The sequence below is a fragment of the Clostridium nigeriense genome (assembly GCF_050585245.1).
Classification (GTDB): Bacteria; Bacillota; Clostridia; order Clostridiales; family Clostridiaceae; genus Clostridium; species Clostridium nigeriense_A.
On sequence record NZ_JBNOOF010000004.1, the window covers coordinates 1 to 57,671 of the forward strand.

At 28.0% G+C, this 57,671-nt stretch carries 42 protein-coding genes, 2 pseudogenes and 1 riboswitch (1 of these 45 running past the window's edge); of the genes and pseudogenes, 16 read left to right on the forward strand and 28 right to left on the reverse strand.

The window, feature by feature from the left end:
- The first annotated feature begins 137 nt into the window (after window positions 1–137).
- Complete coding sequence (locus tag ACQPUY_RS07760) at window positions 138–626, forward strand: hypothetical protein (RefSeq protein WP_430840578.1); 489 nt, start codon at window positions 138–140, stop codon at window positions 624–626.
- Here the strand turns inward: ACQPUY_RS07760 and ACQPUY_RS07765 are convergent.
- Window positions 622–714 (reverse strand): annotated as a pseudogene (locus ACQPUY_RS07765) (IS200/IS605 family transposase); the annotation flags it as partial. The gene ACQPUY_RS07760 and the pseudogene ACQPUY_RS07765 sit on opposite strands and share 5 nt — an antisense overlap.
- Before the next feature lie 110 nt (window positions 715–824).
- Here ACQPUY_RS07765 and ACQPUY_RS07770 point away from each other — a divergent pair.
- Together ACQPUY_RS07770 and ACQPUY_RS07775 are read left to right on the forward strand one after the other, a co-directional pair.
- A complete protein-coding gene (locus ACQPUY_RS07770) occupies window positions 825–1,475 on the forward strand; it encodes a lysozyme inhibitor LprI family protein (protein ID WP_430840579.1) in 651 nt (216 codons plus the stop codon).
- 537 nt (window positions 1,476–2,012) lie between these two features.
- Complete coding sequence (locus ACQPUY_RS07775; protein ID WP_430840580.1) at window positions 2,013–2,915, forward strand: hypothetical protein; 903 nt, start codon at window positions 2,013–2,015, stop codon at window positions 2,913–2,915.
- A 187-nt stretch (window positions 2,916–3,102) separates the two neighbouring features.
- On the opposite strand, the gene bsh is transcribed toward ACQPUY_RS07775, so the two are convergent.
- Complete coding sequence (bsh, locus tag ACQPUY_RS07780; protein ID WP_430840581.1) at window positions 3,103–4,092, reverse strand: choloylglycine hydrolase; 990 nt, start codon at window positions 4,090–4,092, stop codon at window positions 3,103–3,105.
- Between the two features lie 68 nt (window positions 4,093–4,160).
- Window positions 4,161–7,112 carry an exo-beta-N-acetylmuramidase NamZ domain-containing protein gene (locus ACQPUY_RS07785; protein WP_430840582.1) on the reverse strand — a complete coding sequence of 984 codons (2,952 nt, stop codon included), beginning with the start codon at window positions 7,110–7,112 and terminating at the stop codon, window positions 4,161–4,163.
- An 832-nt stretch (window positions 7,113–7,944) separates the two neighbouring features.
- On the opposite strand from ACQPUY_RS07785, the gene ACQPUY_RS07790 reads away from it, so the two are divergent.
- Both ACQPUY_RS07790 and ACQPUY_RS07795 read left to right on the forward strand, forming a co-directional pair.
- Entirely contained in the window at window positions 7,945–8,451 is a 507-nt protein-coding gene (locus tag ACQPUY_RS07790) for a hypothetical protein (protein ID WP_430840583.1), read from the forward strand.
- 1 nt (window position 8,452) lies between these two features.
- Entirely contained in the window at window positions 8,453–9,511 is a 1,059-nt protein-coding gene (locus ACQPUY_RS07795; protein WP_430840584.1) for a hypothetical protein, read from the forward strand.
- 54 nt (window positions 9,512–9,565) lie between these two features.
- Here ACQPUY_RS07795 and ACQPUY_RS07800 read toward each other — a convergent pair whose 3' ends face one another.
- From ACQPUY_RS07800 to ACQPUY_RS07825, 6 genes are all read right to left on the reverse strand, one after another.
- Window positions 9,566–10,735: a M20 metallopeptidase family protein gene (locus ACQPUY_RS07800; protein WP_430840585.1), complete on the reverse strand. Its 1,170-nt coding sequence runs from the start codon at window positions 10,733–10,735 to the stop codon at window positions 9,566–9,568.
- Between the two features lie 25 nt (window positions 10,736–10,760).
- Window positions 10,761–11,582 (reverse strand): MetQ/NlpA family ABC transporter substrate-binding protein, encoded by an 822-nt coding sequence (locus tag ACQPUY_RS07805; RefSeq protein ID WP_430840586.1) that lies wholly within the window; start codon window positions 11,580–11,582, stop codon window positions 10,761–10,763.
- Window positions 11,583–11,619: 37 nt separating this feature from the next.
- Window positions 11,620–12,300 (reverse strand): methionine ABC transporter permease, encoded by a 681-nt coding sequence (locus ACQPUY_RS07810; protein WP_430840587.1) that lies wholly within the window; start codon window positions 12,298–12,300, stop codon window positions 11,620–11,622.
- Complete coding sequence (locus tag ACQPUY_RS07815) at window positions 12,269–13,327, reverse strand: methionine ABC transporter ATP-binding protein (protein ID WP_430840588.1); 1,059 nt, start codon at window positions 13,325–13,327, stop codon at window positions 12,269–12,271. The genes ACQPUY_RS07810 and ACQPUY_RS07815 overlap by 32 nt, the downstream gene beginning before the upstream one ends.
- 122 nt (window positions 13,328–13,449) lie before the next feature.
- Window positions 13,450–13,567, reverse strand: a riboswitch (SAM riboswitch).
- A 105-nt stretch (window positions 13,568–13,672) separates the two neighbouring features.
- A complete protein-coding gene (locus tag ACQPUY_RS07820; protein WP_430840589.1) occupies window positions 13,673–15,442 on the reverse strand; it encodes an ABC transporter ATP-binding protein in 1,770 nt (589 codons plus the stop codon).
- Window positions 15,443–17,185 (reverse strand): ABC transporter ATP-binding protein, encoded by a 1,743-nt coding sequence (locus ACQPUY_RS07825; RefSeq protein WP_430840590.1) that lies wholly within the window; start codon window positions 17,183–17,185, stop codon window positions 15,443–15,445. It abuts the gene before it with no gap.
- Between the two features lie 275 nt (window positions 17,186–17,460).
- Between ACQPUY_RS07825 and ACQPUY_RS07830 the strand changes: the two genes are divergently transcribed.
- Window positions 17,461–18,315, forward strand: coding sequence for an AraC family transcriptional regulator (locus ACQPUY_RS07830; protein WP_430840591.1), 855 nt, complete (start codon window positions 17,461–17,463; stop codon window positions 18,313–18,315).
- Between the two features lie 62 nt (window positions 18,316–18,377).
- On the opposite strand, the gene mgrA is transcribed toward ACQPUY_RS07830, so the two are convergent.
- Both mgrA and ACQPUY_RS07840 read right to left on the reverse strand, forming a co-directional pair.
- Window positions 18,378–19,370 carry an L-glyceraldehyde 3-phosphate reductase gene (gene mgrA / locus ACQPUY_RS07835; RefSeq protein ID WP_430840592.1) on the reverse strand — a complete coding sequence of 331 codons (993 nt, stop codon included), beginning with the start codon at window positions 19,368–19,370 and terminating at the stop codon, window positions 18,378–18,380.
- A gap of 134 nt (window positions 19,371–19,504) precedes the next feature.
- Window positions 19,505–20,443, reverse strand: a complete 939-nt coding sequence (locus ACQPUY_RS07840; protein ID WP_430840593.1) for a type I phosphomannose isomerase catalytic subunit — start codon at window positions 20,441–20,443, stop codon at window positions 19,505–19,507.
- Window positions 20,444–20,669: 226 nt separating this feature from the next.
- Between ACQPUY_RS07840 and ACQPUY_RS07845 the strand changes: the two genes are divergently transcribed.
- The 4 genes from ACQPUY_RS07845 (at window position 20,670) to ACQPUY_RS07860 (ending at window position 24,143) form a co-directional block, all read left to right on the forward strand.
- Complete coding sequence (locus tag ACQPUY_RS07845) at window positions 20,670–20,879, forward strand: hypothetical protein (RefSeq protein ID WP_430840594.1); 210 nt, start codon at window positions 20,670–20,672, stop codon at window positions 20,877–20,879.
- Between the two features lie 41 nt (window positions 20,880–20,920).
- Window positions 20,921–21,085, forward strand: a complete 165-nt coding sequence (locus ACQPUY_RS07850; protein WP_430840595.1) for a hypothetical protein — start codon at window positions 20,921–20,923, stop codon at window positions 21,083–21,085.
- 333 nt (window positions 21,086–21,418) lie between these two features.
- Window positions 21,419–22,723, forward strand: coding sequence for an ectonucleotide pyrophosphatase/phosphodiesterase (locus ACQPUY_RS07855; RefSeq protein WP_430840596.1), 1,305 nt, complete (start codon window positions 21,419–21,421; stop codon window positions 22,721–22,723).
- Window positions 22,724–22,850: 127 nt separating this feature from the next.
- Complete coding sequence (locus ACQPUY_RS07860) at window positions 22,851–24,143, forward strand: MFS transporter (RefSeq protein WP_430840597.1); 1,293 nt, start codon at window positions 22,851–22,853, stop codon at window positions 24,141–24,143.
- A gap of 90 nt (window positions 24,144–24,233) precedes the next feature.
- Here the strand turns inward: ACQPUY_RS07860 and ACQPUY_RS07865 are convergent, their stop codons facing one another.
- From ACQPUY_RS07865 to ACQPUY_RS07935, 15 genes and pseudogenes are all read right to left on the reverse strand, one after another.
- Window positions 24,234–26,696, reverse strand: a complete 2,463-nt coding sequence (locus tag ACQPUY_RS07865) for a YhgE/Pip family protein (protein ID WP_430840598.1) — start codon at window positions 26,694–26,696, stop codon at window positions 24,234–24,236.
- 474 nt (window positions 26,697–27,170) lie between these two features.
- Window positions 27,171–27,872, reverse strand: a complete 702-nt coding sequence (locus tag ACQPUY_RS07870; RefSeq protein ID WP_430840599.1) for a YoaK family protein — start codon at window positions 27,870–27,872, stop codon at window positions 27,171–27,173.
- 69 nt (window positions 27,873–27,941) lie between these two features.
- Window positions 27,942–28,715: a MurR/RpiR family transcriptional regulator gene (locus ACQPUY_RS07875; RefSeq protein WP_430840600.1), complete on the reverse strand. Its 774-nt coding sequence runs from the start codon at window positions 28,713–28,715 to the stop codon at window positions 27,942–27,944.
- Window positions 28,716–28,734: 19 nt separating this feature from the next.
- Window positions 28,735–29,286 (reverse strand): DJ-1 family glyoxalase III, encoded by a 552-nt coding sequence (locus ACQPUY_RS07880; protein WP_430840601.1) that lies wholly within the window; start codon window positions 29,284–29,286, stop codon window positions 28,735–28,737.
- Between the two features lies 1 nt (window position 29,287).
- Window positions 29,288–29,848, reverse strand: coding sequence for a DJ-1 family glyoxalase III (locus tag ACQPUY_RS07885; protein WP_430840602.1), 561 nt, complete (start codon window positions 29,846–29,848; stop codon window positions 29,288–29,290).
- A 59-nt stretch (window positions 29,849–29,907) separates the two neighbouring features.
- Window positions 29,908–31,344, reverse strand: coding sequence for a 6-phospho-beta-glucosidase (ascB, locus tag ACQPUY_RS07890; protein ID WP_430840603.1), 1,437 nt, complete (start codon window positions 31,342–31,344; stop codon window positions 29,908–29,910).
- 4 nt (window positions 31,345–31,348) lie between these two features.
- Window positions 31,349–33,178: a beta-glucoside-specific PTS transporter subunit IIABC gene (locus ACQPUY_RS07895; protein ID WP_430840604.1), complete on the reverse strand. Its 1,830-nt coding sequence runs from the start codon at window positions 33,176–33,178 to the stop codon at window positions 31,349–31,351.
- A 690-nt stretch (window positions 33,179–33,868) separates the two neighbouring features.
- On the reverse strand, window positions 33,869–34,453 hold the full coding sequence (locus tag ACQPUY_RS07900) for a TetR/AcrR family transcriptional regulator (RefSeq protein ID WP_430840605.1): 585 nt from the start codon (window positions 34,451–34,453) through the stop codon (window positions 33,869–33,871).
- A gap of 15 nt (window positions 34,454–34,468) precedes the next feature.
- The gene (locus ACQPUY_RS07905; RefSeq protein ID WP_430840606.1) at window positions 34,469–34,921 is read right to left on the reverse strand and encodes a methylglyoxal synthase; all 453 of its coding nucleotides are present in this window, start codon (window positions 34,919–34,921) and stop codon (window positions 34,469–34,471) included.
- Window positions 34,922–34,996: 75 nt separating this feature from the next.
- Complete coding sequence (locus ACQPUY_RS07910; RefSeq protein ID WP_430840607.1) at window positions 34,997–43,591, reverse strand: GH36-type glycosyl hydrolase domain-containing protein; 8,595 nt, start codon at window positions 43,589–43,591, stop codon at window positions 34,997–34,999.
- Window positions 43,592–43,787: 196 nt separating this feature from the next.
- Window positions 43,788–44,015: pseudogene (locus tag ACQPUY_RS07915) on the reverse strand (DUF3169 family protein); the annotation flags it as partial.
- A 138-nt stretch (window positions 44,016–44,153) separates the two neighbouring features.
- Window positions 44,154–45,002: a MurR/RpiR family transcriptional regulator gene (locus ACQPUY_RS07920; protein WP_430840608.1), complete on the reverse strand. Its 849-nt coding sequence runs from the start codon at window positions 45,000–45,002 to the stop codon at window positions 44,154–44,156.
- Between the two features lie 19 nt (window positions 45,003–45,021).
- Window positions 45,022–46,101: a DUF871 domain-containing protein gene (locus ACQPUY_RS07925; RefSeq protein ID WP_430840609.1), complete on the reverse strand. Its 1,080-nt coding sequence runs from the start codon at window positions 46,099–46,101 to the stop codon at window positions 45,022–45,024.
- Between the two features lie 130 nt (window positions 46,102–46,231).
- Complete coding sequence (gene murQ, locus ACQPUY_RS07930; protein ID WP_430840610.1) at window positions 46,232–47,143, reverse strand: N-acetylmuramic acid 6-phosphate etherase; 912 nt, start codon at window positions 47,141–47,143, stop codon at window positions 46,232–46,234.
- 193 nt (window positions 47,144–47,336) lie between these two features.
- On the reverse strand, window positions 47,337–48,632 hold the full coding sequence (locus tag ACQPUY_RS07935) for a M18 family aminopeptidase (RefSeq protein WP_430840611.1): 1,296 nt from the start codon (window positions 48,630–48,632) through the stop codon (window positions 47,337–47,339).
- A gap of 424 nt (window positions 48,633–49,056) precedes the next feature.
- On the opposite strand from ACQPUY_RS07935, the gene ACQPUY_RS07940 reads away from it, so the two are divergent.
- The 6 genes from ACQPUY_RS07940 (at window position 49,057) to ACQPUY_RS07965 (ending at window position 53,879) form a co-directional block, all read left to right on the forward strand.
- Window positions 49,057–50,238 (forward strand): cation diffusion facilitator family transporter, encoded by a 1,182-nt coding sequence (locus tag ACQPUY_RS07940; protein WP_430840612.1) that lies wholly within the window; start codon window positions 49,057–49,059, stop codon window positions 50,236–50,238.
- A gap of 738 nt (window positions 50,239–50,976) precedes the next feature.
- Window positions 50,977–51,531, forward strand: a complete 555-nt coding sequence (locus tag ACQPUY_RS07945) for a hypothetical protein (RefSeq protein ID WP_430840613.1) — start codon at window positions 50,977–50,979, stop codon at window positions 51,529–51,531.
- A 621-nt stretch (window positions 51,532–52,152) separates the two neighbouring features.
- Entirely contained in the window at window positions 52,153–52,446 is a 294-nt protein-coding gene (locus tag ACQPUY_RS07950; protein WP_430840614.1) for a hypothetical protein, read from the forward strand.
- A gap of 138 nt (window positions 52,447–52,584) precedes the next feature.
- A complete protein-coding gene (locus ACQPUY_RS07955) occupies window positions 52,585–52,782 on the forward strand; it encodes a hypothetical protein (RefSeq protein WP_430840615.1) in 198 nt (65 codons plus the stop codon).
- Window positions 52,783–52,992: 210 nt separating this feature from the next.
- Window positions 52,993–53,685 (forward strand): cadmium resistance transporter, encoded by a 693-nt coding sequence (locus ACQPUY_RS07960; RefSeq protein ID WP_430840616.1) that lies wholly within the window; start codon window positions 52,993–52,995, stop codon window positions 53,683–53,685.
- 23 nt (window positions 53,686–53,708) lie between these two features.
- Window positions 53,709–53,879, forward strand: a complete 171-nt coding sequence (locus tag ACQPUY_RS07965; RefSeq protein WP_430840617.1) for a hypothetical protein — start codon at window positions 53,709–53,711, stop codon at window positions 53,877–53,879.
- 149 nt (window positions 53,880–54,028) lie between these two features.
- Here ACQPUY_RS07965 and ACQPUY_RS07970 read toward each other — a convergent pair whose 3' ends face one another.
- On the reverse strand, window positions 54,029–56,503 hold the full coding sequence (locus tag ACQPUY_RS07970) for a tetratricopeptide repeat protein (protein ID WP_430840618.1): 2,475 nt from the start codon (window positions 56,501–56,503) through the stop codon (window positions 54,029–54,031).
- Between the two features lie 272 nt (window positions 56,504–56,775).
- Window positions 56,776–57,671, reverse strand: partial view of a glycerol kinase GlpK gene (gene glpK / locus ACQPUY_RS07975; protein ID WP_430840619.1) — the 3' portion only. The gene runs 604 nt beyond the window's last position; only the last 896 of its 1,500 coding nucleotides appear in the window; its start codon lies off the right edge, out of view — the gene reads right to left on this strand; it ends in the stop codon at window positions 56,776–56,778.

Here is a 57,671-nt window from a genome sequence, read left to right on the forward strand (position 1 = left end):
TCAAGTTTAAATCACTTGTAAATGATTATATATATGCTATTTTTTTAACCTCAACATCGTAATCAAGCCAACTCATAATGTTAATAGAAAGAAATCTTATTATAAGCTATTTCTTATCAAATCTTAGGGGTGATGTTTTGAAAAAAAGATATATTTTTGCGTTTATAATTTTTTCCTTTTTAATCTTATTAATTGGCTGTGTAAAATCTGAAAACAAGAAGATATTAAATCCACTTAATGATATTCCAATAGATTCAACTAAAAGAATTGAATTTTCAAATCTAACTATTACTAGTGATGAAAAAGAGATAGGTAGGAGTAAAATGGTTACTGATGAAATTGATATAAAAATCATAAGTGAATACTTAAAAACAATAAATTGTGTATCAAGTACTCAGGAAGAAAAAGATCCTGACTTTCAAATTTCATTAATAGATAATGTTGAAAAAGAAAAGAGCTATATATATTCAATAGGAATTTCTAATAAGCAAATTTATATCTATAAATATAGCGATAAAGATTCAATTTTTTCAGTATATGAATATTCAGATACTGAAGTTATTGAGGAGTTAAGAAAACTATATAATGATATGAATTATAAAGAAGAACTTCTTATGAAAAAATAATAACTACCATATGTATGTGATCCAGACAAGCATTCGCTTCGATTATTTCTACCCCACTTCTTATACATATAGTTCTTAATATTTTTCCATACAAAATATTACAAACTAATTAAGAAAATATGATGATGATAATACAGTATTTAAAATATGTTATAATTTATTTATAAGAATATTATGACAAAAAGAAAGGTGAATAGTATGAGTAAATTTGTTAAAAGTATTGTATGTACTCTAGGTATCTGTTCATTATTTTTTGTTGGATGTAGTAATAAAGTAACTGGAAATGAAACTAACACTGAATCAAAAATAGAAAATTCACAATCAAATACAGAAAATGGTTCTGATAAAATAAATAATGAAAATGACGTATCTTCTGAAAATAAAACAGAAATTGGAACTAATTCATCAAATGATGATTCAAATAAAGATCAAAGTATAAATTCATCATCAAATGAAAGTAATACTGAATCTTCACAAGATACAGTATCTCAAAAACAAATGTATCTAAATAAATTAAATACATTAGCTGATAATTTAGATGAAACTCGTGATGAAAGATATGCTGGTCCTACAACTTTAGATATTACTGAAGCAGCTAGTGATGAGTATAAACAATGGGATGATATTTTAAATGAAATTTATTCTGTATTAGAGCAACAGCTTTCGCAAGAAGACATGGATAAATTAAGAGCAGAAGAAATTGAGTGGATTAATACTAAAGAATTAAAAAGTAAAGAAGCAGCCGACAAATATAAAGGAGGATCAATAGCACCGTATATGTCTATAGATAGTCAAATAGGTAGTACAAAAGAAAGATGTTATGAACTAGTTAATCAATATATGAAATAGCATATTATATGATTCATAATAATAACTTATATACAATTTAAACAATACTTAGTAAAAATAATCGTCTTTTATTGAGATATTTAACTTACGCTATGTTTAAAAAAATAATGCTAAAAATAATGTATTTAAAAAGGAGGTTTAGCATCTTTTGGTATAATAATTTCCAAATTAATTTGGAATCCTAATTGATGAATATGTATAATATTGTTTTTGCATTTAATGTTTTCATAACAATATTATGTGCAAAAGGGAGGATTCGAATTCGAATTCTCCCTTTTTATCGGCTAGTATCAAAAGTTATTTTGATACAGCTCTTTTTTTAATTCAAAAATTCAAAAACTTTTCTACTCACAATCAATAATGATAACTAAGGTTCAAATGAATAAAATCCCTATTACTTTATTTTATAAAATTTATATTTAATCCCAGGTTTACTAGTTCTAGTAGATTTATTTTAATATTGTATTAAAATAAATCTAGGAGTATCTTTTTAACACCCCTAATATATTATTTTAAAAAGGAGATGTACTATGTATAATGAATAAAAATCTAACTTTAAAATTATTATTATTATTATTATCTTTGTCACTTATCTCATGTGGAAAAAAAGATATTATTTCTAAATCTAATAATGAAACTCAAAGTTCTATAAAAAAAGAAGATAATAATGAAAATCAAGACACTACCTCTAATGTAAAAGAAGAGAATAACGAAAATCAAGATACTACCCCTCCTGAATTATTTATTATTGCAGGAGGAACAAATAAAGTACCTGGAATTTGTGAATATTATTTAAAAGACATTAATATTACCCCAGAAATCAAACCTTCAGTTATTACTGAAAGCTCTTCCTACTATGATGTGGAAAACGCTGATAATATTTATATAGATGTAATTCTTGATGTATATAGTTTGGGTAATGAATCTAAACTTGCTGACGATATAATAGCTACAAAAATAAAAATCAAAAATAATGAGTATTCTTGTTTTTCTCTTGTAGAGAGTGCTGATGGATCTGATTTAGAAAAATCTGCTTCAATAAACCCACTAGAAACAAGAACAATTCATTACGTAGCCGAAGTACCTATAGCCGACTCAACTAATGGTGAATTAGAGGTTATCTTAACTATAAATGGAAAGGATTTTAGTAATAAGTTTAGCTTAGACAGTCTTCAAAGTTCAGTAAAAGAAAATACACAACAAAGCTCTCAACAAGACGTAAAACAAGGCTTAACTGAAGAAGAATACTATATGATAATAAAAGAAGCTAAACAACGTCAACAAGATTATATTGATTCTATTGACGATCCTAAAGTTAAACAATCAGTACAAACCCCATATTCGGCTGCTATTGCAGAGTCAACAGCATTATATATAAAATATCCAGATGATACTGATACTATAGATGCAGCTCTGAAGAGAGTTCTTAATGGTGAATAATTTCATGACTCTAGAAAAATCTAGTGAATACTAACTTATATAAAAAATTATACTTCAAATACATCTTATCTTTTATAAATGTTACGTTATTTCGCTAAAAGTATCTTTAGTGTATAAAAAAAGGAGCTGTATCAGATTAAACTAATAAATTCAATCTGATACAGCTCTATATTGGATAAACTTTTATTTAATTTTCATAATTTATTACCTGTTTATCTCTATATTCAAATATTTTTATTTCTTTTCCATCTAAGTCTTCTTTATTCATATCAATTGCATTTATTTGATTATTATTGTATGTGTTGTAATAATATATTCCTTTTTCTTGGCACATACATGATGTATATTGTGTTATATCATTGAGATTTTGAGGGGTAACTACCGCTCCTCTTATCATTGCCACTCCACTTAGTATATGGAAAAATTCAATAATTCCAGATAACTCATCATCACCTAAAACTGCGTTACTTCTTAAAAAGGCTGCTTTTACAAATCTTGATGTAGATGAAAAGTCTCCTGGAAGTTCCCTTCCACCTGCTCCTTGACCTAATGGATTTATTTTTTCCTCTCCCCAAATTGTTTCAGATGGCTGGGTAGGAGAAACTTTCATATATTGAACTAAATTTGTAATATGCCAATCAAAGGTTGGTGCATTAGTTAAAACTCCTACCTTATTTTCAAATATTTTTAATCCTTCAATTGTATTTTCTATAACTATACAATCTCCCTTTGAATCTGATACTATCCAATGAAGTGTTGGCAATGGTGTATTTTCATTTATTGGCTTACCTACTAAATGTATATTTTCTAGTTCTTTTCTAAGCTCTGCTATGCTTTCAAACCTTCCTACTATCCAAAGAATTAAATCATATGGCGGAATATTTATTTTTCCTTCCATAGTTTCCTCATGCCAATGCGAATATTTAGGGAAGTTTAATCCCGCACAAGCCAAGCCTTTTTCATTCATTGCTTCTGCATAGCATGGATGATTATCTATTATAGTTCCCATGCCTATCATTGCATATTTAGTTTTCTCTTTTTTATCAGTTGCTCTGTTTACATAACTAAAATTTCTTGGTACTAAAGTAACTGATTGATTAAAAGAAAACTCTATATCCATATTTCTTCCAAATAAATGATATCCATCCTTAGTTTTTAATGTTAAAGCTGTACACATATATTTTCATCCTTTCATATAAATCATTTTTAATATATACCTATCATTTGTAAAATTATATTATAGTTTTATTTTTTATCTACAACTTTCTTAGATTTCTTTTCTAATACTAATTTTCCAATACATATCATAAATAAAGATAGCACTACTAATAATAATGAATTATTCATAACACTACCTGTTTGAGGTAACTTATCTGAATTATTATTTGTTTTATCATTATTATCATCTGGTTTATTTATACTATCCTCAGCCTTAGGTGATTCTTCTGGTTTAGTTGTATTATCATCTTCACCATTATTATTGTCATCTTTATCTTCTTCTATTACTGTAACACTTATCTTTTTAGTACTAATAGCACCATTACTGTCAGATACACTATAGTTAACCACATATTCCCCAATTTTACTATTATCTACAGTATTTTCTATAATCTCTATAGATGATGTCAAATCGCCATCTTCCTCATCATAAGCTGTTACATCTTTTAATGGATCAAAGTTCTCATTTAGTTTTATTGTTTTATCATTTGCTGTTATAATTGGAACACTATTGATAGTTAATGCTGATAAGTATATTCTGTATTCTTCTATATGAGATTGAAATTCAGTAGATTCATTATCTACTATTTCAAATAATTCTTCTAGTGTGTACTTTCCTTCTCTTACATAACTATTTCCTGTTAATTTATCTATAAAATTAGTACTTAAATATTGGAACTTATCTGGATACACATCTCTAATTGTATATAACATAGCATAGCCTGTCTTAACAGCATTAAAGCTATCTCTATCAGTTACATATACTTGAACTCCACCACATACTTGATTTTTTCCTGTTGGATAATTTGCAGTATCTGAGGCTGAATACTTTGAAAATTGTGGTGTAAATGAAGCTGCTCTAAATTTTACTCCTGATAAGTTTAGTGAATTTAATTCATTAGCTAAATCTATAGCATTAATCCATGGAGCCCCTATTAGTTCAAATGGTCTTGTTGTTCCTCTTCCTTCAGATACATTTGTCCCTTCAAAGATACAAGTTCCTGTATATACTATTGCTGTATCTAAAGTTGGCATATTTGGTGAAGGCATTACCCATGTATCTAAACCAGTCTCATCATAATACATATCTTGTGACCATCCACTCATCTTCACTACTTTTAAGTCACAATTAATATCAAACTTATCATTAATATATTGAGCGTATTCACCAACAGTCAATCCATATCTTTGAACTATAGGATACATTCCAACAAATGAACTATACTCAGTATCAAGTAAATTACCTTGCACTTCACTAGATACTGGATTAGGTCTATCAAATACAACAAATGTTTTATTATTTTCAGCACATGCTTCCATTGCATAAGCTAGTGTATTTATATATGTGTAAAATCTCGCACCCACATCTTGCATATCATAAGCTAGTATATCAACATCTTCAAGCATTTCTGCTGTTGGCTTCTTTGTTGATCCATATAAGCTATAAACTGGAAGTCCAGTAATATTATCTATTTCACTTCCAACGGTATCTCCTGCTTGTGCATATCCTCTAATACCATGTTCTGCTGCAAATAATGTTGTTAAATTAGTCTTTTCATATAATACATCTATAGAGCTTTTAAAATTACTATCCATACCAGATGGATTAGTTATTAGTCCAACTCTCTTATCTTTAAATATATCTAAATTTTCTTCTATATTATCTATACCAAGTTTAATACTATTAATATTTTCTTCGTTATTATTTGAATCTTCATAAATATAATACTTTTCTGTTTTAGCCTTAAATTCATTAGATTCCTTATCTACTATTTCAAATAATTCTTCTAATGTGTATTTTCCTTCTCTTACATAACTATTACCTGTAAGCTTATCTATGAAATTAGTACTTAAATATTGGAATTTATCTGGATACATATCTCTAATCGTATATAACATAGCATAACCTGTTTTAACAGCATTAAAGCTATCTCTATCAGTTACATATACTTGTACTCCACCACAAACTTGATTTTTTCCTGTTGGATAATTTGCAGTATCTGCTGCTGAGTATTTTGAAAATGTTGGAGTAAATGATGCTGCTCTAAATTTAACACCTGGTAATTCTAAAGAATTTAATGCATTACTAAGAGACATAGGTTCAATCCAAGGAGCACCTATTAATTCAAATGGTCTTGTGGTTCCTCTTCCTTCTGATACATTCGTTCCTTCAAAAACACAAGTACCAGTATAAACTATTGAAGTTGTTAATGTAGGCATGTTTGGTGAAGGCATTACCCATGTATCTAAGCCTGTTTCATCATAATACATGTCACGAGTCCAACCTTCCATCTCTACTACCTCTAAATTACAATTTATATCAAACTCCTCATTTATAAACTTTGCATATTCCCCTACTGTCATTCCATATCTTTGAACTATAGGATACATCCCTACAAATGAACTATAATTTAAATCTAATAAATTTCCCTGAACCTCTCCCCCAACTGGATTAGGTCTATCAAATACAACAAAGGTTTTATCATTTTCAGCACATGCTTCCATGGCATATGCTAATGTATTTATATATGTGTAAAATCTCGCTCCTACATCTTGCATATCATAAGCTAGTATATCAACATCTTCAAGCATTTCTGCTGTTGGTTTTTTAGTAGAACCATATAAACTATGAACTGGAAGTCCAGTAACTTCATCAACTTCATTTCCTACATTATCTCCTGCTTGTGCATTGCCTCTAATTCCATGTTCAGCTGCAAATAATGTTGTTAGATTAGTTTTTTCATATAATACATCTATTGAACTTTTAAAATTACTATCCATACCAGATGGATTAGTTATTAATCCAACTTTTTTTCCATCAAATATAGCTAAATTATCATCTAAATTATCTATACCCAATTTAACTTGTTTATTACTACTTGCATTTACAGTTTTTATATCTTTAGCCTGAAATAATACTGAAGAAATTAAAAATCCACATGTAATTATTCCAATTTTTCTTTTTAACTTTAAATTCATCAAATTACCCCCATTTTATAACCATCTCTCAATATCTTTATAAGAGATATAATAATTTTTTAATTTAAAAGGTTAAATAATCATAAAGTATAATATAAACTTTAGTGCATCATAGTATTATGGACATGATAAAACTCCCCAACCATTTTATCTTAAATATAGCTATTTTTATCTTTAATCAAAGATAGTTATTTTTATCAGTAGAATTTCTACTCTATATATTTCCCCCCTTCATTTTTAAATATTATATATACAAATATATTTATATTAGTAACAAGTTAATCCCAATTACGTTTACAATTATTGTCATTATACCATATTAGAAATTTCATTTCAATTTATTGTAATTTTTATTTTATTTTATTTCAATTACGCATTCTTAAATTTTTTCCAAATTTTAAGGATGCCCAATTGGACATCCCTTTAGTTATATTTATAAATAATCTTCAAATAATTATTTTATCCTCTGGCTACCATCCGTAACACTTCTATCCTCTTTAGGTATGATTAAAGACTGTCACTCACTTAGATAAGTTTTTCTAAGCCTCACTTGATTAAAAGTCCTGCTCCTTTATTCTTCATAAATTCCTCCTTATGTCTTAAATATCCTTAGTCTTAATCCAATTCTTATTTATATATTAACAAAGATATATAAAATTTTTTATCAAATTTTGAAAATATTAAGAAGCACATATTAAAACTAGAATATCCAAAATTTATTAGAAGATACTTGTAAAATATGCTAATATATTATTACCAAATTAATAAATATTTGTATTTTATAACTTTGAATAATATAAATATTTAAATTTATATTAGTAGGGAGAAAACAATGTATAAATATAACTTTGTTAATAATGATGAATTTAAAATAGCTTACAAAAAATGTCATAATAAAAATTTTTTAAAAAGTAATATAATTCTTATTGGTATAATTACTATCCTATTATTTTTATTAATATCCTTATTTTTTAATATATTTTCTGAAGATAAACCCTCATCTTTTCCAATTGTAATTATAGTATTATTGATGTTAGAAATATTATTATTCCTTATATCTTACAAACAAGAAAGAAAAAGAGTATTAAATAGCACATCTAACTATGAAATTATCCTTTCCTTTGATGATAAAGGAGTATTAATTCTTCAAGATAATATAGAGAAACATATTAACTGGAGTGCTGTTAGACATGTTATTGTAGATAGTGATAATTTATCATTCACCTTTAATGTTGCTGGTTTTCTAAGTAATTTCTTTTACTTTAAATTCTTTGATGCTCCTAAAGATGAAATAATAAATGATTTGAAAAAATATACAAAGGTAAAGGAGTTGAAATAGTATGAATTTTGAATTTAAACCAACTGAAAACATTGTAGCCTTTAAAGAATATTTAAGCTTTTTAACTAAAACTTTACCAGGTGTTAGAATTTATAAAAAAACTATTTATCCAATTGTTATACTAATTTTATTTTACTTTTCCACCATTGTATTAAGTAAAACTTATGATATTTTCCATTATATTATCGTAATTACAATCATAGTAATTTTATTTTATTATTTATTATTTTTATTAATTTTTAAAATTGTTAAGAATAAAAAAAATAAAGTTTTAAAGAATAATGCTATATATTGTGATTTGGAAAGTACTTTTTTCTTTACTATAGATGATGATTACTTAATAAGAGAAAATGAATTTAGTACTATTAAGATTCATTTAAGTAACATTAAAGATATTATTCTTTTAAATAATGGTTTAGTTTTATCTATAGGAAGTGGACATAATTCTATTTTTATTCCAACAACTGTACTACCAGTATCCCTTGAAGAATTTATATCTTTAATAAAAGAGAAAAATCCATCTTTAATGGTCTTTGAAGAGTTTGCTAGATTAAAAAAATTGAAGAAAAAAATTTATATTTCATTTGTACTTATGATTATTTTAACTTTTGTTACTAGCTTTTTTATTGGAAAGTATAATTTTAAAAGATATGATCTAATACTTACTTCTGATTTAACAAAGCAAAATTCTACCAATTTTACTTCTGGAGATAATTTACATTATATCTATGAAAATTTTACTTTAGGATTTTCATTAGCTTTACCAGGCAAGTGGGAAGGCAAATTTGGAATAGAAGAAAAATCCGATAGAGTTAACATATATTATCTTGCAAATGGTAAACAAAGCCATGATACTACCTTATTATTTTCTGTAAGAGGATTAGATGTATTCTTTAATACTATTGATTTCTATATTATTAAAAATGAAGGATTATATCTTTTTGTAGGCCCAACTAAAATAGGGCTAAAAAGAGGTTCAAAAGAGCTTTTAGAGTACGAAGAACTCTATAATGATATAAAAAATATTAAATTATATAGGAATACATATAATCAAGGTTAAATATTTAAAAGCACATAAATTCATCATAAAATATGAATTTATGTGCTTTATAATTTATTTTAACTTATTTAATACATAGTCTACTTCTATATTGGTTGTTATTAATAATCCATCTTCATCTATATCAAATAAATGATTATGATGCTCTGCCCAAGTATTTGAATTACATAAATTCTTAGTTCCTACATGAATATATGTGCCTGGAACTTCTATTAAGAACTCTGCAAAGTCATCTGCTCCTAATCTCTTTGGAGCATTGGTTATTACATTTTCTTCACCAATTATATTATTAGCAATAGCTGCTACTTCTTCACTGACTTTTTCATCATTTATAAGTGGTGAGGCATAATCTTTAAATTCTACTGTAACTTCTGCCCCATATGCTTCCCCAATGGATTTTGCTATTTTTTCTACATTTTTATTAGTTTTTTCTCTTGATTCAAATGTAAAAGTTCTTGTTGTTCCTTCTAATACAACTTCTTCTGCTACTGCATTGTAAATAGTTCCCCCACTAATTAAACCAACGCCTACTACTACTGTATCAACAGGGTCTGTTTGTCTACTTACTATTGATTGTAAATTAACTACTATTTGACTTGCAATATATAAAGCATCTATTGATAGATGTGGGACAGATACATGTCCACCTTTTCCCTTAACTATTATCTTAAAATAATCACAGGAAGCTGATATAGGTCCACTTGTCACTGATACCTTACCAACATCTATATGTGAAGATACATGAGCTCCAAGTATTTCTTCTACTCCATCTAGTGCTCCTTCTTTAATAAATATCTTGGCTCCTTGTCCGATTTCTTCTGCTTGTTGGAAGAATAATCTTACTTCTCCATTTAATTCTTCTTCTCTTTCTTTTAGTATTTTTGCAGTGCCAAGAAGACTAGCTGTATGTGCATCATGACCACAAGCATGGTGAAATCCTTCATTTTGTGATTTGTAATCTACATCTTTATCATCTGGAACCTTAAGAGCATCTATATCTGCCCTTATAGCTATAACCTTATTTGATGAATTTTTTCCTTTTATTATTCCTAAAACTCCTGTTTCACCAACTCTTTTATGTGGAATATTTAATTTATCTAATTCTTCTTCGATTCTTTGTGCTGTTTTATATTCCTTTAAGCTAACTTCTGGATGTTTATGAAATTCTCTTCTTAGAGAAGTAATATAATCTTTTTCTTTTAATACATATTCTTTTATACTCATTTTAAAGCCCCCTTAATTCTAATGCCTACTTCCAAGTTGGTATATATGCACCCTTATATACCTCTTCTATAACTTGTGCAACTTCATCAGATCTAAATTCATCTACAACTTTTTTATAAGTTTCATTATCTTTATCTTCTGTTCTTGCTACAATTACATTTATATATGGGTTATCACTACCTTCATCAGCTTTTTCTAAATAAATAGCATCTTCACTTGGATTAAGTCCTGCATCAACTGCATGTCCACCATTTATTAATGCTGCAGCTACATCCTCTAATAATCTTGGAGTTTGTGAAGCTTCCACTTCTACAAATTCTATATTCTTAGGGTTTTCAACTATATCACTTAAAGTTGGTGTATATCCTGCTGCCTCATCTACCTTTATAACTCCAGCTGCTTCTAAGACCTTAAGTGCTCTTCCCCCATTAGTTGCATCACTTGGTATTGCAATAGAATCACCATCTTTTAATTCGTCTAAAGATGTTATTTTATTTGAATATATTCCAAGTGGAGCTATTATTGTCTCTCCTATAACAGATAAATCAAATCCCCTATCTTTAATATCTTGATTTAAATATGCCTTATGTTGGAAAGAATTTAAATCTATTTCTCCATCTGCTAATGCTTGATTAGGCTGACTATAATCTGAAAAAGTAACAAGCTCTAAAGTTATACCTTCTTCTGCAAGATTTTTTATTACAGGTTGCCATTGGTCACTATTATCACCAACTACTCCAACTTTAATAATATTATTATCTTTACTTGATTCTCCTGCCCCACAGCCTGCTAATGATAAAAGTAATACTCCTGATAATACAATATTTAATAATTTTTTAGCTTTCATATTTAAAATCTCCTTTTTATTTATTTCTTATTGCTTTTTAATGTGTTGTTCTTTTTATTATTAAATTTCCTGCCCCTTGAATTATATTTACAAATATAAGTAGTATTATTACAGTTACGAAGGTTATATCTACTTGATATCTTTGATACCCGTATCTTATAGCTAAATCACCAAGTCCCCCTCCACCTATTGATCCTGCCATAGCTGTTAATCCTACTAAACTTATAAAAGTTATAGTGGTTGCTCTTACTATGTTTGGAATGCTTTCTTTTAAATAAACTCTAAAAATTATTTCAAAAGGTGATGATCCCATTGCCTGTGCTGCTTCTATTACTCCCCTATCAATTTCAGATAAAGCACTTTCTATCTGTCTTGCAAAAAATGGTATAGTACCAAAAACTAAAGGTACATAAGATCCCTTTGTTCCAATAGCAGTTCCCATTATAGCCCTTGTTAATGGAATTACTGCTGCCATTAATATAATAAATGGAATTGATCTTGTTATATTTATTATTTTTTCTAAAACATAATATACTGGTTTATTTTCTAGTATATTTCCTTTTCCTGTTACAACTAAGATTACTCCTAAAATAAGTCCTATAACAAAAGAAATTACTCCTGCTACTAAAATCATAAGTAATGTTTCTCCAGTAGCCTTATAAATTTCTGGTAGCTTTGTTATTGCATTAGGCAGTAATTTTTGTACTAAGCTTTCCATCTTTAATCACCTCAACTTCTACCTTATTTTCTTTAAGATAATCTATAACCTTATGAATTTGTTCTTCTTCTCCTCTTATTATTACTATTAGTCCACCAATAGGCGCTTCTTGAATTATTTCTACATTTCCAAAAATAATGCTTGTATCTACATTAAACTCTCTAGATACTATTGAAATTATTGGCTCGCTTGTACTATTTTCTAGATATTTTAGTTTTAATATCTTTTCATTTTCTTTTATATCTACAACTGACGATTCATCTTTAATCAAGTCATAAATATTAGTTAAAGAAGATGTACTATCTATAAAGCTCTTTGTGATCTTTTCTCTAGGTTCTGAGAAAATTTTAAATATATTTCCTTCTTCAACAACTTTTCCATTTTCCATTACAGCAGCTCTTGTACAAATTTCTTTTACTACTTGCATTTCGTGAGTAATTATTACTATTGTTATTCCAAACTTTTTATTTACTTCTTTCAATAGCCTTAATATTGATTTTGTTGTTTGTGGATCTAATGCACTAGTTGCTTCATCACAAAGTAAAACTTTTGGATCATTAGCTAAAGCTCTTGCAATTCCAACTCTTTGTTTTTGTCCCCCACTTAACTGAGAAGGATAAACATTAGCCTTATCTTCTAGTTCAACAAGTTTTAATAAATCATTAACCTTACTATTTATCTCTTCTTTTGAATATCCATTTCCCTTGAGAGGATACGCTATATTTTCAAATACAGTTCTAGATTTCATAAGGTTAAAATGCTGAAATATCATGCCTATCTTTTTTCTTTCTTCTCTAAGTTCTTTATTTGATAAGCTTCCAAGTTCTCTTCCATCTATAACTACCTCGCCACTAGTTGGCTTTTCTAAAAAATTTATACATCTAACTAATGTGGACTTTCCTGCTCCACTAAAACCTATAATTCCGTATATCTCACCTTTTTTAATGTTTAATGTTACATCCTTTAATGCTTCTACTTCTCCAACTTTCGTACTATAAATTTTGTTTAAATTTTTTAATTCAATCATATTTTCCCCTCCCCTGTTATATACAATAATTAAAAATATAATTTCTTAGAGATTAAAAAAAGGTACAAAAAAACTGCTTTCTAAAAAAATAAGAAAGCAGTGTAATATACATATATATTCCATTCTTATCTTTCAGACGCAGTAAAACCTGCAGGACATAGTGCTAATGCATAATGCATTGTAACTGTGCGTAGCACTTAGACTTCCCAGGGCCAGTCCCTCCGTCTTTCTTGATAAAAATATTTTGTTGTTTAATCTATATTTTATACATACATTTCATCCCTGTCAATACAAAATTTAAACTTTAATCTAAATTTTGGTATTAAAAGGCATAAAATTTATAAATTAAATTTCTAAGTACTGTGATTTATATAGACTATAATATAGTCCTTTTTTATTTAATAAATCATTATGAGTTCCCTCTTCTAAGATATGCTTTTCTCCTATAAACATTATCTTATCAGAATTAACTATAGTTGATAGTCTATGAGCTATAACAAAGGATGTTCTTCCCTTTAATAGTTCTTCTATCCCCTCTTGTAATAGAGCCTCTGTTTCAGTATCTATACTTGATGTGGCCTCATCTAGAATTAAGATTTTAGGATCTGATAATAATACTCTAGCAAAGGATATTAATTGCTTTTGTCCTACTGAAAGTCCATTTCCTTGTTCATTTAAAAATGTGTTGTATCCATCTTTAAATTCTCTTATAAAATCATCTGCCCTAACTATTTTAGCAGCGTCTATTACTTCTTCATCAGTAGCATCTAATCTGCCGTATCTTATATTATCCATTATTGTTCCAGAGAAAACGAATGGATCTTGAAGCATAACACCTATTTCTTTTCTTAAGGATTTTAGTGTTACATCATTTATATCTATTCCATCTACTAAAATTTCTCCAGATTTTATTCTATAAAACCTTGAAAGTAAATTAACTATTGTAGTTTTTCCTGCTCCTGTAGGACCAACTAAGGCTATTTTTTCTCCTGCTTTAATATTCATATTTATATCTTCTAAAATAGGAATATCCTTCTCATATTCAAAGTATACATCTTTAAATTCAACATTACCCTTAACATTTTTTAATTCTATAGCATCCTTCTTATCATACTCTGGTTCTTCATCCATAGCTTCAAATATTCTTTCTAAATAAGCCATAGCATTAATTAGGGTATTATAAAAGTTCCCTATATTAGTAATTGGCGACCAAAATATCCACACATATGATACAAATGCTGTTAATAAACCTAATGAAATTGAACTTCTAAAGACTAAGATTCCAAAGATATAAATTAAGGCTATAGATATTACTGAAATAGTATCTATACTTGGCCAAACTAAAAAGTTTAGTTTTACCGCTTTCATCCAAGAGTCACTACACTCAGCACAAAGCTCCTTAAATATATCCATACTTTCTTTTTTCCTAGAAAAAGATTGTGTAACTCTTATACCATTTATACTTTCATGAATATATGCATTTAAATTTGATTGCTTTGAGCTTACTCTTTGGAATGCCTTTCTTTGAGCACTTTTAATAGACATCATTACTACCATAAGTATAGGGATACCTATTAAGGTAACTAATGTTAGCTTTATACTTAAGAATGACATAAATATTATTGCCATAACTAAAGTAACCATATCTGCAATTAAATTTACAAATCCATTAGATAAAATATCACTAAGTGAATTAATATAATTAACTACTCTTACCAATATTTTTCCATGAGGTCTTGAATCATAATAATTAAAAGGAACATATTGAAGATTTCTAAATAAATCATATCTCATATCTACTAGTATCTTATGTCCTACTTCTCCCATAGTGTACATTCTATGCTTCATAATTATTGCAATTGTTATAAACATCATCACATATATAATAGAAATTAAAACTAAACTTTTAATATCTTTATTTGGTATATAATTATCTAAAGCAGTCTTAATTATTATTGGCCCTAATAAAGCTATTGAACTTGATATTAACATCAATATAACTGAAGTTATTATTTTTGATTTATATGGTTTCATATAACTTAGTAATCTTTTTAAATAATCTAAGTTAAATCCAGTTTCTAAATCTTCATCTACATTATATTTATTTCTTGCCATTTATACTCCCCCCATCCTTAAATCTAGATTGCCATATTGAGTATAAAAGATATTTGAATAATATCCCCCTCTTTTTACAAGCTCTTCATGAGTTCCTCTTTCAACTATTTCTCCATTATCAAGCACAAGTATTAAATCTGCTTGTTTTAATGATGAAATTCTATGAGCAATTATAAAGGTAGTTTGCTTTTCCTTCATATTCTTAAGCTCATATTGTATTTTCTTTTCTGTTTCCATATCAACTGCTGAAGTTACATCATCTAATACAAATATTGAAGCTTTCTTCATCATTGCCCTTGCAAGTGAAACTCTTTGCTTTTGCCCCCCAGAAAGACCTACTCCTCTTTCACCTACTATAGTTTCATACCCATCATCTAACCTTTTAATAAATCCATGAGCCTGAGCTTTTTTAGAAACTCTCTTTATTTCAGGAAAACTTGCCCTTGGATTACTAAAGGCTATATTATCTCTAACCGTATCTGAAAATAGGAATATATCTTGCATAGCTGTTGCTATATTTCCTCTTAATACTTCTAAATCTATATCCTTTATATTTACACCATCTATATAAATATTACCTTCTGTAGCATCATAAAATCTTGAAAGCAAATTTATTATAAGAGATTTTCCTGAACCAGTATGTCCTACTAATCCAATTGTTTCACCAGAGTTAACCTTAAAGGAAATATTATTAATAACCCTTCTTCCATCTAAATCGAGACTTACATTTTTAAATTCAATATTTCCCTTAAACTTATTAACATTAATTACGCTTTCCTTATTTTTTATATTGCTTTCTGTATTTAACAAATCTATAATTTTTGCAGATGATGCAATAAATCTTTGAGCATCATTTATTAAATATCCACACATTCTCATAGGGTTATTTAATGCCCATAATAAACTATTAAAAATAACAAGTTCTCCAAAAGTAATCTTATCTAGTGCTACTAAAATTCCTCCAACTAATATCATAACTACAGAAAGACTATTAGATAAAAACTCAAGCTTAGGAATATACTTTTTAGTAACTTTAATTGTATCTAGATTCCTCTCTTTATAATTTTCATTTTCATCAGTAAATTTATTCACTTCAAAATCTTCTCTACCAAAGGCCCTTACAACTCTATTACCACTTATATTTTCTTGAACAACTGAATTTAATCTTGAATAAGCTTCTCTTATATTATGAAATGTTGGAGAAATTTCCTTACTCATCTTATAAGTTAAAAATCCAATTATAGGTGCAATAAGTAACATAAATATAGTTAGAATATAATTTACATACATCATTGATATAATTGCAAAAGTAAAAGTTGTTATTGATGATAAAATATTATAAACAACCCAAGCCACAAAATGTCTTATAGCATCAGTATCTCCTGTCATTCTAGCCATAAGATCCCCTGTTTTAACCTTACTATAAAAATTAACATCCAAATTTAATAGCTTGTCATATAAATCTGTCCTTATTTTAAATAGAACATCTTGTGAAATTTTCTCTAATATCATTTGATAAATATAAGTTATAATACCTTTAACAACTACAACAGATATCATAATTGAAACAAGTGGAATAAGTAATGATGTCTCACCATTCCCAAAAACCTTATCAATAATGTTACCTGTAATAAATGGATTTACCATATTAATTGCTGATGTACATAATACTAAAAATAATGCAAAACAGTATTTAAACTTATATTTCTTTAAATAACTAAATATCCATTTTAGGCTATCCATATTTACCCTCTCCTTATCTTATTTGTTTCTAAATATGATTATAAAGAAGATATTGAAAATAAAAATGTATTATATTAAACTTTAAATGTATATTATTATACTAATAAAAAAGTGCAACTATATAATTTTGCTTATTCCGTCGCTACGCTCCAAGTCATCGCAAAATTAATAGATGCACTTCAAAGCTGAATGATGGAAATTATAAAAAGTTATTCACATGGTAATATTTTTATAATTTCCTAGAAAATAAAAGTAATATTTATGGAGATGTGGATATGAGTAAAATATACACAAGTATAGACAATTATAATCCCCAAATCCTTTTTGTAATGGATGGATGTTGTTCACCTGAAATTCCTGTTCCAAAAACTAATTATCACTGTCATAATGACTTTATTGAACTTTCTTTTATAACTTCTGGATCGGTAGATTATTTAATTGAAGGTGAAAAATATACTTTGAAAAAAGGACAAGTTTTAATTTCTAACCCTGGAATATATCATAAAGAACTTTTTGATTCTAAAACTAGATGTAGAGAACTTCATATTGGATTAACTAATTTAAATTTATTTAGTAATTCTAAAAAAGATTATATTGATATCGGAGATAAGAATGTATTAACTTTTAATAAATATAAAAATGATATTCTTAAAATTTGCTCAGAAATAGTTGATGAGCAAAAAGATTATAATCAAACTTCTCCCTTTATGTTAAAATCACTTATAATGAAATTATTAGTCCTATTACACAGGGAAATTAATGAAGAAACTCATAATATAGATTCTCATGAATTTTCTTTTAAGTCTCGTGAGAAAAAAGATTTAGTTGAAGATATCAGAAAGTACTTAAATGAAAATTATGTCCAAGACATATCATTGTACACATTATCAAAAAATATGTACTTGAGCCCTGTTTATATATCTAAGATATTTAAAGAGGTTATGGGAGATTCTCCTATAAATTATTTAATACAAATTAGACTATCAAAATCCAAAGAATTATTGGAAAATTCTAAACTCTCTATAAAGACTATATCCAAAATGGTTGGATATGATGATCCCTACTATTTCAGTAAGCTTTATAAAAAGTATTATGGAATTTCTCCAAATAAATCTAGAAAAGCTGGATAGATGCATAAATTTAAACCCCAGAGGATAGCATTACTCCCCTGGGGTAAATTGTATTTTATAACCTAAGCTAATATTTCATCTATTTTCTTTAGTTCTTCATCTGAAAAACTTAAATTATCTATTATTTTAACATTATCTAAAATTTGACTTGCTTTACTTGCACCAATTAAAACTGTGGTAACAGCATCCTTTCTCAAAACCCAAGATAAAGCCATTTCTGCAAGAGTTTGTCCTCTTCTGTCTGCTATTTCATTTAATTTTCTAATTATGCTTAACTTTTCTTCTGTTATATCTTCTTCATGTAAGAATCGACTGCTTGCCTTCTTAGCTCTTGAATCCTCAGGAATTCCATAAAGGTATTTATTTGTTAACATTCCTTGTGCTAATGGTGAAAAAGCTATTGAACCTATTCCTTCATCTTTATGAACCTGATGTAAGCCTTCTTCTTCGCTCCAACGACTAAACATACTATACCTGAATTGATGAATTAGACATGGTGTCCCATTTGCCTTTAAAATTTTTGATGCTTCTTTTAATTCTTTTGGATGATAATTTGATAAACCTATATATAAGGCCTTTCCTTGTTTAACTATATCTGTTAAAGCTCCCATAGTTTCTTCTAATGGTGTATCTGGATCTGGTCTATGATGATAAAAAATATCTACATAATCTAGTCCCATTCTTTTTAAACTTTGATCTAGGCTTGCCATTAAGTATTTTCTAGAGCCACCATTTCCATAAGGTCCTGGCCACATATCATATCCAGCCTTAGTAGAAATAATCATCTCATCTCTATAAGCTTTTAAGTTGTCATTTAATATTCTTCCAAAATTTTCTTCAGCAGATCCATAAGTAGGTCCATAGTTATTAGCTAAATCAAAATGAGTTATCCCATTATTAAAAGCTTCCAAAATTATAGTCTTCTGATTTTCAATTGGATCTACAGAACCAAAGTTATGCCATAAACCTAATGCAACTCTAGGAAGATATACTCCACTATTACCACATTTTAAATACTTCATTTTCTCATATCTTTCTTCTTTTACATTACTCATATTATCCCATTCCCTTCTTAAATTTGATTATTTTCCTCTTTAAAGTCAAATTTTTAGTAATTCTATAAATATAAGTTGATAATCCTACATTATTAATTTTAAATTAAGCTACCGTAAGGCAGCCCATTTATATATTAAACTACTGGATAACTCTTTAACACTTTTATATTTCCTACTATCTTATATTCACCTAATGTTGCTGGAATTAAGAAGCTATCTCCCATTTTAATAGTTTCTGAAAAATTACTTCCTTCAATGATCCCTTCTCCTTCAACACATGTATACATATCAAACTTATCTCTATCACTAGCATCACTATATTCCTTAGATATAGATATCTTTTCTATTCCAAAATATTCATTCTTGCAAAGTAGACTTTGAGAATAACCATCATATTTAGTTTCTTCTTTTTTATTTAAGTTTTCACATTGAAGATTAAAATTTATAACATCCAAAGCTTTTTCAACATGAATTTCTCTTGGTCTTCCATAATCATAAACTCTATAAGTTACATCACTATTTTGTTGTATTTCTGCAATTATAACTCCTTCACAAATAGCATGGACTAACCCACTATTTATTAAGAAACAATCTCCTTTTTTAACTTCTATTTTATTTAAAAATTCTTCAACTTTATTATTTTTTATTGCCTCTTCAAATTCTTCTTTAGTGCAATCTTTTGTTCCAACTATTAAAGAAGCACCTGGCTTTGCATCCATAACATACCAAGCTTCCGTTTTACCATAATCTCCTTCATACTTTGCTGCATATTCATCTCCTGGATGAACTTGAACTGATAATTTTTCTTTTGAGTTAATTAATTTAATAAGTAATGGAAATTTTTCTAAAGTTACTTTATTTCCTACTAAAGCATTTCCAAATTTATTTATTAAATCATCAAATTTAATTCCTTGTAATTCACCATTAGCTACTACACCTGTTCCATTTGGATGGCAAGCTATATCCCAAGTTTCTCCTATTTCTCCTTCAGGCATGTTATCTCTAAAGGTTTCAAAATCTCTTCCACCCCAAATTTTTTCATAATATAAATTTTCAAATCTAATTGGATACATAAATATTCCTCCTTTTGTAAAAATATTAAATATATACTCTGTATCTATAACTATATATATTCGGTATTAATTTCCAATATATAATTAAATATAACATATAACCTTTTCTACCCTAAATTGTTATCCTATTTTTATTATTTAATTTTATTCTACACATTATTAGAAGATAATACTAGGAATTAAATATTTAATATCTCAAATAATATTATTATAAGGAGGGATTTAAATGTCAAATATTGAGAATAATAAAAATAATTATTTACCTAAAGATAGGACTGGTTATGCTCCAGAAAAGCATGCTTTAATTAGTCATGGAAAAATAGAAGGACCGTCTTCTCCATTACCAAGTACTGTAGAAGATGCTATAGTTGTAAACAATATTTCAAACATGGAGTTTGATTACACTGAGCAACCAGATCTTGATTTAGAAGACTAAATTTTTTTCGTATTTAAATAAAATTTTAGGAGGCGATAAAAATGGCTAAATCTAATAATAAGAAAAGAAGAAGTGATGGAACCATTCCAATGAAGAATAAAAATGTTGCGGCTCCAATAAATTCGAGCAATATTTCTACTTCATTTTATAGTTATCCAAATAAAAATGAAGTAGCTAGAACTTCTAAAACAAATCAACTATATTAAAAATAGTGTTAAAATATCATAATTAAGAAGTAAGAAAGGAATTAAGCGAGCTTAATTCCTTTTTACTCTTTATAAAATTATAAAGATGTTATCCTATGAATAACTTTTTATAATTTCCTTCCTTTAGTTCTGAAGTGCTTCTATTAATTTTGCAATTACTTGAAGCTTGCGACTGAATAAACAAAATTATATAGAAGTACTTTTTTACTTCTTAATTATTAAAATCTCTTAACTTCATTTAACAACAATATAACATGTATATATATTCTATTTTAACATATTATTATGTATAATAAATATATACATATAAACATTGTAAAGATTGGAGAATAAATGAAATCAAAATATTTGATAGTCATATCATTTGATGCTGTTTCATCTGAAGATATTGACAAATTAAAAGAACTAAATAATTTTAAATACTTGATAGATAATGGAAGCTTAATAACTAATGTTGAAAGTGTTTATCCAACATTAACTTATCCAGCTCATGCTACTATAATGACTGGCATGTATCCTAAGAACCATGGAATTATTAATAATACTTTAAATAATTTTTCTGATATAAATCCTAACTGGTATTGGTATCGAAAATATATAAAAACTAAAACTTTGTATGATTTTGCATCTGAAAAAGGTCTAACTACTGCGGCTTTATTATGGCCAGTAACTGGACGCAGCAACATTAATTACAACTTGACTGAAATTTTTGCTCCAAAACATTGGCAAAATCAAATAGTTATGTCTGCTTTATCTGGCAGCATTAAATATCAATTAGATTTAAATAAAAGATTTGGACATTTAAGAAATGGCTTATCTCAGCCTGCATTAGATAACTTTGTACATGAATCTGTAAAATACACTATTAACAAATATAAACCTAATTTATTACTTATTCACTATACAGATGTTGATACTAATAGGCATTATCATGGATATGATAGCAAAGAAGCAAATGATGCTTTATTAAGACACGATGCAAGATTAGGTGATATTATAAACGTTTTAAAAGAAGCTAATATATTTGAAGAAAGTACCATTGTAGCTTTAGGTGATCATAGTGCCTTAGATGGAGATTATATGATTAGATTAAATTCTTTATTCAGAGAAAATGAACTTCTTAAAGTTAATGAAAAAGGGAAAATAACATCTTATAAAGCAGTTGCAAAAACTTGTGATGGTTCTTCTTATGTTTACTTAAAAGATAAAAATGATATTGAAACATATAAGAAAGTTAGAAAAATATTAGAGAATCTAAAAAATAGTAAAGAGTCCCCTATTGATTTTATTTTAACCTCAAAAGAAGCTGAAAATGAAGGTGCTGATCCTAATTGTAGTTTTATGGTTGAAGGTAATATAAACTATTACTTTATTGATGAGGCTTTAGGAAAAGTTATTGAGAAAGTTAATGAGAATGAGGTTGGAAATATTTCTCATAGAACTAAGGCTACTCATGGATATTATCCTAAAAAGCCTAATTATAATACCTTCTTTATGGCATTTGGAAAAGGAATAAAAAAGGGAGTTAAAATAGACGGTGGAAAACTAATAAATCATGGTCCTACTCTTGCAAAGATTTTAGGAGTTGATCTCGGAAATGTTGATGGCAAAGCTGAAGATAGAATTTTAGATATTTAATATGTCTCACATAATAAAAATAATGAATATAAAATTAACTTTTTCTTAGTAATTTGAAACAAATTTCATTAATAATTATCCATTATTAATTTCGCTACTTTAAATGTAGCTTAATGGGAGGAAATATATGAAAATATTAACTAAACAGGAAAAGAGTTGGGCTCTTTATGATTGGGCCAATTCTGCTTATTCAATGACTATTACTTCAACTGTACTTCCAATATATTTTAAATCTGTTGCAGAAGCTGGAGGAATGTCTTCCTCTAACTCAACTGCCCTTTGGGGATATACGATTTCTTTATCTACTATGGTTGTCTCATTGCTTGCACCAATCCTTGGAACAATAGCAGATTATAGAGGTAATAAAAAGAAATTTTTCAAATTCTTCTTTAGCTTAGGGGTGATATTCACTACGCTCCTTGCTTTTATACCAGAGAATAATCCAATTTTATTATTAATATGCTATGGCTTTACCTTAGTTGGCTTCTCTGGAACCAATATTTTCTATGATGCATTTTTAGTAGATGTATCTACTAAAGAAAGAATGGATAAGGTTTCTTCCTATGGCTTTGCTCTTGGATATATTGGAAGTACTATTCCATTTATGATTTCAATAGCAGTTGTCTTACTTACTCAAATGGAGATATTACCTATTACTCTTCCCCTTGCATGTAAAATAACATTTTTAATTACATCAGTTTGGTGGTTAATATTCACAATACCAATACTTAAGAATGTTAATCAAATCTATTATATTCAACCTGAAAAAAATCCTGTACAGAAATCATTTAAAAGATTATTTTCTACATTAAAACAAATTAAGAGTCATAAAAATATTTTCTTATTTTTAATAGCATACTTCTTCTATATAGATGGTGTAGACACTATTATTGGTATGGCTTCCTCTTATGGAACTGACCTAGGAATTTCTATGATATCATTATTAATTATTTTATTGCTAACACAGTTTGTAGCATTCCCATTTACAATATTATATGGCAAGCTATCAGAAAAAATTGGTGGTAAAAAGTTACTTTATATTGGAATACTTACTTATACTATAATCTGTATTTATGGATATTTTATAAAAACTACAGTAGATTTTTGGATTTTAGCTATGGCAGTTGGTTCTGCTCAAGGTGGTATTCAAGCAATTTCTAGAGCCTTTTTCGGTAAAATGGTACCTAAGGAACATGCAAATGAATTCTTTGGTTTCTATAATATATTTGGAAAATTTGCAGCTATTATGGGTCCACTACTTGTTGCTATAATTACTCAAGCAACTGGACAGACTAGAAATGGTATTTTAAGTTTAATACTTTTATTTGTTGTAGGATTTATATGCCTATCAAAAGTTGAAGATAATGATGCAAAATCATCTAAATCTAAGAATAATAAAATAGAAAATACCCTATCATAATGTAATCCCCAATAAATATAATATATAAGAAAAGAGCTAACTAAACAAATTAATGTTTTAGTTAGCTCTTTATTTATATTAATAGAAATGTTATAAAGCTACGTCACTCTTTCTACCCTCAATTGTTGAAGTTATTTTTTCTCCAACATTCTTTAATAAAACTGAAATAGCGAAGAATACTACTAATATTAATCCTAAGATTAAGAAATCTTTTCCTATTATACTGTAATTTATAACATCTGCTGATATAACTTCTCTTAATGCTTGTACTGCATATGTGAAAGGCATAAATGGATTTAATACCTTAAAGAATGTAGGTACTACTTCTAATGGGAAGGTACCTGCACAAGCTGTAAGTTGAAGTATTAGTAATATTATTGCAAGTAATCTTCCTGCATCTCCAAATAGAGATATTAAACATTGAACTACTGCTACAAATACTAATGATAAGAAAATATTAGTTAAAAAATACACACCTACATTAGTTGCTTTTAAGCCTAGAATCAATACTACAATACTTACTAGGATTGCTTGTAAGATTCCTACGAAGGCATAAGATAAGTATTTTCCAGCTACCCTATCAAACTTAGATAGATTTTCTTCATCCTTTAACTTAGAAGGAATTACGAAGAACATCATTATTGCACCAATCCACAATGATAATGGTATAAAGTATGGTGCAAATCCAGTACCATAGTTTGGAATCTTATTTATTGCTTCTGCATTCATATCAACTGCTTGTGATGCAAATTCACCCATGTCTTTTGCTGAGTTAACTAAACCATCTTTTAGTTTATCTGCACCTTCTGCTAGTTTATCACTTAATTCTTTGCTACCATCATAAAGCTTATTAACTCCATCAGTTAATTCTGGAACTGCTGATGTTAATTCAGTAATACCTGAATTTAATTGTTGTTGTCCATCAACTAACTTACTTGAACCACTTGATAGCTCGCCAGTACCATTTGCTAGGGCACTTGATCCATTATATAAATCAGTTATTCCTGATACTAATGTTGGAATATTAGAATTCAAATCATTAACTCCAGAATTTAATTGACTAGCACCTGTATCTATAGCACTTAATCCATTACTTAAACTAGCTGTACTATCAGCAATAGTTTTTAATCCAACTCCAAATTCACTAGTTGAAGTATCTAATCCAGCATATAATTGATTTAATCCAGTATTTAATTGTGCAACTCCATTTTGAACATCTCCAACACTAGAAATTAAAGAAGTTGTACCATTTACTAAAGCTTTTGATCCCTTTGCATATTCATCAAATCCAGCTTTAAAATTATTGTTACCTTCTAATAATTTTTGAACCTTTGGAGCACTAGCTTGAGCATTTTGATTAACTACTTGTGTTATTTGTAATGCTTGGTTAATTAAATTATTCTTTACATCAAAATCTGATTCGTTTGCTGCTTTACTTAATAATGCCATAACTTTAGCATTTGCACTAGAAGAATCTGATACTCCTGATACTAAAGTATTTATTCCATTGTAAATTTCATTATATTCTGCTGATAGAGCATCTGAATTGGTAGCAATTTTATTAGCACCTTCACTTAATGCTTCTATATTACTTTGTCCAGCATTTAGAGCACTATTTAATTGGTTTGCTCCATCTTTTAACTGTCCAACAGAAGGATAAATAGTTGAAGTATATGCATCATATAGAGCTTTACTTCCATCTGCTATTTGCTTTGAACCTGAGTTCGCTGTAGAAATGGCATTCTTTATATCTGAAGTTCCTTTAGATAATGCACTTACTCCATTACTTAAAGTTGGAACTTTTCCATATAATTGTCCAAGACCATTATTTAAAGCTTGCGAACCACTAGCAGCTTCATTTATTCCACTATTTAAAGCTACTTGTCCATCTACTAATTGTGATGAACCATCACTTAATTGATTAGCACCATCTACTAATTCTGGAACCTTGTCATTTAAGGTACTTAGTCCATCATAAAGTTGCTTGCTTCCATCAGCTGCTTGAGTTAATCCATCCTTAGCTTCATATAAACTATCAAAGGCTACTTCAATATAATTACCAGAAACTGTTGCGTTAATCTTTCCTTTAAGTTCAGATTCAACCTTTGAGTTAATTTGTGCTGCTAAGAAATTTTTTTTATCGTTAGTAACAAAATCAATTTTTGCAAGTTCAGGCTTCCCATCCTTTGCTGATATTACCTTTGATGAAAAGTCTTCTGGTATAACAACTTTTGCATAATATTCTTTTCCCTCTAAGCCAGCATTAGCTTCTTCTTCAGAAGTAATTTTCCAACCTATCTCATTGTTATCCCTAAGTTCATCTTCAATATCCTTACCATAGTTTACTTTTTCCCCATCCATAACAGTACCTTTATCATTATTTACTACTGCTACATGAATATCTTCCAATTTTGAGTAAGGATCCCAAAAGGCATACAAATACAGTAACGAGTATAAAAGAGGAACTACTATAATTGCAACAATTGACACTCGTATGAACCTATTTTTAAGAATACATTTAATATCTTCCTTTGCAATTTTTAGGAAATTCATTAAATCACCTTCTATTAAATTTTTGTACTGATTAGTCAGTTATCTTGATATATTTATACTACTTTTATACTGACTAGTCAATATATTTTCTGAAAGATTCTCATATTTTCTATAGTAATCATTTTCAATTATTAAAAGGATAATTTTACGTTTATATTAATAAACTTTTTCAAAGTTAAATTTTTTTAAATAAGAAGAGATAAGTATTATATTCCTTGTTCCGTCGCACGCTCTAACTTTCCGTCATATAACACTTATTTCTCTATAAATATCCTTACTTATATTTTCCTTTTTATCTTTTATATACTTATGGTATAATTATATTTTTTTACTATCACTTATACATTCGTAGTATTATTTATTGATAAAATATCCCCTCAAAATACTATTTTAATATAAAATACAACATCTAAATTTGTACATCTCCCCATTTATAATACATTAAAATACAGCAATCCAATTTTTTTGTAAATTTTACTTACCATTATACTCAACACTATTTTTGATTTTTTTAGAACTATTTATCATAATAAATATAGAATAAAATAAAGGAATTAATGTTAATAATATTGCTTTTTCAAAAAAGTAGTTTGAACTTATCCTCCCTAAAACTGCACCTAAAATAAAGGAAATAATAATCAAAAAATAATATTTTACATTTTTGAATACTCTTATATCATTATTTTTTAAGACATTATACAAATATTCTGTACCTCTTCGTAAGTTACCAGTACACATTGTTGAAGAAAATGGTTTTCCTAAAACTTTTTTAAAACTTTCCGCTTGCATTGCACATAAAAAAGAAATCATAATATTAGATACAATATTTAAATAAGTTTGAATCGGCATTAAACTTACTATAATTATAATAATTGCTTCAAATAATAAAATAACTTGCCGCCAATGAAGATGTGTGTTGTTATTATCTCTTATATACATAGTAATTAAAACACCAAGTGAAAATGCAATAATAGGAATAAAATATCGAAATGTTTTCATATACTCACCATTAGCTAATGTTATTCCAACTCTTACAATATTGCCAGTCTGAGCATTAGCAAATACTTTATCTCTGCAACAATATGTATAAGCATCTAAAAAACCACCTACCATAGCTAATAAAATAGCTAATATAAATGATTCAGACATTTTATTATTTACCTTTTCTCTTTCCATCATGCCACCCCTTAATTCATTTATAATATATCCATAGATTTCCTAAATTAAACAAATTAAAAACACAAGCTAAATAAACTTGTGTTTCTTTGAATATTCTTGTGCTATTAATCCCGATATAAACTGTAATTGATAAGGATGACTTGTTTGATCTTGTAAAGATTCAAATGTAATAAGATTATTTATAAATGAAGGATAATTTTTTTCATCACTTGATATAAACCAAATTTCAGGTAAATTAATCTTATTTTTTAATCCTCTCAAATTTTGATAATCAAAATAAGATCCTGTATAGGAAAATATAATAATAAGATCATCTTCATTTGAATTCATAATATATTGAATCTGCTCTGTATATGAAATATTAGTATATACTTGCTTACCTAACATTAATAGATCTCCTTGTAAGTTCAAAGCAACTGCTCCCGCCTTTAATAGACCAAAAGCTGCAACTCTTTTATACTTATAAATATCATCACATAAATTTGAAATAGCATTCATATTAATAGAGTTTTCAACCATATCAATACTTGCTTTAACTTTTATACTGTAATCTTTTAATCTTTCATCCTTTGAAGATGATAAAGAAAGTTCTTCAAAATATAACTCTGTTGATAATAATAACTCACGTAATTCAGCAAAATCTCTTAATCCTATTTCTTTACAAAAACGTGAAATTGAACTTACAGCTACTTTACATTCCTGAGCCATATCTTTAATTTTCATATTTTGAACTTTATCTAAATTATTTAATATATATGATGCTATTTGACTATTAGTTGAATCTTTTCTTTCACTTGCTATTGTACTTAGAAAAACTATAGGTAATTTATCATAAATCATCCGAACCACTCACTTTCTTCTATTTTCCATTAGCAAAATTATACATTAATCTTTCCTTCATTTCACTAACATCTTTTCCTAACACCTCAGCAATTTTAAATGCAAATGGATATGGTGTTGCTGGACCTTGGCTTGTAATAATATTTTGATCAAAAACTACAACATCTTCTAAAAAAATTCCGCCAACTAATTTATCAGCATACCCTGTATATCCTGTTACTTTTTTACCTTCGATAACATTCGCATCAGATAATACAACTGTTCCTGAACACATTGCTGCTAAGTACTTATTATTTTCATTATAGTATTGAACCATTTTTATTACATCTGGATTTTCTTTTAAATTTGCTCCTCCTGGTCTTCCACCAGGTAAAATCATCAAATCATAATCTTTTACTTCTTCTCCAAATATTTTATCTGCCTTTATATACATATTATGCATGCCTTTAACAAACTCTTCTCCAAAGCTAAATGTATGGCATTCAATTTCAGCTCTTCTTAATAAATCTACAATCGTCAATGTTTCACTTTCTTCATAACCTTCTGCCATTAATACTGCTACTCTAGCCATTTTATTCATCCTCCTTTACATTAAATGCATTAAAATAAACCATTCTCTTTTTAACAGCTAAAGAATCTCCGCCTAGTAAATCAACTAACTTATATGCAAAAGCATATGATGTTGCAGGACCTCTACTTGTTACAATATTGTCATCTATAACTACTTTATCAGTTAAATAATTTCCCTGTTTTATTCTTTTATCATACCCAACATATGCTGTATATTTTTTTCCTTCTAACAAGTTAGCTTTTTCTAAAACTATTGGTGCTGCACACATTGCACAAACATATTTATTCTTCTCATTCATTTTCTTTAGAATATTAATTAAATCATCATTATCTCTTAAATTTGTGGCTCCTGGATATCCTCCTGGTAATATAATCATATCATAATCAATAACATCTTGATTTAATACCTTATCACACTTAATAATAATTTTATGACTTCCTTCTACAATTTCTTCAAATCCAACTAAATCACATTGTAAATTTGCTCTACGAATAATATCTACTATAGTTAGTGTTTCACCTTCTTCAAATCCAGGTGCTACTATAACCGCTGCTTTCTTCATTTTTATTACCTCCTACTATTTGTTATTTATAGAATAATATCGTTTATTTAGTAAATCAATTAATTTTCATAATTAGGAAATAAACATAAATCTTCTCCATTCGTCTCTATAACCTTCTTATACCAATCAAAAGATTTTTTCTTAATTCGTTGTCCAGTTCCTACTCCATAATCGTCTAAATCTACATATATAAATCCATATCTTTTTGACATTTGACCAGTACTAGCTGCTACTAAATCAATACATCCCCATGTTAAATATCCCATGACATCTACTCCATCTTTTATAGCATCTTTTACTGCTTGAATATGTTCTTTTAAATATTGTATACGATAATCATCATTGATAATTTTATTTTTCTGAACGATGTCCTTTGCTCCAAGTCCATTTTCTACAATAAATAATGGTTTTCTATATCTATCGTATAATGTATTTAATGTTATTCTTAGTCCTAATGGATCTATTTGCCATCCCCAATCACTAGCTTTAATAAATGGATTTTTAATAGACCTCATAACATTAGCTTCATTTTCTTCTTTATTCTGTTCTGCTGATACACATCTAGATGTATAATAACTTAATGAAATAAAGTCAACTGTGTTATCTCTAAGTATATTTAAATCCTCTTCTTTAATTTCTAGTTTTATATTTTTCTCTTCAAATATTCCCTTAGAATAGCTTGGATACTCTCCATTAGACTGAATATCTATAAAGAAGTAACTTTCTCTATTCTTTTTCATTGCTAGAAATACATCTTCTGGATTACACGAGTATGGATAATAATCACCAGCAGCAAGCATACAACCTACTTGATTATTCTCATTAATTTCATGTGCAAGCTTAGTAGCAAGTGCGCTTGCTACTAACTCATGATGTGCTGCCTGATATTTTACTTGTTCTACACTCTCCTCATCATTAAATAGGAGTCCTGCTCCTGAAAAAGAGTTATGTAAAATAACATTAATTTCATTAAATGTAATCCAGTATTTCACCAATCCATTAAATTCTTCAAATAATGTTTTAGCATACTTTAAATAAAAATTAATCATTTCTCTATTTTTCCATGATCCATACTTTTCAACTAAATACATTGGTACATCAAAGTGGCTAATAGTTACTAATGGCTCCATACCGTATTTCTTACATTCTTTAAATAAATCTCTATAGTACTGTAATCCACTTTCATTTGGTTTTTCTTCTATTCCTGTAGGATAAATCCTTGTCCATGCAATACTTGTTCTAAAACACTTAAATCCCATTTCTGATAGTAATTTTAAATCTTCCTTGTAACTATGATAAAAATCAATAGCTTTATGTGTAGGAAAATAATCATTTTGTTTGCAATTTTTATATGATATTTTACCTTGTTTAATCTTTACTCTTTGCTCTGACATAGGAACCATATCCATTACAGATAAGCCTTTTCCATCTTCTAAATATGCCCCTTCTGCTTGATTAGCTGCTATAGCTCCTCCCCACAGAAAATTATCCTTCATACACTCACCCCACACATAATTCTATACTATTAGCAGTATTTTTAAGTTCAATATTTTCATATTCATTTGTATTAGTAACAATAACTGCTGTTGTCATATCATAGCCTAGCTCTTTAACCTTATCTATATCAACTTCAATTAATAAATCTCCTTTTTTAACCTTTTGACCTTCTTTTATATGGGAAGTAAAATAATTTCCGTTTAATTCTACTGTTTCTAACCCTATATGTATCAATAATTCAATTCCTTTATCATTTACTAATCCAATAGCATGTTTGGTAGGAAAAATCATTTTTACTGTTCCGTCAAATGGAGCAAAACATTTTCCATTACTCGGAATAACAGCAAATCCTTTACCTAATAATTCTTTTGAGAAGGTTTCATCATTAACTTCCTTTAATGAAATTACTTTTCCCTCCATAGGTTGTACAATCTTTTCTTTCTTATCTATTACATTTAAATTTTTATCCTTTTTTATCAATGTATTTCCTTCTTTGATTCCTAAAACTAATGTAGATATAAAAGCAAGAATTATACTAATTAATACTGCAATAATTACATGAATATAGCTATCTGCAATATATGTTGGTAATGCTAAAATTCCTGGTAAAATAACTGCTGTAGCACCACCACCAAACATATTCATATAAGCAGCACCTATTCCACCTGATACCATGGCACATATCATAGGTTTTTTATATTTTAAATTAAAACCAAACATTGCAGGCTCTGTAATTCCAAAAACTGCAGTTAAACCACTTGTTAACGCATTACTTTTCTCTACTTTATTTTTTAATAATATAAATACTGCTAAACATGCTCCAGCTTGTGCTAAATTTCCAGTTAAGTTTGCTGGTGATATAACTGAATAACCATATTCAGCAATTAATTGTGTATTAATTGGTGTAATTGCATAATGCATTCCTAAAATAATAAGTAGCGGTCTGAATGTTCCAAATAAAAACGCTCCTAAAACACCATTTATTCCATATAACCATGTAACAAATTGGGCAACTCCTTTACCAACATAGATTCCAAAAGGTCCAATTAATATTAACTCCAAAGGTATCATTATAAATAATACTAGCATTGGAACAAATAATACTTTAAATGTATCAGGAATAATTTTATTAACCCATTTATAAACGTATGACATTATCCATACTGAAATAATAATTGGAATAATAGTTGATTTATAATTTACGAATAAAATTGGTAATCCTAAAAAACTTAATGAATTTATGCCACTTTCCGCTGCATTTATAGCTCCATTTTGAATTGTTGGATACATAAGTGCTCCTGCTAATGCTACTGCAAGAAATTCATTAGTTTTAAATTTCTTTGCTGCACTTATCGCTAAAAAGAACGGGAAAAAATAGAACAATAAATCTCCAATCATACTTAAAATTTGATATTCTCCACTTTTAGATGTAATAAGATTTAAAGTTGTTAAAATTGATAGGACTGATTTGATCATTCCACATCCTATTAATACTGGAATAACTGGACTGAAGCATCCTGCTATAGTTTCTACAACATTAGAAACTACGCCTTTCTTTTTATTACTTCTTTCTACTTTCGTATCATTTTCTAACTTAATCATTGATATAAGTTCATCGAAAACCCCTTCTACTTTTGCTCCAATGACAACTTGCAATTGTCCATTTTTAAATTGTGATGTAATAACTCCTTCAATTTCACTTAATACACTTAAATTTATTATATTTTCATCTTTAACATTAAATCTTAACCTTGTTGCACAGTGAGTTAAATAAGTAATATTATTTTCACCTATCTGATCAAGAATTTTTATTGCAATATCTCTATTTTTCATAATGTCCTCCTAATTAAAAAATTTGATTATTTTCCGGACTAACAATCTATATTAATTATATAAAAGGTTTACATACGCTTTCAATCAATTTCCTATATTAAGAAATATTTTTATTTTTAAGAAATATTTTTATTTTTAAGAAATATTTTATTACCACTTAAAAGATAGTCTATATTTTACAACTAAATTATTTAACAAAATGATGAATTTATTACCATAATCCATATTTTTCTTTAAGAATATTATTACTAATCATCGCCTTAACAGCCTAATTTATTGTTTTATTTTCTACCGTAACCATTTATTACTAGAATGATCTAAATACGTACCATACTTTGGTTCTTGTATTCCTTCTATTTATTATCCTTAAACTTTTCTAAAATTCCATTGCAAGTTCCTCTGATAATTTATCCTTCTACAATTGATTAGCTATATATTCTTTTATTTTCCTATAATATTAATATTATAACCTTTATTCAAAAAAGCTACATTCTTCTAGGGACAGTAGATATATTTGTGTAAAAATAAATCTATCTACTGTCCCCTTTTTGTCTCCAAAATATTGACATAAGACCAAAACAAAAGAGTGTCGACAAGGTCAACACTCTGAAGAGCTATTAAAACAGATCTTTATCTAAAATTAAAGTAAAAACTCCCAAAGCAGTTTTTTCCTTAATTTTATATTCTTTACTATTCATTTTTAATTTCCCTAGTATTTATTCCATATTCAAAATACTTCATAAACTTTTCGGCTACTTCATCATGATCATACTCTTCTTCATTAATTATTTCATAAAGGGCTGCTGATACTAATACTCCTAATAAACTATAACTTAATAATTCAGGATCTTCATTTTCTATGAAGCCTGCACTTATACCGTCTTTAAACTTAGCAGTACTTTTATCTATAAGGGTTTTTATTTCATCTCTTAACATATCATTTCTATCTTCAGTACCCCAAAGTTGACTGATTATCACCTTAAATAAATCCTTATTTTCATAAACATATTTAAGCATTACTTTAACTGATTCCTTTATGATTTCATAAGGATTATCCATACCCTTCGTTGCTTTATTAACTTCTTCATGAATAAGGTTTACACCTTCCTTAATAATAAATACGAAAAGTTCTTCCTTACTTTTAAAGTGATAATATAAGCTTCCCTTTGCTACTCCAGCTCTTGACACTACTTCATCCATAGTTGCCCCAGTATAACCACTATTTGAAAAAACCTTTATAGCTGATTCAAAAATAGCCCGTTTAGTTTTGTTCATTAAATCTCCACCTTCTTAGAAATTATCCTTTCGGATACGATTATAATAATCTATAACATTTCTATCATATACTTCTTTAAATTTTATGGAGTTTAAAAGAAAATCTGCTGTTGACTTACTCATAGCAACTACTACATCATATAATACAGCTATTCTAAGTAATGCCTTTACATCTGGATCATGAGGCTGAGATGTTAACGGGTCCCAAAAAAACACCATTATATCTATATCTCCATTTACTATAGCAGCACCTATCTGCTGATCCCCACCCATAGGACCACTTTTAAAGCCTTCTACTTTTAACCCAGTTTTTTCATTAATAAGTTTTGCTGTAGTTCCTGTACCACAAAGCCTATGTTTCTTTAACTCTTCCTTATTATCATATGCCCAGCTAATTAGAGCTTCTTTTCTATTATCATGGGCAATAAGGGCTATTTTCTTTATTTCTCCCATTGTATAATCTGTCATAATTCTACCCCCAATTTTATTGTACCAATAATAAAATTATACATAACTAAACATTAATTTACAATAGGACAAAACTTATATTATGACTACAATTTCAAGGTTTCCTCCGTCTTTTGGAATTAAATTATCATTAACTTTCTTTCCATTAATGAAGATTCCTCTATTCTCACAACTTTCACTTCTTTTAACTTTTATATTATAATCTTCAAAATCATTTCTTATATTAATCTCATACTCCTTCCAGCTTTCTGGAACACATGGTTCAATCAAATACCCTTTTCCTTTAACCTTTTTTAGACCTAAAATATCTTCTAATCCTACTTTATACATCCATCCAGATGCTCCAGTATACCAGCTCCAACCACCTCTACCGCCATGAGGTTCTTTAATATATACATCTGCTGACATTACATAAGGTTCAACTTTGTATCTTCTTGCTTCAAGCTCAGTATTTGCATGATTTATTGGATTTATCATATTATAGTATTTCCATGCTTTATCCCCAAATCCCAGCTTTGTTAATGCAAGAATTACCCAAACTGCTGCATGAGTATATTGACCTCCATTTTCTCTAACTCCAGCAACATATCCCTTAATATATCCTGGTTCTAAAGATGATTTATCAAATGGTGGTGCAAGAAGCTTAATTAGTCCCTTATCTTTATCAACAAGATATCTATCCACTGACTCCATTGCCTCTTTAGATCTTTCTTCTTTGGCAGCCTTGGAAATTATTGACCAACTTTGAGCTATTGAATCTATCTTACACTCATCGTTTTCTCTTGAGCCTAAAGGCTTACCATTATCAAAGTAAGCTCTTCTATACCAACCTCCATCCCAAGCATTTTTCTCAAGATTCTCTTTAATAAATTCTTGGAATCCACTATACTCTTCCTCTTTTTCACTATCATTTTTATATTTACAAATATCTTTAAAACCATCTAAGATTTTATATAAGAACCAACCAACCCAAACACTTTCTCCTTCGCCCTTATTACCAACAGTACTCATACCATCATTCCAGTCACCACTACCCATTAAAGGTATATTGTGTCTACCAAATTTTAATCCCCTATCTATAGCTTTTAAACAATGGTCATAAATACTTCCATTCTTATTAGATGTATTCACTATAGTATATCTTTCATCTTCTCCATTTCTTAAGGGATCATCTTCTAAATATGGGGCTTCTTCATCCAAAATACTATAATCTCCAGTAGAATTTATATATTCAATAGTAACATATGGTAGCCATAATAAATCATCTGAAAATCTAGTTCTAATACCAGAATTAATTACTGGATGCCACCAGTGTTGAACATCACCTTCTAAATATTGTCTCGAAGCACTTCTTAATATTTGCTCCCTAGTTATAGATGGATTTAAAATTCCTATAGACATAGAATCCTGAAGCTGGTCTCTGAATCCATAAGCACCACCACTTTGATAAAAAGCAGTTCTTGATAAATATCGACAGCTTAGAGTTTGATACATTAACCAACCGTTTAAAAGATAGTCCATAGACAAATCTGGTGTCTTTACTTGTATATTTCCTAGGAAATTTGACCAATAATCTTTTACTTCTTGTAAAGCACTATATACATTCCCTATATTTTTATATTTATTTATCTTTTCTTCTATTAAACTTTCCTCTTCTTCCTGTCCTAATAGAATTACAACTTCCTTTTCTTCTCCTGCTTCTAAATAAATATTCAATTGTGAAGCTAAGCAAGGATCATAAATACTTCCTGAAGCATTATTTAAATTATTCATATTTAATGCCTTAGGGTGACTTAAATCTTCTCCAATTCCAATAAAACTCTTTCTATCTCCAGTAAAGTTTTGACTTTCTTCTCCAGAAATAGATAAGTAAGCTTTTAATTTTCCAAAGTACTTAGAGTATGGATTTACTCCATAAATATAATTATCCTTTATAGCAGTACTGATATATTTTGCACTTCCGTAACTATAAACTCCAAGAACTAATTGAGCATAATAAAATAATGATAAATTTCTATTGGTATTAGATAAATTTTTAAGTTTAACCTTGCATATCTTTAATTTTTCATCTCTAGGAGAAAATACTTGCAGTTCTCCTTTAATATTATAAGCTGTGTGCTTAAAGGTTGAGTATCCAAAACTATGACTTATAATATATTCTCCACCATCTCTAATTGGCATTGGCGTAATACTGAAATATGTTCCAATTTCATTATCTCTTATATATAATACTTCTCCGCTTGGATCTACTACCCAATCATTACTCCAAGGAGTAATCTTATTTTCTCTACTATTTCCACACCAAGTATAAGTTGAACCTACTTCGGAAATATGGAATCCAAAATCCTTATTAGAAATTACATTTATCCATGGTGCTGGAGTATTTTCATAATCCTTAAGTCTTATAACATAACTTTTATCCTTCTTATTAAATCCTCCAAATCCATTAAAGAAATCTAAGGTTTCATCAAAATTATCTTTATTATTTAAAGAATTATCTTCTCTATTAATATACGTTATACTTTCTTCATTTAAATTGTTTATTTCTTTAAACTCTTTAAGTTCTAAGGCTTCATTAATAAACTCTTCTTCTAATAAATCTTCTGTTTTTCTACCATCTTCTTTATTAATAAGGTTCTTAATATAATCTCCTTCATTTATATTAACTTTTATCCTATTAGTTGGAGCTATGTCTTCACTATGCTTATATTCCTCTTTTTCATAATTAACAGCTTCTAATAATTGATTTGCTAAATTTCCTTCTTTTGAATCAATATATAGCTTAGAAATACCAATTAAGAAATTTTTAATTTCATTTCCCATGGTTGACTTATTATGAATGAATATTCCCCCAGCCTTATTTATATTTTCTCTTTCTATTGAATTTTTAACTGTTGAAACAATATCCTTTTGCAGAGGCTCTTCATATGAGGCCTCTTCTTCATTATAAATTATTAAATCTACCTTGATTCCTTTATTTCTAAAGTAGTAATGCATATTAATAACTTGCCTTAATAAAGTTATATCATCTTCATCATAAATTACTAATAAAATTATAGGTAAATCACCAGAAATACCATAAGCCCATAAATTTTCTTGGTACATATTGATATTTCTTATATACTCTTCTCTATTTTTTCTGCCACTATGTAGATAAAGTAAATAAGATGCTAAGCTTTGATATATATTTGCTTGAGCTGATCTAATACCAATATGTTTTAGTTCTAGTTGATTAGCATAATTATAAGAATCTAAAATTTTCTCAATAACAGGAACTTCTTTATACTTATAAATTAAATCTATTATCTCTTCTTTACTTTCTGAAACCCCAGTTAGATAATACAGAGTACCTTCTTCACCAGGACTTAATGTGACTCTACCTCTAATACTCATAATTGGATCTAAAACTGTTCCAGTAGTATTTTGAAGTGGGGCATCATTATCCATAACCTCTGGATATTTTAAACTTCTATTTCTTCCTATAAAATTAAGTCTTGAAGTTTCATAGGTTAAATCACCATCTAACTTATTATTAGTGACTAAACTATGGAAAATATAATGAGTAATTGCTCCCTCAGCTCTAGGCCTTCTATTTCCGATTAAAGTCTTAGCCTCCTCATCGTATTCTGTGCTTATAAAAAGGTTTGAAAAACTAGGATGAACAGCATCTCCTTCAAAGGACTGCAATGTTACTTCTAAATAACTAGTTATTTCTATAGTTCTTTGCTTTTCTGCGTTATTTTTTAAAGTTAATTTTCTTATTTCAACATTATTTTCACTAGATAACATCACTTCATATTTTGTGCTAATATTTCCATCTTTTCTTTGAAATTTTGCCTTATCTAAAGTAAACTCTATTGAATAATCGTCATTTTCTTCCTTACAAGGTTCATAAGTAGCACTCCAGAAATCATTTGAATTTAAATTCTTAATATAAAAGAACATTCCACTTGAATCAGAAGTGTTATCTCCTTTCCACCTATAAATTGTCATATCATCTTTTTTAGAATATCCACTTCCACTATCTGAAATCATAGTAGAGTAACTTCCATTTGAAAGTAGTAATACCTCTGGATTTTCTCTCTTACTACCTTTAAATACTCTAGGAATAAACTCTTCTATTTCCATTACTTTATTTTTGATGCTACCAATATCTATATCCCTGTCAAAGACTACATTTTCAGGTACTCTTTCCTTTAATAATATTTCTACAGCCTTAATTTCAGGAATACTATGGAATCTTTCTTTTAAAATATTCTTATTTAAAATATTATCTAATGCTAAAAGAGACATTCCTAAATGGTGAACCATATAGCATCTAACTTCTTTTGCATCTTCACTTCCTTGGCTATAATCTATAGCCTCAATAAATCCATATCTACCATAAGCTTTATTTTCATATAGTTTTTTCAAATTATCTAAAGATGACTTTGTATCTAGTGGTAATGTCATAATAGATGAATAGGGAGAAACTACTACTTCATCTTCAAGACCTCTCTTTAATCCTATGCCCGGAACTCCAAAAGCTTTATATTGATAATTTTGATTTATATCAAATACATAATAAGCCGATTCTGATATTCCCCATGGTATATTTTTCTTATCCCCATATACTCTTTGGGCATTAACTACAGATGAATAAGATAATGACCAAATAGTGTTATCAAAGGACTTCATAATTTGGAATGGCATAAAATACTCGAACATAGTTCCACTCCAAGATACCAACGTCTTAAATCCAAAGGCCTTTGTCATATTTCTACTTAAGTTATACCAATGTTCCTTTGGCACTTCTCCTCTTGCTATAGTTAGTAAAGATGCTACCCTTGCCTCTGAAGCCATTAAATCATAATAAGAATTCCCTAAAGATTTTTCTTCCACATTATATCCGATAGCGAATAATCCTCTATCCTTACTATATAAGAAATCAAATTTCATATCCTCCATGATACTATTAATTTCAGAAGCTAAAACTAAAAGTCTTTCATCAAATTCTTTAAGCTTAAATATCTTTTTATCTAAGATTTCTTTAAATTCCTCTCCTGAAACTTCTTTTATATCCTCTAAAATATCTATTATTTGAAGTAAGGTTGGTGTTTTATAACTCTTTAAAGAATCACCTACTATTTTTTCAATTCCTTCAAAGATAAAATCATAAAAATCTATTTTACTTTCTATTTCTTTTTCTAATTTTCTTAGCCAGTAAATTTCCTTTTTATTATTTTCATCAAAATTAATAGTAATACTTAAAATTCTATCTTTAATTTTCTTTAATTCTTCTTTTAATATATCCTTATATTCATTTAAATCAAAGTTATCTTGTATACCATCATGAAATTCTTCTTTATCATCTTTTCTAACTAATGAATAAGTATCCTTTAAAGCTAATATTTCTTTTTCCCTAATTATCGGTTTATTTCTAAAGTTTTTTATTTCTTCCTTAATTATCCACAAGTATCCTAAAAGATTTCCACTATCAACTGTGGATACATATCTTGGCCATAGGGATAACTTTGATTTTGTATCATACCAATTTAAATAATGTCCATTGTATTTTTCTAATCCTCTCATCCCATCTAATATCAATTCAAGTCTATATATAACTTCCCCAATAGATAAGTACCCTAGATCATATGCTACAATATTACTAATTAACCCCATACCCATATTAGTTGGAGATGTTCTATGGGCAATTCCCTTATATGGCTTTTCTTGATAATTATCTGGAGCTAAATAATTGTTTTCTTCATTAACAAAATCTTCGTAATATGCCCAAATTCTTCTTGATACTTCTCGTAAAAATTCATCATCTTCAATTTCTAACCTATCTTCAATTACTATTTCTTCTTTAGATATCCTACATGCAATTGCAGGTGATAAAAACCATAATATTGCAATAGGTATAGTGGTTACTACTATTTCAAAGGAATTCAATAAGCTAAGAAGAACAATAATCACTGCCATAGCTACTGATATCCACATTTTTTTATAGTAATATGAATAAGTATTTTTAACTGAAGTCTCAACCTTTTCTGCTGTTTTCCATTGAAGTAAGTGCTTATTAGAAATAGTTAATCTATGTATAGTTCTAAATATAGCATCTACCATTAAATAGGCTTGATATGGTATAAAGCTTAATATAAGTATTATTTGCCTTAAGTTCTTAAAAGTGCCCATAATCCTTTTTTTAGGAGTTACTACAAAATCAGTTACTGTAAATACTAAAGGTATTATTATCGCTAAAAATAGTAATATGGATATTTGTACAGCCCCACTAAGAACTGTTAATACTGAAAGTAACCCAAGTAAAAGACTTGGTGCTAACAAGCTTCTTCTTAAGTTATCAAATATCTTCCACTTAGAAATAGGAGATAACTTTTTTGAGAATAAGAATCTTGCTATTTGCCAGTCTCCTCTAACCCATCTATGCAATCTTAAAGCACTAGATAAATAGCTAGATGGATACCCATCTACTACTTCTATGTCTGTAACTAAAGCACATCTAGTTAATACTCCCTCTATTAAATCGTGAGATAATACTTTATTTTCTTTAATTTCATCTTTCAATATATTATAGAAACTGTTGATTTCTATAATACCCTTTCCTGTAAATATACCTTCTTTAAATAAATCTTGATATGTATCTGAGGCAGCTATAGAATAAGCATCTACCCCTGCATTACCAGCAAATATCCTTGAAAAATAAGTTTTATGTTTATCTTCTAAATTAACGCTTACCTTAGGCTGCATTATGCTATAGCCTCTTATTACTTTATTATCTTTAACGTATGGTTTATTTAAAATATGACTCATTGCTGAAATCAATTTTTTTGCACTACCAATAGGTAAGAAGGTATCACTATCTAATGTAATTATGTATCTCGCATCCATTAAGTTATCTAAATCATCGCTTATAATATTGTAGCTATTTATTCTTTCTCCTTGAAGTAAAGCCATAAATTCCATAAGCTTTCCTCTTTTTCTTTCATACCCCATGTACACGTCTTCTGATGGATTAAATAATCTTTTTCTATTTAAAAAGAAAAATCTAGATGTATTATTCTTTGAGTATTTCTTATTTAACTTTTTTGCTATATTTAAACCTTCGTCATTTATAGCCTTATCTATATCTTCTTTTTCATGAGCACTATCAAATAAATCTCCAAGTAAGGCAAAGTATATATTTTTATCTCTATTTGCTAAATAATATACTTCTAACTTTTTCATCAACTTAATTACATCTCTGCTATTACTTAAAATTGCAGGAATAACTACTACAGTTTTATATTCCTTTGGTATCCCTTTAGAAAAATCCATCTTTGGTATAAAACTAACCTGTGTAACTTTTGCAGCAAACCAGTTGTATAAAGAAATGACTACTTCACTTGCAGGTATAAGCATTATAATGAAAGCAAAAATATATTGACTAATACTAAAGTTTAATGGAATAAAGTAAGTTAAAAGTAAAATTACTAAATCAACTAAAATTGTTCCAATTAATATAGATACTATGTAGGAAGTTTGTGGAATTCTACTATCTGTATTTTTGTTTATTCCGAACCTTCTTAATAAGTCCACTATTCCATCATCTACTAAATAATATCCAATATGCTTTTTATATAAATCTCTATTTTCTAAATGCAAACTACTAAGCTCTAAAACAGTTTTTATTAAAGTTATTTCATCTATATTAGTTTTTCTTGCAATCTCTTCTACCTTATGTCTATAATAATCTTTAGTTTCAAAATCCATACTATTATAAATCCCAGATGGATCTCTCATTAAAAGCTTCTCTGACTCAGAGGTCTCATTGAAGAATCTCTTCCAATTAACTGAATCCATTATTCTTAAAGAGTTTATATTTGTTCCAATAGATGTTGCTATATTACCTTCTTTTATATGTTCTTTAATTATTTCTTTCTCAAAATTGGTGTTTTCCCTACCCTTTAATCTTTCTAAAGCAAACTTATATATTCTCTCATCATCTACTGAATTATCTCTTAAAATATTAAAAAACTTATCTATAAACTCAGAAGAAAACAAACCATCATGAAGACTTTCATCATCTCCCATATAGGTATTTTCTATTTTTTCTTTTTCCCTATTCTTCGCTTTTTCTAAAGGATATTTCTCTTCAAGTTTGTTTAATAACACTTCTATATTTTTCTTTTCATAGTAATCTATAACTACATTTGCTAGCTCTTTAGCTCCAAGTCTTTGCTTCTGTAAAACTACCATTTCATTTACTATTAATCCAAGATTAATAATTAAAGCTATTCTAAGCATCAAAGGAAATGCCCAAAGTTCGCCAATAGTAAAATCTAATTTTTGATTATTTATAAACTTAATTATTTCTTCTTCATTTATAACATTTTGATTTATTTCAATATAGCCCTTAGCTAAACTATATATTCTAGGGTAGCTAACACCTTCTATATCTATATTAGATAAATTATCAAAGTAACTATAAGGAAGGTTATGCTTTATAGTTTTAAATTCCTTTTCTATTAAATAAATATTATCTAGAAGCCATTCTGCTGATGGAATAACCTCTTCTCCCTGCTTTACTAACTTGTTTAAATATTTATAATTATGAAGAATCCCCTTAAATGCTTCATTTAATTCCATAAGTACAGTTTTTCTACTATTTCTTAATGATTCATCCTTCACAAATAATTCCCCTTTCTTTTTACTCTATTTATGATTTATACCCAAATTACTTTTATTTAAACTAATAAACTTTAAAGTATTTTTCCCAATAAGTAAATTTATTATTTGCAAAAATATGAAATCTTAATCTATTCAAAATTTATAGAAAGTTATATGGAACTTACTAATATAGTATTATCTATTATTTTCGCTATCTTTATTTTCTCTTATTATATTTAATTGATTCTATAGAATAAGATATTGTTTGAACTAACCATATAATCGTTACTATTACCATAGGCATAACACCAAAATTCCATAAATCATAACCTATAACACAAAATATCCAAAGTATAATACAGGTTGTAGATACACAGGTATATGCTTTATAAGCACTTTTAAATATTCCTAATTTTATTGCTTCATCACAGCTATCTACCCATTTTTTGAAAAATTTGTATCATATATACTTCCATAATTTTTAAATAACAAAAAGAGTAATTACCACTAGATAATAAATTTATCTAAACTAATTACTCTCTTTTGCTAATATTAAATTACTATTAATCTAAATCTTAAATTCCTATTTAACTTTAAAATCTTCTACTGCTTTTCTAGTTACTCTTAGTCTTTCTTCTATTTCTTTTAAATTTGTTCTTGCCATGCCTAAGAACAACATATCTATAATTGCTAGTTGTGAAATTCTTGAACTCATTGCACCTTCTCTTAAAGACTTTTCAACAAAAGGAACTCTTAATACTATATCAGACATATCTGCTAAAGTATTACTTATACTTGCCTTAGTAATTGATATTACTGAAACTCCTTTATTCTTAGCATTTTCAGCACACTTAATAACCTCTTTTGTCTCCCCTGAATATGAAATTGCAATGGCAACATCATCTTTTTCCATAAGAGCAGAAGCTGTCATTTGAAGATGGGTATCACTATGAGCTATACATCTTTTATTTATTCTACTTAGCTTATAATAAAAGTCCATTCCAACTAAACCAGAACTACCAACACTAAAAATATAGATATTATTAGCCTTATTTAATAATTCGATAGCTCTTTCTAGCTCCTCTTCCTTTAATACCCCTAAAGTCTGATTCATTATTGAATCTATGGAGCTTTTAACCCCTCTAATTATATTTTTTGTGGATAAATCACTATGAAGATATTCAAAATCTGCATTATCATTATCACTTTGTAAATTTAAAGATAGCTGTAATTTCATTTCATTTAATGAATTAAATCCTATTTTTTTAGAAAATCTTACTACAGTTGGAGCAGAAGTCTTTGTTACATCCCCAATTTCTTTTGCTGACATACTAATAATACTTTTCTTATTACTAATCAAATATTCTGCTATAGACTTTTCTCTATCAGTGAAGCTCTCAAAATTTTGTTTAATATACTGCAATACGTTCATATTCACACCCTACTATTCTTCATTGTTCCACTATATTAAAGTGAAATTTTTTACCACCATGTATATATTTTAATAAATAAAAATCTTTTTGTAAAACAGAAGCTACAACATTTGTCCTAGAATCCTTTTCTTGATTTGCTTTTAAAATTTGAAGCTCTCCAATATATCTTAAATACCCCTTATTATCTATGGTTATATCCCCAAACTCCTTATTAACAGTATTACAAGGCTCTATAACATCTCCCTTTAATATTAATCTACTTTCACTTGCCCTTATAGCATCCCTAGCTTCGTCAGTCCTGGCAGAATAGACCTCACCTAATAATCTAAGTGTAATTTCATCCTTATTTTTCACTTTTATGTCTAATTCTATGACTTCCGGGTTTAAAGATGATAAATCTTTAAGCTCATTAAAACTAGGTAGTGAATCTCCAATAAATACTGAAGTATTCCCTAAAGCAAATAGATGATTAGCCGCCTCCCTAACTAACATCCCCCTATGATCTTCTAGAGTAGGAAGTCCATCTTTTAAAGGACTTCTTTTTCTATTATTAGATTGAACAAAAGCACAAGGTTTAATTCCTCTTATCTTAAGCAAATTATTTTTATTAATCATACTCTCTTCAGAAATTCCTGTTCCTACTCTAGGATAAAAATTATGAAGAGCATCTATATTCTTATAATCAGGAGAATAACTATCCAAATTTTTTAAAAACTCTTCTGTAATAGTAGAAGCATTTAACTGAATTTTTATTCCATATTGATTTTTACTCATCTTGGCTATATTTTCTTCACTATATCCAAAATCAATTCTTATAGTTTTAACTCCTATATCCTTTAATCCTCCTAAATCCATATCTTCTAAATTTAAAAACTTAAAGGTATTAGGAGATATATCACTAATTATATCCATATCATATTCTTTAGCTAATTTAAAGAAATCTCTTACTTCCATCTTAAATATCTCATAGTTTGCTTCTGGTATATGAAGAGATGTAAATATTCTAGTAAATCCTAATTCATGGGCATCTTTTAATAACTTAATATTTTCTTCTTTAGTATTATCTAATCCAAAATAAACAGAAAATCCATAACTCATAAAAAACCCCTTGTGTTAATTGATAATCGATAATTGGTAATGCATAATTAAGGAAAAACTCCCGAAGGAGTTTCTATATTTTTATAACTCAATTCGTTGAGTTATTTCCACAATTCTTAATTCTTCATTTTTAATTTTTAATTTCTCTTAGCGCTTTTGCAATATAACCTTTATTTTCATCTAAAACTTTTTTTGCTTCATCTTTCTTTAAATTTGAAAGAATCATAAATATTGAAAGTTTAACATCAAAATCAGTTTCTTTTAATACTTTTTCAGCTTCTTCTATTGTTATATCTGTTGCTTCGCAAACTATTTTCTTTGCTCTTTCAACTAACTTTTCATTTGTTGCCCTTACATCAACCATTAAATTTCCATAAACCTTACCTAGCTTTATCATAGTTCCTGTTGATAGCATATTTAAAACTAACTTTTGTGCTGTACCAGATTTTAATCTTGTTGATCCTGTAACAACTTCTGGTCCAACAACTGGTGCTATTGAAATTTTAGCAGACTTTGCAACTTCTGAATTTGCATTACAAGTTATTGATACAGTAAGTGCTCCTACTTCATTTGCATACTCTAATCCACCTATTACATATGGTGTTCTTCCTGAGGCAGCTAGTCCTACTACAATATCATTTTCATTTAAAGCTTTATTTTTTAAATCTTCTACTGCTAACTCTTTTGAATCTTCGGCTCCCTCTTTTGCTCTAAATATTGCTTCTTTTCCACCAGCAATTATACCTTGTACTAATTCTTCTGAAACTCCATAGGTTGGAGGACACTCTGATGCATCTAATATTCCTAGTCTTCCTGAAGTACCAGCCCCTATATAAATCAGCCTTCCTCCCTTATGCATTCTATTTACTATTCCATCTATAGCTTCTGCAATCTTTGGTAACTCTGCTTCAACTGCTATTGCCACTTTCTTATCTTCATTATTAATTTTTTTAACCATTTCTAAGGTTGAAACATTATCTATATCTATGGTATTTTGATTTCTACTTTCCGTTGTTAATTTTTCTAAATCTATTTTTTTCATATAACCACCTCCTTGTAGTAACATGTAAACCTTTATCACAATATTATATTATCATTATTGAAATATTATTTCATTTTTTATTATAATTATATAACTCATATTTCATAAAATATTATTTATAATTTAAAAAGAAGCCTAAGCATCAATTTGCTAGGCTCCTTAACAATACTAATTTATTATTAAATTTATGAAATTATAGGTTAAAGAACTCTGTAAATAATTTTATAGTATATACATTATCCTTAACTGCTGCTAATTCTCTAATAGAGTGCATTGAAAGTAATGGTGCTCCCATATCCATAACTGGGATAGTTAATAATGATGATGTTATTGGACCTATAGTTGTTCCACCTCTTACATCTGATCTATTAAAGAACTTTTGATATGGAACTTCTGCTGACTTGCAAAGTCCTTCAAATATAGCTGCATTATAGCTATCTGTACTATAGCTTCCTGATGCTGCTGTCTTTAATACTGGACCATTCCCTAATACTGGTCTATTAGTTGGATCGTGCTTTTCTTCAACATTTGGATGAACAGCATGAGCTAAATCTGCAGAAATCATTAATGAATTTGCTAATGCTCTATGAAGTCCTTCTCTATCCTTTCCTAATGCTAAAGTTATTCTTTCTAATATATTTAATAATAATGCTGAATTTGCTCCTTGAGGAGTTAAACTTCCTATTTCTTCATTATCTATACATACCATAACTTTAGTTGATTTGTTTGATTTGCTTTCAATTAGAGCTTGAATACCTGCATATACCATCCACATATCATCTAATCTTCCAGATGAAATAAATTCTTCATTTAATCCTATAATAGCTCCCTTTTCAACTTCGTAAAGTCCTAAGTCAAATCCTAGTATATCACCTGAATCTACACTTAGTTCTTCTGCTAAAATATCAACTAAGTATCCATCCTTTTCAAACTTATCATTGATAAGGCTTAATAAAGGTAATGTATCTTTTTGTCTATTTATATTAAATCCTTCATTTACACTTCTATTCATATGAATAGCAAGGCTTGGAATTATAAGAACTGGTTTATTTATATTTACAAGCTTAACTTCTGGCTTTAATGGTGATTCTCCTTTTAATGTAACCTTACCAGCAATACCTAAAGGTCTATCAAACCAAGTATATAGAATTGGTCCACCATAAACTTCAGTATTTAACTTTAAGTACTTTCCTTCTGAAACCATTTCTGGATTTGCTTTAATTCTAAATCCTGGTGAATCTGTATGTGCTCCAATTAATTTGAAACCATCTTCTTCTATATCTCCATTTCCAATAGTAAAGGCAATAAGTGCTGAATCATTTTTTATAACATAGTACTTACCATCTTTTTGTAAGTTCCACTTATCACTTTCTTTTATTTCATTAAATCCATTTAAGTCTAATCTCTCTTTAATAGTTTTTACAGAGTGATAAGCTGTTGGACTTTTATATAAAAAGTCAATTAAGTCTAATGCTAATTTTTTTTCCATTTTTACTCCTCCTAAGCTAAGATAACTTTATTATATCATAAAAAGATATAAATATTATATTTCTTGCGACCTCGCAAGCTCTAAGTCGCCGTCATACAATATTTATCTCTTTATACACTGAATGTAATAATTCCTCATTCCTCGGAATTATGAATTTTTTCTTCGTTGCAAGCTCCAAGTCATAACAAAATTATTATTACTTTAATAAATTCTATTATAATTGAAATTAGCATACTTTGGTATATAATAAGTTTATGGTGCTATTGCACACTGAAGAATTAATAATGCAAAATGAATAATTTATTAAAAATAAATTATATAAATAACTATTACATGAAATACTATAGCTATTGTAATAATTTAATCAAAGATAGAATATTTCTTACAACTTACATATAAGATTTTTATAGATAGGAGTGATATAATGCTTTCAAATTTCTTAGTTAACAAATTTATTAAAAATAATGAAGATATTAAAAATCCTACTGTTCGTAATGCTTATGGAACTTTAGGTGGTGTAGTAGGAATAATAATTAATTTTCTTTTATTCTTAATTAAATTCTTTGTTGGTATCTTGGTTGGATCTATAGCAATTTCAGCTGATGCATTTAATAATTTATCTGATGCAGGTTCTTCTGTAATTACTATAATTGGATTTAAAATGGCAAATAAGCCTGCTGATGCAGAGCATCCCTTTGGTCATGGTAGAATAGAATATCTATCAGCTCTTTTAGTTGCATTTTTAGTAATGCTTGTTGGTGTTCAGTTTGTAAAATCCTCTATAGAAAGAGTTTTAAATCCTACAACTGTAACCTTTGATCTAGTTCCATTTATTCTGTTAATAATTTCTATTGGATTTAAGGTTTGGTTATCTACATTTAATAAATTTATAGGAGATACAATTAACTCATCTGCTTTAAAAGCATCTGCTACAGATGCATTAGGCGATGTATTTACTTCTAGTACTGTTATAATATCATTTTTATTAGCTAAGTTTACAACCTTGCCACTAGACGGATATATCGGTATCTTTGTTGCCCTAGCAATTTTATATGCTGGTTTCGGCTTGGTTAAAAAAACTCTTAACCCATTACTTGGAGAAGCTCCAGATCCTGAACTTGTTAATGCACTATGTGAAAAAGTTTTATCTTATCCATTAATTTCAGGAGTTCATGACCTTATAATTCATAACTACGGTCCAGGAAGAATTATAGCTTCACTTCATGCAGAAGTACCATCTGACAAAGATATAATGGAAATTCATAATGTTATAGATATGGCCGAAAGAGAAGTTTCAAGAGATTTAAATATACATTTAGTAATACACATGGACCCTATTTGCCTTATTACAGATGAAATTAGAGAAACTTGGGGTTATGTAGAAACTGTTTTAAGAAAATATCCTGAAATTAAGTCAATGCATGATTTTAGAATAGTTGGAGAAGGCGATTCTAAAAATCTTATTTTCGATATAGTTGTTTCACCTTCATTATCAGGACGTAGAAAAGAAGAAGAAACAATGCTTAAAAATATTAAAGATGCAATACATAAAGAGCATCCACAATACAACTGTGTAATTACAATAGACTACGACTACATGGAGTAAAAGTCGTATTAATAACATAGTACTTGCTCCGTCGCTTCGCTCCAAGTCACCGTACTATGTTATTAATACTCCCATAACTAAAGGTAATAATTCCTCAATACTTCGGAATTATGAATATGATTATTTTATTACTTATATATACTTTAAAATTATATTTGCACTTCTAACTTTGCTTTGCTCCAAGTCGACGCAACATAGTGTTTAGACTCCCATAACTAAAGGTAATAATTCCTCAATGCTTCGGAATTATGAATATGATTATTTTATTACTTATATATACTTTAAAATTATATTTGTATTTCTAACTTTGCTTCGCTCCAAGTCACCGTGCTATGATTAATACTCTCATACCTAAAGGAAATAATTTTTCATTTCTCTAATTTCACTTTATCAAATAGATTAAAAATTTGAAATTATTGCGAACTAACTAAGAGAATTTGTTCTTTGAAAATTGAATAGTGCTGTATTGTAAAAATATGTTATAATTAATTCATAATGGTATTCTATTTAGCAAGAAAGAGATAAGTTTTAATTTAGCGAGCAGATATGGGGTATGAATTTATTAAAGTGAATTAATCTATTATATTTAATCAATTAAATGGTGCAATAAACAAAAATTACTTATATTAACATAATGATAAATTAAAAATATCTTTAGGAGCTGTAACTAGAAGTTATTTATTTTTTATGAATGTAACATACTGTTGTTATATTATAATTTTTGGGAGGTATATTAGGGTGAAAACAATGTTAAATGAAATGAAGAATAAGAAAAACAATATTCCAGAAAGTTGTCTACCTTTGTTTGAAGATATAATGCTCATAAGTGATAGAAACGAACGCAATACTAAATTCATAAACGCCATGGAGAAATATCTAACTAAGGAGCAATGTTTCACAATATGGGCTAAAAACGGTTCATGTCGCGGCATGAAGTTTGATAAGGATCGTAAATCTTTCGCAACGGAATACGGTAATAAACCACTCAGTGAAAGATTTGATATATTTGTGAATACCATAGGAAGCGGTTATAAATCCAAGCCCAATGACATCTTATTGGACGAAAAAACTAAAACTATTACCATCAGTTTCGCCTGTAAGCATGGCTCAATGCATCTGGAAAAGGGGATTTCAACTTCCTTGGAAGCATATTTCGGACAATGTGCAGGTGGGCGTCTATATGAGCTTCAGCTTGCTTTAGGCATAAACCTAAAAATCAAAGACATTGACGTGACTGGGGTCAAAAATAGTATAAAAGATCCTTGTGTGTTTACGTTTGAGATAATTGCATAAGTAGTTTAATAATAGTAAATAAGCATAATGTAAAACTCAACAAATTCCAATTTGATCATTAGATTTTCAGGAACAATATTAATATATTGTGAAGAATAAATTAAATATTAAATTAATTAAAATACCGCATTATTCAAAAAGAATATGCGGCATTTTTTTATGCGCAATTCAACTATAATAGGTAGTTTAAAATTATTAGTAATTAAATGCTCTTTGAAAATTGAATAATATGGTATTTACAAAATATGTTATAATCCATTTATAAGAGTACTAATTTTGAATCAGAAAAATTATAATTAAAAACTATTATTTCATAAGGGGGAAAATATATATAATACTTTATTTTTTTATTTATTATTGGTGGTATTCTAGCATTTAGTGAAATCTCCACATTAAAGAAAAGAATAAAAATTCAAGAAGACCTCTTAAATCAACTGTGTGAAATAACAGGACATAATAATTTATCTTCTTATTGGATTTCAGATGAATTAAAAGAACTTGCTATTCATTTGAAGAGAACTGGAAAAGAAGTTGAAGCTATAAAAAAATCCGTGAAAAAACACAAATGTCCATAATAGAAGCTATGAATAATCTTATATTATTAATAAAAAGGAGTATAGTATGAAAGTTTGTAGTAAATGTAATTCTAAAATTAATTTTAAAACCATACTAAAATCAACTTATAAAAGAGACGGATTAATAGAATGTAATATGTGTGGTACTAAATTTAAAGTAAAAGGATATCTGGCTATTGTGATAATTCTTATTATTTTAAGTTCCATTACTATAAGTTATTTGACTACATATTATTCAACTACATTAATAAATAATATTATAATAGGTGCTATAACTTTGATTGCTGTCACGTTTTTATACATTACACTTGCACTTTTACTTCCATGGAAAGAACAGTAGAAATAATATATTTATTTATAAATTTAAATCATTTAGAAGTAAATGAACTTTGAAAATTGAATAGTATACTATTTACAAAATATGTTATAACCAACTAGAAATTATATTAAGAGTTGATTATATGTGAGGAGAGAATTTATGAGTAATTGGAAAAATTTTGTTATTGCTTTTCTATTATCAGTTGCTATTGTTATTGGATTTCTTATTCTATTTGAAATAATAGGGTTTCAACAGCAAGATATGGGCATTGTATTAGTTACAATAATTGTTTTTACAATGATACTTTGTACATATGCTATTATTGATGAAATAAGAAAGATTAAAGATACAAAGTAATAATCTCAATATATTAAAATACAAAATATTTGTACTAGCATTAATAGTATAAATACTATTAATGCTTATTGTAACCATTGTTATATATTTTAGAAAGATAGATAAATCAGAAGTTATAATTTATAGTATTTGAAGAAATGAACCATTGTAAGATATTTTTCATTAAAACTACTATTATTAATTGGAATATACAAGACGGAGGAAAAATTATTGATTAATACAGTAATAACAGCTTTTGTTTCATTTGCCAGTACCAATATTGATGATATATTTATACTCATGCTATTTTTCTCACAAATAAATAATGATATGAAAATACGACATATTGTTATTGGGCAGTATTTGGGAATCGGGGCTTTAACTACAATAAGCATTATAGGAGCTTTAGGCGTATCAATAATTCCACATGAATATGTTGGTTTACTTGGATTAGTACCTATATATTTAGGAATAAAGGCGTATGTTGACCATAAAAAGGAAAGTAAGGATATAAAGAATGCATATCAGCAAGAAAATCAAAATGGTGAGAATGGTAAATTTAAAGAATCAACTGCCACTCAAGGGAACCGTATAATAACTTTTATTAAGAGTTTTATTAATCCAAGTGTTGTAAAAGTATTCAGTGTAACTGTTGCTAACGGCGGAGATAATATAGGCATCTATATACCTCTTTTTGCAAGCATGAGTTTATTTGATATTTTTATAACAGTGATAGTATTTGTACTTCTTATATTACTATTGTGTTTCATTGGGTTAAAGTTGGCAAAAAGCCCTTTTATTCAGAAAAATATTGAAAAATACAAGCATATTTTTGTTCCAATAATATTCATAGGATTGGGAATTTTTATTCTAATAGAAAGTAGAACGATAACTTTCATTTTCAAAAAAAGTCTTTTAAGGTAGTTGCACCATTTTCTTATATTGCTATGTATGAAACATTACCATTTCAAAATGTAATAAATGTATTAGTAGGATATGATATAGGAAAACTTTCGTATGTTATAGTTCCACTATATATGTTAATGTTAAGCTTATTTAATTATATTACACTTAAATTTAGGGCTGAAAACTACGATGTACAAGATGAACTATCTTAACATACTATGAAAATTAAATCAAATAATAAATTAGAAACATCTTTTTTGAAATTTAATATTACAGTTTTTACAAAACATATTATAACTTATTAAATTAACTTATAAAATGGAGAATCTAACAATTCTAGATTCTCCATTTTTACTTATAATTAATTTATATTATAATAGGCTTTTATTGATTTGTATTTATAAAAATTAATTAATCCTTCAGTGCTTTTATCTTTTTTATGGATATTAATTAAATCATTTATTCCATCATAAAAACCTAAGTAAATACTTTCTTTTAATAACTCAATGCCTTCATTTAATATATCTTTATTATCTTCTTCATTGTCTATTTTTCTCATTGCTTTTACATACAAGCTTTTAGGATTATTATTAGATATTTCCTTATATTCAGTTAATTCATATTCTCCTATATTTTTTCCTCTTTTATATAAGTAATACTCTAAATTGGAGTATCCATTTAATTCTCCTAGTGAAATGGCTTTTAAATAATATTCAACAGCCTCTTCTTCTGGTATTTCTAATAAGGATTTTTCACATAATTCTCCTAATAAATTATAGGCCCTTCCTTCATTAATTGTTAGTAGTTCATTTATATATTTATTTCCTTTATTCTTTGAAACTTCTACTCCTATTCCCTTAAAATGATAGTATGCTAGTTTCAAATTTCCTTCAACTATATCTATCCTCTTTAAAAGTAAAGCTCCTTCATATGCCTTAATAAAATCTTCTTTACCTCCAATACCTTTTTCATAAATTTCTATAAGTTCCATAATAGCTTTTAAGTTTAATCCTTCTGCTGCTTTTTCATACCAATCTATTGCCTTATCTATATCTCTAGATAAAAATATTCCGTGTTTATACCAATTTGCTATTTGTAACATTGCTTCTTCACAACCTCTTTCTGCAGCTTCTATAAAATGAACAAAAGCCATTTCATCATTTTTATCTACAGATATTCCATAGTGATTTAAAAGTCCATAGTAGTATGTTCCAAGAGGTAATCCATTTTCCATAGCAGTATTCACATATCCTAAAATATCTACCTCTTTAACTTCTTTTTTATTTAAATAATCCCTTATTCCTTCCCTTGCAAGAACTTCTGCTGCATAGTATGAACCCTTTCTATATGCTTCTAATAAATAATTCATTGCCTTTTTTCTATCTTCATTTAAAAAGGCTAAACCCATTATATATATGCTATGTGAGTCTCCTCCCTCTACTGCAACCTTAATATATTCTAGTCCTTTTGTTCTATCCTGCTTAACCCCTTCCCCATTTATATACATTACACCAAGCCTTTGACTTGATTTAAAATCTCCATTGTTATGACCCTTATAATAATTCAATAAAGCTCTTTCTAATTTTTCTTCTGCTTCGTATAGTTTACCTATCTTATAATAAAGGCCTATATTACCTTCTGCTACACTTTTATCATATAGGGAAAAAGCTTTTTCTTTATCTTCTTTTACATATAATCCCCAATAATACATATCCCCAAGGCTTTCTAAGCAGCTTTTATCATCTTTACTAGCTCCTTTAGACAAATAAAAAAATGCCTTTTTATAATTAGTATCTATGCCGTTTCCTTCTAAGTAAGATTGTCCTAAAATATAATAAGCATCTTCGAAATCATTATCTGCAGATTCTTCAAGCCAGTAGTAAGCTTTAAAATTATTTTGCTCACATCCTTCTCCATTTTTATAAAGATATGATAAGGCATACTGAGCTGGGGCAAAGTCTTTCTCTGCTGCTTCCTTGTACCATTTAAATGAACATTCTAAATTTTTCTCAATTAATTCTCCTTCATAATATATAAAGCCTAGTGAGTATTGAGAAAATATATTTCCTTTTAAGGCAGCCTTCTTATACCAATAAAGAGCTTTATTAATATCCTTTTCTCCTCCATACCCTTTTTCATAAAATAATCCTAAATAGCTTTCAGCGTGTTCATTTCCTTCCTTAGCAGCCTTTTCAAAATATTCTCTTGCTTTAAAGTAATCTTTCTCAACATTTTTTCCTAAATAGTATAATTCTCCTGTTAGTAAGTTTTCTTCAGTAGATATTTCTTCTTCATCCTCTATATAATCATCATCAAAACCATCCATCTCAAAAGAATTAAAATTATCAGTATCTTCATAATCCTTTTTATCATTAAGATTTATATATTTATTAAATATATTTTTCTCTTCTTCATTTAATTTATTTATAAACAATGAATAGTCTTCTTCACCACATTTTATAGCAAGCCAGACGCAAGCCTCATAAATAACATCTTCATTCTTTATTAATTCCTCGTAATCCTTTATTCTTTCATCACTTAATTTGTTATTTAATAAATCTTTAAAATATAGTAATTCCTCTGAGTAATTAGCTATATATCTCATTAAGTCATAAGGTATTATATCTTTCTTATAAAGGAGTTCTATATTTTCTTCTAAAGAATTATCTGAATCATAAAATATCTTATTATTCAAATGAGCTGTTATTATTATTTCTTTTATTAACTTTATAAGTCTTAAGTTTATTATATTTAAATCCTCTTCCTCCCATATCTTATTCAAAATATAGTAAATATCCTTAAATTCTAGTAATAAAAAATCAAATTTGTATTTCATTTTAAGCTCTATATCCCCCTTATATTTCTTATTACTATTTTATTTCTAGATTTATTTAATAGAACTACGTGTCTATCGTAAAAACAGTCAAATTAAAAATTAATAATTAGAAACAATTTGATGTTAAAAGTCCTTCAAGAGTCTTTACTTTAATTTTTCATTTTATATTAAAAGGAGCATCAAAGATGCTCCTAATTAACAATTTAAACTGTAATTTTTTATTTACTACCCTTGAAAACTCCAAAATAGTTTTTTCCATAATTCTTCATTTTTCATTCTTCTGATTCCCACTTTAAAGATCTTTTAACTGCCTTTTGCCAGCCATTATAATATTTATTTACTTTATCTGAATCTAATTTAGGCTCAAATTCATCTGACTTATGCCAGAACTTTTTAACTTCCTCTTTATCCTTCCAAAATCCTACTGCAATACCTGCTAAATATGCTGCTCCTAATGCTGTAGTTTCAGATATTATTGGTCTTATTACATTGGTTCCTAACATATCTGCTTGGAATTGCATTAAAAATTTATTTCTACTTGCTCCTCCATCTACTTTTATTCCCTTAAGCTTATCTCCAATATCTTCAGTCATGGCATCTATTAAATCCTTTGTTTGGTATGCAATGGACTCTAATGCTGCCCTTATTATATGATTTCTATTTGCCCCTCTTGTTAATCCAAATATAGCTCCTCTAGCATACATATCCCAATGTGGAGCTCCAAGTCCAACAAAGGCTGGTACTATATATACTCCACCATTATCATCAACTTTTTTAGCAAAATATTCAGTATCTGCTGAATCATTAACTAACCTTAATTCATCTCTTAACCATTGAACTACTGCTCCACCAACAAATACAGATCCTTCTAAAGCATATTGAACTTTTCCATCTATTCCTATTGCAATAGTAGTTAATAGTCCATTTTTACTTTCAACCATTTCTTCTCCAGTATTCATTAATAGGAAACAGCCAGTTCCATAAGTATTTTTAGCTTCTCCCTTTTCAAAACAAGTTTGACCAAATAATGCTGATTGCTGATCTCCTGCTATTCCTGCAATAGGAACTCTTATATCTGACTTTCCTCCAAGATTAGTATCTCCATATACTTCAGATGAGTTTCTAACCTCTGGTAGCATTGATTTGGGAATATCTAACTCTTCTAAAA

Bases quoted from the DNA above. Each gene is read 5' to 3' on its own strand.
- ACQPUY_RS07825 (WP_430840590.1), bottom strand. From the start codon at position 17,185: ATGGATAGCCTAAAATGGATATTTAGTTATTTAAAGAAATATAAGTTT.
- ACQPUY_RS07965 (WP_430840617.1), top strand. From the start codon at position 53,709: ATGTATGAAACATTACCATTTCAAAATGTAATAAATGTATTAGTAGGA.
- ACQPUY_RS07775 (WP_430840580.1), top strand. From the start codon at position 2,013: ATGAATAAAAATCTAACTTTAAAATTATTATTATTATTATTATCTTTG.
- ACQPUY_RS07860 (WP_430840597.1), top strand. From the start codon at position 22,851: ATGAAAATATTAACTAAACAGGAAAAGAGTTGGGCTCTTTATGATTGG.
- ACQPUY_RS07840 (WP_430840593.1), bottom strand. From the start codon at position 20,443: ATGTATCCAATTAGATTTGAAAATTTATATTATGAAAAAATTTGGGGT.
- ACQPUY_RS07855 (WP_430840596.1), top strand. From the start codon at position 21,419: ATGAAATCAAAATATTTGATAGTCATATCATTTGATGCTGTTTCATCT.
- mgrA (WP_430840592.1), bottom strand. From the start codon at position 19,370: ATGAGTAATGTAAAAGAAGAAAGATATGAGAAAATGAAGTATTTAAAA.
- ACQPUY_RS07935 (WP_430840611.1), bottom strand. From the start codon at position 48,632: ATGGAAAAAAAATTAGCATTAGACTTAATTGACTTTTTATATAAAAGT.
- ACQPUY_RS07920 (WP_430840608.1), bottom strand. From the start codon at position 45,002: ATGAACGTATTGCAGTATATTAAACAAAATTTTGAGAGCTTCACTGAT.
- bsh (WP_430840581.1), bottom strand. From the start codon at position 4,092: ATGTGTACAGCTTTAACATTAAAAACTAAGGATGGATATCATTTATTT.
- ACQPUY_RS07805 (WP_430840586.1), bottom strand. From the start codon at position 11,582: ATGAAAGCTAAAAAATTATTAAATATTGTATTATCAGGAGTATTACTT.
- ACQPUY_RS07770 (WP_430840579.1), top strand. From the start codon at position 825: ATGAGTAAATTTGTTAAAAGTATTGTATGTACTCTAGGTATCTGTTCA.
- ACQPUY_RS07785 (WP_430840582.1), bottom strand. From the start codon at position 7,112: ATGAATTTAAAGTTAAAAAGAAAAATTGGAATAATTACATGTGGATTT.
- ACQPUY_RS07875 (WP_430840600.1), bottom strand. From the start codon at position 28,715: ATGATTTATGATAAATTACCTATAGTTTTTCTAAGTACAATAGCAAGT.
- ACQPUY_RS07850 (WP_430840595.1), top strand. From the start codon at position 20,921: ATGGCTAAATCTAATAATAAGAAAAGAAGAAGTGATGGAACCATTCCA.
- ACQPUY_RS07865 (WP_430840598.1), bottom strand. From the start codon at position 26,696: ATGAATTTCCTAAAAATTGCAAAGGAAGATATTAAATGTATTCTTAAA.
- ACQPUY_RS07940 (WP_430840612.1), top strand. From the start codon at position 49,057: ATGCTTTCAAATTTCTTAGTTAACAAATTTATTAAAAATAATGAAGAT.
- ACQPUY_RS07830 (WP_430840591.1), top strand. From the start codon at position 17,461: ATGAGTAAAATATACACAAGTATAGACAATTATAATCCCCAAATCCTT.
- ACQPUY_RS07895 (WP_430840604.1), bottom strand. From the start codon at position 33,178: ATGAAAAATAGAGATATTGCAATAAAAATTCTTGATCAGATAGGTGAA.
- ACQPUY_RS07845 (WP_430840594.1), top strand. From the start codon at position 20,670: ATGTCAAATATTGAGAATAATAAAAATAATTATTTACCTAAAGATAGG.
- ACQPUY_RS07790 (WP_430840583.1), top strand. From the start codon at position 7,945: ATGTATAAATATAACTTTGTTAATAATGATGAATTTAAAATAGCTTAC.
- ACQPUY_RS07970 (WP_430840618.1), bottom strand. From the start codon at position 56,503: ATGAAATACAAATTTGATTTTTTATTACTAGAATTTAAGGATATTTAC.
- ACQPUY_RS07885 (WP_430840602.1), bottom strand. From the start codon at position 29,848: ATGAAGAAAGCAGCGGTTATAGTAGCACCTGGATTTGAAGAAGGTGAA.
- ACQPUY_RS07950 (WP_430840614.1), top strand. From the start codon at position 52,153: ATGAAAGTTTGTAGTAAATGTAATTCTAAAATTAATTTTAAAACCATA.
- ACQPUY_RS07900 (WP_430840605.1), bottom strand. From the start codon at position 34,453: ATGAACAAAACTAAACGGGCTATTTTTGAATCAGCTATAAAGGTTTTT.
- ACQPUY_RS07925 (WP_430840609.1), bottom strand. From the start codon at position 46,101: ATGAGTTATGGATTTTCTGTTTATTTTGGATTAGATAATACTAAAGAA.
- ACQPUY_RS07810 (WP_430840587.1), bottom strand. From the start codon at position 12,300: ATGGAAAGCTTAGTACAAAAATTACTGCCTAATGCAATAACAAAGCTA.
- ACQPUY_RS07820 (WP_430840589.1), bottom strand. From the start codon at position 15,442: ATGGCAAGAAATAAATATAATGTAGATGAAGATTTAGAAACTGGATTT.
- ACQPUY_RS07815 (WP_430840588.1), bottom strand. From the start codon at position 13,327: ATGATTGAATTAAAAAATTTAAACAAAATTTATAGTACGAAAGTTGGA.
- ACQPUY_RS07905 (WP_430840606.1), bottom strand. From the start codon at position 34,921: ATGACAGATTATACAATGGGAGAAATAAAGAAAATAGCCCTTATTGCC.
- ACQPUY_RS07800 (WP_430840585.1), bottom strand. From the start codon at position 10,735: ATGAGTATAAAAGAATATGTATTAAAAGAAAAAGATTATATTACTTCT.
- ACQPUY_RS07795 (WP_430840584.1), top strand. From the start codon at position 8,453: ATGAATTTTGAATTTAAACCAACTGAAAACATTGTAGCCTTTAAAGAA.
- ACQPUY_RS07955 (WP_430840615.1), top strand. From the start codon at position 52,585: ATGAGTAATTGGAAAAATTTTGTTATTGCTTTTCTATTATCAGTTGCT.
- ACQPUY_RS07870 (WP_430840599.1), bottom strand. From the start codon at position 27,872: ATGGAAAGAGAAAAGGTAAATAATAAAATGTCTGAATCATTTATATTA.
- ACQPUY_RS07880 (WP_430840601.1), bottom strand. From the start codon at position 29,286: ATGGCTAGAGTAGCAGTATTAATGGCAGAAGGTTATGAAGAAAGTGAA.
- murQ (WP_430840610.1), bottom strand. From the start codon at position 47,143: ATGAAAAAAATAGATTTAGAAAAATTAACAACGGAAAGTAGAAATCAA.
- ascB (WP_430840603.1), bottom strand. From the start codon at position 31,344: ATGAAGGATAATTTTCTGTGGGGAGGAGCTATAGCAGCTAATCAAGCA.